Consider the following 57,671-nt stretch of genomic DNA (forward strand, 5'->3'; position numbering starts at 1 on the left):
GGTGGTTTCCTAAAACCCCCCCCTAATTTCGTGTTGCCGCCTTATTAACCCCCCCTCCCACCCGTTTTTTTTTTTTTGGGGGCCAAAACCCGGGGGGCCGGGGGGTTTCCCGCCCCCCCCCCCCGACAGGCCATCGGCCTCAGGTAATAGGTGCGGGGTTGAACAAGGTGATGTCGTTGTGCAGCTTGTGCTGCTCGGCCCAGGTCTGCTTCTTTCCACTGGCCACGTCCAGGTAGAAGTGGAACAGCTCCCAGCCCAGCTCTTCAATACTGGCGCGGCCGGTGGCGATGCGCCCGGCGTCGATGTCGATCAGGTCCGGCCAGCGCTGGGCCAGCTCGGTGCGGGTCGAGACCTTGACCACTGGCGCCATCGCCAAGCCATAGGGCGTACCGCGTCCGGTGGTGAACACGTGCAGGTTCATCCCGGCAGCCAGCTGCAAGGTGCCGCAGACAAAATCGCTGGCCGGCGTCGCGCAAAAGATCAGGCCCTTGCGGCTGAAACGCTCGCCCGGGCCCAGCACGCCATTGATCGCGCTGCTGCCGGATTTGACGATGGAGCCCAGGGATTTTTCAACGATGTTCGACAGACCGCCCTTCTTGTTGCCCGGCGTGGTGTTGGCGCTGCGATCCGCCTCGCCCTTGGCCAGGTAGCGGTCGTACCAGTCCATCTCGCGTACCAGCTCGCGGGCCACGGTTTCGGTCTCGGCGCGCGAGGTCAACAGGTAGATGGCATCTCGTACTTCGGTGACTTCGGAAAACATCACCGTTGCCCCCGCTCGCAGCAGCAGGTCCGAGGCATAGCCCAGGGCCGGGTTGGCGGTGATCCCGGAAAACGCGTCACTGCCGCCGCACTGCATGCCCAGGATCAGCTCGGAAGCAGGCACGGTTTCCCGACGCCGCTGGTCGAGCTTCTTCAGGCGCGTTTCGGCCAGCTCCATGATCTGCTCGATCATCTCGGTGAAGCCGTGGCTGGAGTCCTGCAGGCGATACAGCCAGGGTTCGCTGAGGTCCACCGAACTGTCGTTTTCATGCATCACCTGGCCGGCCTGCAACTTCTCGCAGCCCAGGCTGATGACCAGCGCTTCGCCCCCCAGGTTGGGGTTGCGCGCCAGGTTGCGCACGGTGCGGATCGGGATATAGGCATCGGTGGCGGTAATGGCGACGCCGCAGCCGTAGCTGTGGGTCAGGGCCACCACATCATCGACATGGGGGTACTTGGGCAGCAGCTCTTCGCGGATGCGCTTGACCGCATGGTCCAGGACCCCGGTCACGCACTGCACGGTGGTGGTGATTCCCAGGATATTGCGCGTGCCGACCGTGCCGTCGGCGTTGCGATAACCCTCGAAGGTGAACCCTTCCAGCGCAGCCTGGGCCGGCGGCACCTCGGTGGACAGCGGCAGGCTGTCCAGGGGCGGCGCGGTCGGCATGCGCAGTTGGTCTTCCTTGACCCAACTGCCGCGGGGGATTGGCTGCAAGGCATAACCGATGGTCTGGCCATAGCGAATCACCTGGCCGCCTTCGGGGATATCCACCAGCGTCACCTTGTGGCTCTGCGGTACAAAATCCACGGTCACCAGGCCATCGGCAAACTCGGTGCCGGCCGGCACGCCCTGGTCGTTGACCACAATCACTACGTTGTCCAGCTCGTGCAGGCGGATGTAGCGCGGCGAGTCTGAATGTTCAATCAACTGCATGACGCCGCCCCTTCAGGAATGTGCGTGGGAAAGTTTGCTCAACTCGGGGCCGTCGCTTGGCGGCTCCTTGAGCACCACTCGTTTGATCGGGCCAACGATCACCAGGTAGCTGAACACCGCCACCAGCGCGTTGCAGCCGACAAACACCAGGGCCCACTTGAACGAACCGGTGGAACTGATGATGTAGCCAATCACGATCGGCGTGGTGATCGAGGCGATATTGCCGAACATATTGAACAGTCCGCCACTCAGGCCGGCGATCTGTTTTGGCGAGGTGTCCGACACCACTGCCCAGCCCAGGGCGCCCACGCCCTTGCCGAAGAACGCCAGGGCCATGAAGCCGACCACCATCCATTCGATGTCCACGTAGTTGCAGGCCACGATGCTGCTGGACACCAGCAGCCCGGCAATGATCGGCGCCTTGCGCGCGAACGTCAGCGAGTGCCCCTTGCGCAGCAGGTAATCGGAGATCACCCCACCCAGCACGCCTCCGATAAAGCCGCAGATGGCCGGCAGGGAAGCGATGAAACCCGCCTTGAGGATCGTCATGCCGCGCTCCTGCACCAGGTACACCGGGAACCAGGTCAGGAAGAAGTAGGTGATGCCGTTGATGCAGTACTGGCCCAGGTACACCCCGAGCATCATGCGGTTGGTCAGCAACTGGCGCACGTAGTCCCATTTCGGGCCATCGGTGCGTTTGCCTGCGACCTTGTCCTGGTCCATGTCGACCATGCCGCCGTTGTCGGCGATGTGCTTGAACTCGGCCTCGTTGATCATCGGGTGCTGGCGCGGGCTGTGGATAATTTTCAGCCAGATCAGCGAAAACACGATGCCGATCCCGCCCATCACGATAAACACGTGCTGCCAGCCAAAGCGGTAGACGATCCAGCCCATCAACGGCGCGAACAGCACCGTGGCGAAATACTGCGCCGAGTTGAAGATCGCCGACGCCGTACCGCGTTCGGCGGTGGGAAACCAGGCGGCAACGATCCGCGCATTGCCGGGGAAGGATGGCGCCTCGGCCAGGCCCACCAGGAAGCGCAGCATGAACAGCGCCACCACCGCAGTGGAAACCCCGAACTCACCGACATAGCCTTGCAGCACGGTGAACAGCGACCAGGTAAAAATGCTCAGGGCATAGACTTTTTTCGAGCCGAAACGATCGAGCAGCCAGCCACCGGGAATTTGCCCGGCCACATAGGCCCAACCGAATGCAGAGAAGATGTAGCCCAGGGTGACGGCGTCGATACCCAGGTCTTTTTGCAGGCTGGAACCCGCGATGGCGATAGTGGCACGGTCGGCGTAATTGATCGTGGTCACCAGGAACAGCATGAGCAGGATCAAATAGCGGACGTGAGTCGGCTTGGTCGCTTGCATTTGGATGTACTCCCACTATTTATTTTTATGCGGGTAATCACGTTGTGCTGCAGGCGCCGACGAAGCGGCCCCTGCAGATCCAGCCTTTACGATCCGATGTAAGCCGTCTTGACCACGGTGTAGAACTCCTGCGCGTAGCGACCCTGCTCGCGGGAACCGTAGGACGAACCTTTGCGACCACCGAACGGCACGTGGTAGTCGACGCCGGCGGTCGGCAGGTTGACCATTACCATCCCCGCCTGGGAGTGGCGCTTGAAGTGATTGGCATACTTCAGCGAGGTGGTGGCGATGCCTGCCGACAAACCGAATTCGGTGTCGTTGGCCATGGCCAGCGCCGCCTCGTAGTCGGCGACACGCACCACGTTGGCCACCGGGCCGAAGATCTCTTCGCGGCTGATGCGCATCGAGGCTTCACTGTCGGCAAACAGAGTCGGGGCCAGGAAGTAGCCTTCGGTGTCGCAGGTCACCAGCGCGCCACCACTGACCAGGCGTGCACCTTCGGACTGGCCGATATCGATGTACTTCAGGTCCTGCTCCAGTTGCGACTGGGACACTACCGGGCCGATATCGGTGCCGGCTTTCAGGGCATGGCCGACCTTGATCGACTGCATGCGCTCGGCCATCGCGGCAACGAACTTATCGTGAATGCCCGCGGTGACAATCAGCCGGCTCGACGCCGTGCAACGCTGACCGGTGGAATAGAACGCGCTCTGTACCGCCAGCTCCACCGCCTGCTTGAGGTCGGCGTCGTCGAGGATGATCTGCGGGTTCTTGCCGCCCATCTCCAGCTGCACCTTGGCCTGGCGCGCCACGCAGTTGACGGCGATCTGCCGCCCTACGCCCACCGAGCCGGTAAAGCTGATGCCGTCGACTTTCGGGCTGTTGACGATGGCGTCGCCCACCAGGCGGCCGCTGCCCATCACCAGGTTGAACACGCCAGCCGGGAAGCCGGCGCGGGAAATGATTTCCGCCAGGGCCCAGGCGCAACCCGGCACCAGGTCGGCAGGCTTGAGCACCACGCAGTTGCCGTAGGCCAGGGCCGGGGCGATCTTCCAGGCCGGGATCGCGATCGGGAAGTTCCACGGCGTGATCAGGCCCACCACACCCAGGGCTTCGCGGGTCACTTCGACGTTGACGCCCGGGCGCACCGAGGGCAGGTAATCGCCCGACAGGCGCAGGCACTCACCGGCGAAGAACTTAAAAATGTTACCGGCACGCGCCACTTCACCGATGGCTTCGGGCAGGGTCTTGCCCTCTTCCCGGGCCAGCAGGGTGCCGAGCTCTTCACGGCGGGCGAGGATCTCGCTGCCGACTTTGTCCAGCGCGTCGCTGCGCGCCTGGATGCCCGAGGTCGACCAGGCCGGGAACGCCGCACGCGCAGCGTCGATGGCGGCATGCACCTGGGCCAGGTCGGCCTTGGCGTACTCGCCGATCACCTCGGACAGGTCCGACGGGTTGATATTGGTGGAGTAGTCGGCGCCGGCAACCCATTGGCCACCGATGTAGTTATCGAATCGTTTTGCCTCTGCCACGAAGTCACTCCTCACACAAAATTCTGTACGTAAAAGGCCGCTGATTACTCAGCGGCCCCGGATCAATTACTGCGCACCCTGAGCGTCGATCAACGCCGCCAGTGCTTCGTATTCTTCCGGCAGCAGATCGGTCAGCGGGGCCCGTACCGGGCCTGCGTCGTGACCGACGATTTTCGCCCCGGCCTTGACGATGCTCACTGCGTAACCGGCTTTGCGGTTGCGGATATCCAGGTAAGGCAGGAAGAAGTCATCGATGATCTTGCCGACCGTAGCGTGATCATCACGGGCAATGGCGTGGTAGAAATCCATCGCGGTTTTCGGGATGAAGTTGAACACCGCCGAGGAGTACACCGGCACGCCCAGGGCCTTGTAGGCCGCGGCATAGACTTCAGCGGTCGGCAGGCCGCCGAGGTAGCTGAAGCGATCGCCCAGGCGACGGCGGATCGACACCATCAACTCGATGTCGCCCAGGCCGTCCTTGTAGCCGATCAGGTTCGGGCAACGCTCGGCCAGGCGCTCCAGCAGCGACGCGTTGAGGCGGCAGACGTTGCGGTTGTAGACCACGACGCCGATTTTTACCGATTTGCACACGGCCTCAACGTGGGCCGCAACCCCGTCCTGGCTGGCTTCGGTCAGGTAGTGCGGCAGCAACAGCAGGCCCTTGGCCCCCAGGCGCTCGGCCTCTTGGGCGTATTCGATGGCCTGGCGGGTCGAACCGCCAACGCCGGCAAGAATCGGCACGCTGGTGGCGCAGGTATCGACTGCAGTCTTGATGACTTCCGAATATTCACTGGCCGCCAGGGAGAAGAACTCGCCAGTGCCGCCCGCGGCGAACAGCGCCGAGGCGCCGTAAGGGGCGAGCCATTCGAGACGCTTGATGTAGCCCGCGCGATGGAAGTCGCCCTGAGCATTGAAGTCGGTGACCGGGAAAGACAACAGGCCATGGGAGAGGATGGACTTCAGTTCTTGTGGATTCATTATTCGAACACCCTGGGAAACATTGTGATGGAAAAGACCTCAGGCTTGGCTGAAGTTGTAGGTCATCGTACAACTAAAAATATAATCGTCAACTGCATTTCGTCGTTACAAAGAAAATTGATCGGCTCGCCTGCGGCTCCTTGACGGGCCAATGATTTCATCTAAGCTCGATTTAACTGTATATACATACAGTTAAATAATGACCTGAACGATGACATATCAAGGAGCTAGAAATGTCAGCACTCTCAACCCCCCTGCCGCAACAAGCATCGCTTGCCGGCAAAATCGCGGCCGATCTCGACCAGCTGTTCAGCGAACAGGGCCTGGCCATCAACGGCGATGGCGACAGCCTGCTGCTGCGCGTCGCCCCTCACCACAGCCGCAAACATTCGCCTCCCAGGCCGCCGGGCACACCACCGGAAAACCCGCTGAAACCCAAGCCCCAGTTGCGTTTCGAAGGTGGCGAGCACACCGCTATCGGCGACAACACCTGGTTGCGCTTCGCCGCGGATGCCCCGCCGATTGCTGCCTCCCAGGTCGAATTGCACCTGCCCAATGGCCTGGCACTGACCTATGGCCAGGTAGTGGCGCTGGGCGGTGACTTCTACGGCATCCCCGACCGACCGATCAGCGAAGGCGCTTCGGCGGTGGAGCGCGTGCAGCGTTTCAGCGCGGCCTTCAACTCCCTGGCGGTCCTGCCGGCGTCGAAAGACGAAGCGCGGCAGATCCTCGCGGTGATGCAGAAAGAAATCGTCGCCACACACCAGGCGATCCGCGATGGCAAGCAGCCCCATGAGGCGTATGACGCCCTTGGAGATACGTTGTCTGAAGAGTGGAACCGGATTACCGGCGGTGGCAGCGTGGTCTCGCCGATGCTGCCCCTGGGGCGCTACCTGAAGTTGGCGGCGAACAACGCCGACCACTTTGGCGAGTGGGCAAAGCTTGCCTACATCGCCGGGCACAGCGCGGCACTGGAGCAGGCGCGATTGGCTCATGGCAGCGCCGACACCCAACCGTTGGAGCTGGCCTATGCAATGAACGCCTTTGCCGATCACTACCTCACCGACCTGTTCTCCGCAGGCCACCTGCGGGTGCCGCGCAAACAACTGGCGGCGGTGGTCACCCCCAGTGACCTGGGTTCGCTGATTACCCGCTTCATGCACGACGAAGACAGCAAGTTCGGCCTCAATGTCCGCAACGCCCGAGGCGAGCAATGGCACGCCTATGGCGACAAGCGTTACTTCGACACCGTCGACCAGCGCAATCGCCAGCAGGTGCAACGGGCCGTGCAGAGCTCGGCCGATGAAATCTTCGCCTGCTACCAGAGTGGTAACCCGGCGGCGCCTGCCAGCTTCGCCGCGCTGCAAGGGCTGCCGGACCTGCAAGCGGTCTCCAGCCCTGGTGCCAACTTCTCGCCCCTGTTCGTGACCCAAGGCGACAAGGTGCTGCGCCGCAGCGACGTCAATAACCTCAACGACAGCAAGACCGTCGACAACTGGTGGGGCTGGAGCACCTATCTGCTGCTGACCCACTACACACCCAACAAACCCGCCGGCTACCTCGAAGCGCCACCGGCAGCGCCGACCATCCTGGCCGACGGCTGGCAAAGCCAGACGCCGAGCGAACCCAACTGGCTACCGGGCAATGCAGTGCGTTACGCCATCAGCGAAAGCCAGGGGCTCAGCGAGTCGTACACCGGACCCTGGTCGGCCTATGCCCAACTCAGCGACCGTTTCCAGCCGACCCTGGGCATTGCCGCAGCCTCAGGCAGCAGCCTGACACGCAACGTTTACCGGCAATTTCTTGGGGGTTCGCCCGAGCTGATCGCCAGTATCGACGCCAGTTCCACCACCTTTATCGACCGCATTGCCTGACAAGGACCTCACCATGAGTATCAACCTGACACTGCAACTGGCCTCCGGCCAATCTCTCCAGGGCGCGCCCCTGGAACTGCTGTCCAACGGCGTAGCGATTGCCCGCGCGCAGGTGGCCGCCGACGGCAAAGTGACGTTCGACACCTCAGCCCACGAGGGCCAACTGGCCGTGAGAGTCGACCGCTCGATTCTGCAAAGCGCTTGATCCGCTGAAAAGCATCGCGGGCAAGGCCGCCCCCTACAACCGGTAGGGGGCGAGCTTGCCCGCGATGTCATTGCACCCGAAGCTTGATCAGCGGCGCCTGCTGGAGAAATGGCCTAGCCGCGCTGCGCTTCTGCCTCCTCGTGGGCATGACGCAGGCGTTCGCGGCTGTTGGTCAGGTGCAAACGCATCGCCGCACGGGCTGCATCCGAATCCTGGCGGGCGATGGCCTCATAAATCTCTTCATGCTCGCGGCTCAGGCGCCCCATGTAGTGCTTCTGGTCATCGTGGGCCAGGCGCGCCGAGTTGAGCCGGGTCCGCGGAATGATGCTGGTACCCAGGTGGGTCATGATGTCGGTGAAATAGCGGTTGCCGGTGGACAGCGCGATTTGCAGGTGAAACTGGAAGTCAGAGGCGACAGCATCGCTGTCATGGGCTGCGCTTTCATTCAACGCATCCAGTGCCGCGCGCATGGCGGCCAGTTGCTCATCGCTGCGACGCAGTGCGGCGAGCCCTGCCGACTCCACTTCGAGGCTGATGCGCAGCTCGAGGATCGCCAGCACATCACGCAGGGTGACCACGGTGGCCGGGTCGATTCGAAAACCGCTGGGGCTTGGGGTGTCCAGAACAAAGGTACCGATACCGTGGCGGGTTTCCACCTGCCCCGCCGCCTGCAAGCGGGAGATCGCCTCGCGGACCACGGTCCGGCTGACGCCGTGGGCTTCCATGATCGCCGACTCGGTCGGCAACTTGTCACCGCGCTTGAGCAGCCCATCACGGATCTGTTCGGACAGCACCGTGACCAGCTCCTGCGCCAGGCTACGGCGCTTGCGGGGTAGGCGGGGCGCGGTGTTGAGGTTTTCCATGGTGGGCATCTTTTTAGGCAACTGAGAACGCATCATAGCTCAGCTTAGTTGTACGATCACCGTCCAGCGTAAACCCTGTCTTATTCGACAGGAAAAAGGACAGCCGTTGAGGTCAAGCACGCCGGCCAGCACCTGGGTGCCGACCGGCGCAGCCGATGCTAGGCCAGCATCGACTGTTCGATCAGTTGTCCGTGCTCGATCCGGATGTGCCGAGGATGGAAGCGCTTGAGGCTGCTGCGGTGACCAACGCTGACAATGCTCAAGCCTGGCAGTTGATCAATCAGCGCCTGGTAGAGCGTCGCCTCGTCTTCTTCGTCCATGGCGGATGTGGCTTCGTCCATGTACAGCCAGGTCGGCGCATAGAGCAATGCACGGGCAAAGGCCAGGCGCTGCTGCTCGCCGGGAGACAACATGCGCTGCCAGTGATTGCTTTCGTCCAGGCGTGATACCAGGTGCGGCAGGCGGCAGGTTTCCAACACTTGCACGTAGCGTTCGTGAGGGTAGGTGTCGCCAGACTGTGGATAACTCAAGGCTTCACGCAGGCTACCAATGGGCAAGTAAGGTTTTTGCGGTAAAAACAGATAACGCTGGTCCGGCATGCGAATACTGCCGTGACCCGCAGGCCACAAGCGCCCCATCGCCCGCAACAACGTGCTTTTGCCACTGCCGGAACGACCGCTGAGCATCAGGCGCTCGCCGGGGGCAACGCTCATTTCGGCCCCTTCCAGCAGGTTGCGGCCATCAGCCAAGTCCAGCCCAAGGTCATGCACCTTCAGCTCGCCGCCTTCGTTTTGCACATCGATGGCCGGGGTGCGCTCTTCGTTTTCGCTCATGGCCTGGCGGAAGCTCAACAGACGATCACAGGTCGCGCGCCACGCGGCCAGGTCGGAGTACGCCGAAATAAACCAGCTGAAGTTCTCCTGCACATTGCCGAACGCCGAGTTGATTTGCATCAGCTCACCCAGCTCGATCTTCCCAGCGAAGTAACGCGGGGCTGCGACGATAAACGGGAAGATGACGGCAATCTGGCCATAGCCGGCGGTGAAGAAGGTCAGACGCTTGGAGACCTTCATGATGTCCCAGAAGTTGTGCCAGACCATGCCGAAGCGTGCGCTCAGGCGCCGGTTCTCGTTGCTCTCGCCGTTGTACAGGGCAATGCTCTCGGCGTTTTCACGAACCCGGACCATGGAGAAACGCAGGTCGGCTTCAAACCGTTGTTGATTGTTATTGAGGCCGATCAGGCGTCGACCGATCAGGTGCGTCAGCCAACTGCCGACGGCGGCGTACACCAGCGCGCACCAGAACATATAGCCGGGAATGGTGTAGCCGTAGACCTCGATGCTGCCCGAGACGCCCCAGAGGATGATGGAAAACGACACCAGGCTGACCACCGTGCGGATCAGCCCCAGGCCAAGGCTCAGGGTATTGCTGGTGAAGCTGTTGAGGTCTTCGGAAATCCGCTGGTCCGGGTTGTCGGTGTAACCGCCCTGCTCCAGCTGGTAGTAGTTTTTATTGCCGAGCCAGCGGGCGAAGTGTTTCTCGGTCAGCCAGGCCCGCCAGCGAATGGTCAGCATCTGGGTCAGGTAAAGGCGATACACCGCACCGAGAATCGCCACGGCGGCAATCCCGCAGAAATACAGAATCAGGTGCCAGAACGCCGCTTCGTCCTTCTTTTGCAGGGCGTTGTAGAAATCCTTGTACCAACTGTTGATCCACACCGAGATCGCCACGCTGAACAGCGACAGGGCGATCACTGCAATCAGCAGCAACCAGGCCTTGCCCTTCTCCTCGCTGCGCCAGTATGGCGTGACCATCGCCCAGACCCGTCGGAAAAACTGCCCGCGCACAGTATCGTTGACCGCGGAATATTCAGCGTTCTGATTCATCGTTGTGGCTCGGTAGGGAAGGGGCAAGCTCTGAGCCGATCATAGTTGATCGGCTGGCTTTTTCACGATGCCTTGCGGACATTCGTTCAGGCGCGGTTCAGCGGCGTACCGGGCGCTTCTGCAACTTGCGCTGCAAGGTGCGCCGATGCATGCCCAGGGCGCGGGCAGTGGCGGAGATGTTGCCTTCATGCTCGGTCAGCACACGCTGGATGTGCTCCCACTGCAGGCGGTCCACCGACATCGGGTTTTCCGGCACCAGGGTGTCCAGGTCGGCGTGTTCGGAGAGCAGCGCGGCCAGCACATCGTCGGCATCCGCCGGCTTGCACAGGTAATTGCAGGCACCGCGCTTGATCGCCTCGACAGCGGTGGCGATGCTCGAATAGCCGGTCAGGATCAGCACGCGCATTTCCGGATCCAGCTCAAGCAGCTTGGGCAGCAGCACCAGGCCGGAGTCGCCGTCCATTTTCAGGTCCAGCGCGGCATAGTCCGGCAAGTCCTGCTGGGCGATGGTCAGGCCTTCCTCGGCAGAACCTGCGGTGCTGACGCGAAAACCGCGACGGCTCATGGCGCGGGCCATTACGCGGGTAAAAGTAGCGTCGTCGTCCACCAGCAATAGATGCGGCAGCTCTTCGCCTTCGACTTGGGGTTCGTCACTCATCTTGGTCTCCTCGGGCGACACGGGGCAGGCGCAGCTCGGTAAGCGTGCCACCTTCCTCATGACTGTAGAGTTTCACTGAGCCACCGGCGCGGGTCACGCTGGCCTTGCTCAAAAACAGGCCCAGGCCGAAACCTTTGCCCTTGGTGGTAAAAAACGGCTTGCCGATCTGCTCGGCGATGGCCAAGGGTACGCCGGGACCGTGGTCACGAATACTGATGGTCAGGTTTTCCTCGTCCCAGTCCAGGCGGACTTCCAGCCCTTCGGGGCAGGCATCGGCGGCATTGTTCAGCAGATTGAGCAAGGCCTGGGTCAGGTCTGGCGGCGGCGCCAGGCGCGGCACCGGTCCCTGGCCCAGCAGCAGGAAGCGATAACTGGCTTCGGGGCGCATCAGGTGCCAGCGGTTCAAGGCTTCATCCAGCCACTGGGTGACTTCCTGCATCTCCACCGCCAGGCGCCGGTTAGCTTCGGCGGCGCGCACCAGTTGCTGCAGGGTTTCCTTGCACAGCTTGACCTGGTCCTGGAGCACGCTCAGGTCGTCCTGCAACAGCGGATCGGGATGGTCCTGGCGCATTTCCTTGAGCAACACGCTCATGGTCGCCAACGGTGTACCCAACTCATGGGCGGCACCGGCGGCCTGGGTGGCCACGGCCAGCAATTGCTGGTCCCGCAGGCCCTCTTCACGACGGATCGCCCGCAGCTCTTCCTGGCGGCGCAACTCTTCGGCCATGCGCGCGGCGAAAAAGGTGATCACCGCCGCGGCCAGGGCAAAACTCAGCCACATGCCGTAGATCTGCAGGTTTTCCCGGGCGATGGGGAAGGTCTGCAGCGGATAGAACTGCGCCAGCAGCAGGGTGTACATGGTCAGCGCGATACCGGAGAGAATCACCGAGTAACGCCATGGCAGGGTCACGGCGGCGATGGTCAGTGGCACCAGGTAATAGGAGACGAAAGGGTTGGTCGACCCCCCCGAGAAATACAGCAGCGCGCTGTGGATAAACAGGTCGCAGGCCAGCTGCACCGCGTACTCCAACTCAGTGACCGGCCATGAGGTACGCAGCCGAATCGCCGTGAAGGCGCAGAGGATCATCGAAAAGCCGAGGGTCACCGCCAGTTGCAGCCAGGGCAGCGGCAGCAGGTCAAACCAGTAGGCAAGCCCCACCGAACCGGCCTGGGCAGCCAGGACCAGGGTGCGGATAAAGGTCAGGCGCCAGAGGTTCTGGCGAGTGGCGGAAAGCAATTGTACGGGGGCGAGCATGAGCTCTCCTGATGAGCGCTCCAGGCGGATCGCGACGAGTATAACCAAGCAGCACGCCCCGCAGGCAAAACTGCGGCAAAGCGTCACAGAAAAGCAGTGGCAAGCGCCAAGTTTTAAGCTACAAGCCTAGGGGTTCTCAACTGGCAGCCTGGCGCTTGAAACTTGCCGCTGCCCAAAACTGTCTGATGGTTTCACGCAGGAACGGGACCGTCACCTGTGGACCGTACTCAAGGAGTTTTCATGCATACATTCAGTCGCAGCGCCGCCCTTCTCGCCCTCAGCATCGGCTCCATCGCCAGCCTGCCGGCGCTGGCCGCCGATGAGCTGCATTACAACCAGATCGCCCTGCGCGCCGAAGTCAGCCAGGAAGTGGCGCGCGACCTGATGATCGTCACCCTGTACAGCGAAGCCCAGGATGCCGATCCGGCCAAGCTGGCGGCGCAGATCACCACCACCATGAACAAGGCCCTGGGCCAGGCTCGTCAGGTCAAGGACATCACCTTGCGCCAGGGCAGCCGCAACAGCTACCCGATCTATGACACCAAGGGCCAGAAAATCACTGGCTGGCGCGAGCGCGCTGAATTGCGCCTGGAAAGCTCGGACTTCGCCGCCCTGTCCAAGCTCACCGGCGAGATGCTCGGCGACCTGAAAATGGCCGGCATGGACTTCGCCATCGCCGACCCGACCCGCAAGACCAGCGAAGACGCCCTGCTCAAGGACGCGGTCAACGCCTTCAAGGCCCGCGCCCAACTGGCCACCGACGCCCTGGGCGGCAAGGGTTACAAAATCGTCAACCTGAACCTCAACAGCAACGGTTATCCACAGCCGTACATGCGCGCACCGATGATGATGAAAGCGGCCAGCATGGATTCGGCGCCGGTGACCCCGGAAGTCGAGGCCGGCACCAGCCAGGTCAGCATGACCGCCGATGGCTCGATTGAAGTCTTGATGCAATAAGCGGTTGCCGGACCTGCCGCCCGGCGGGTCCGGCTCACCACACAAGCCGCCTGCGGCTCGGGCGGCTTACTGCAGCTTGCGCATGATATTGCTGAGCCGAGCCTGGCTGGCCAGGGTGCAGCCCATGGCGAAATCAGATTCCAGCATCTGGCGCTCCATCGCATTGCGGCACACCTCGAGCACCGCGCTCAAGGCGTCGGGATTCAGCCCGTACCAATAAATCAGTTTCACTCGGTAGGGTGCCTGGTTGAGGCGTTCCAGACGCTCCTGCCGCTCTCTTTCCTCAGACCGCTGCCGCAGCGTCATGGCGGCCAGATTCGCGTTGTTGCACCAGCTGTAATGCGGTTTGTTCTTGACCGAGTCGCACGCCCGAAGCGTGCTGAATAGGCGAGAAGTGTCCTCAAGAAACCACGCAACCGGCGGCGACTTCTCTTCACTGCAACCTGCCAGCAGCAGGCACCCAGCCACCATCCACCCTCTAACACCCATGATCCTGCCCCTGTCCCTTTGACGAAAAATGCCTGCCCCGGGCCGTGATCAGCAAACCGGTCTATCCATAACCTGGCAGCGTCCAGCTCCCCTTTTCCCTCCTTGCTCCCTGGGAACGCGCAACTTTACTAGGCTTGGGCTGGAATAACGATGCGCTGGTTTTGGTTATGAGCTGCTAACCAACCTGCTGTTTCTGATTCAACCCGGCAGCGGTAATCTCACGCCTGCCTTTTTCGCCCTGGCCGCTCTGGCCCGGTCATCACTAGGGGACTTCATGGACACGATTGCCTTTAAACCGCTGCTGCTCGCCGCCAGCCTGCTGGCCTGTGCGCCCCTGGCCCAGGCCGCCTCGACCCTGGTCTATTGCTCGGAAGCCAGCCCGGCCGGCTTTGACCCGAGCCAATACACCAGCGGCACCGACTTCGACGCCTCGGCCGAGACCGTGTTCAACCGCCTGACCCAGTTCAAGCGCGGCGCAACCGAGGTCGAGCCGGGCCTGGCCACCTCCTGGGATGTGTCCAAGGATGGCCTGAGCTACACCTTTCACCTGCGCGAAGGGGTGAAATTCCACAGCACCGACTACTTCACCCCCAGCCGCGACTTCAACGCCGACGACGTGCTGTTTACCTTTCAGCGCCTGCTCGACCCTGAAAACCCGTTCCGCAAGGCCTACCCCTCGGAGTCGCCGTACTTCACCGACATGGGCCTGAACACCACGATCAAGAGCATCGACAAGGTCGACGAGCACAGCGTGCGCTTCAGCCTGAACAACGTCGACGCCGCCTTTGTGCAAAACCTGGCCATGAGTTTTGCCTCGATCCAGTCCGCCGAATACGCCGCGCAGTTGCTCAAGCAGGGCAAGGCCGCCGACCTCAACCAGAAACCGATCGGCACCGGGCCATTCGTGTTCAAGCGCTATCAGAAGGATTCGCAGATTCGCTTCACCGGCAACACCGCCTACTGGAAACCCGAGGACGTGAAGCTCGACAACCTGATCTTCTCGATCACCCCCGACGCGGCGGTACGTTTGCAGAAGCTCAAGGCCGGTGAGTGCCAGGTCAGCGGTTACCCGCGCCCGGCCGATATCGAAGTGATGGAAAAAGACCCCAACCTGCGGGTGCTCCAGCAGCCCGGCTTCAACCTCGGGTTTCTCGCCTACAACGTGACCCACCCACCGCTGGACCAGCTCAAGGTGCGCCAGGCCCTGGACATGGCCATCGACAAGCCGGCCATCATCAAGGCGGTGTACCAGAGCGCCGGGCAACTGGCGCAGAACGCTCTGCCACCGGCGCAATGGTCATTCGACCCGAACATCAAGGACGCGCCCCACGACCCGGCCAAGGCCCGCGCCCTGCTCAAGGAAGCCGGAGTGGCACCGGGTACGACCCTCAACCTCTGGGCCATGACCGTGCAGCGGGCGTCCAACCCCAATGCGCGGATGTCGGCACAGATGATCCAGGAGGATTGGGCCAAGGTCGGGATCAAGGCCAATATCGTCAGCTATGAATGGGGCGAGTACATCAAGCGCGCCAAGAACGGCGAGCATGACGTGATGATCTACGGCTGGACCGGCGACAACGGCGACCCGGACAACTGGCTCGGCGTGCTCTACAGCTGCGCAGCGGTCAAAGGCAGCAATTACGCCAAATGGTGCGACCCGGCCTACGACCAGTTAGTGCAAAAGGCCAAGCTGAGCAGCGATCGTGACGAACGCATCAAGCTCTACCAGCAGGCGCAACTGATCCTCAAACAGCAAGTGCCGATCACTCCGATCGCCAACTCCACGGTGTTCCAGCCGCTGCGCAAGGAAGTGCAGGACTTCAAGATCAGCCCGTTCGGCCTCACGCCGTTCTACGGCGTCAGCCTGAATAAATAACCCTCAAGCGTGAACCAACCGGGTGCATCAGACGCCCCGGTTGTGCTGTTTTGGCCGTAAAAACAGCAAAAAATGCCTGCGCAAACGATCAAATGCGTCAAATTTTATACATATGCGACATTCATGTACGTTCGTTCCACTGTTTAAGACCTGCGGCAGTTCTGCATCTTGCATTGGGTATGAGGCCTGCATAAGTATCGGCAGGTCGACTCACGAGGTCGTCCTCTAACCAAAAATGACAACAAATCATGAGGCCACCATGCTTAAACACGCGGTCATTCCGTTTTTACTCGGCGCAGGCTTGCTTGCCAGCGCACCCTTCGCCCACGCGGCCACTAACCTGGTGTTCTGCTCTGAAGGGAGCCCGGCCGGTTTCGACCCTGGCCAGTACACCACCGGAACCGACTTCGATGCCTCGGCAGAAACCATCTACAACCGCCTCAGCCAGTTCGAACGTGGCGGCACCGCCGTCGTTCCGGGCCTCGCCACCAGCTGGGATATCTCCGACGACGGCCTGACCTACACCTTCCATCTGCGCGAAGGGGTCAAATTCCACACCACGCCGTACTTCACCCCGACCCGTACTTTCAACGCCGACGACGTGCTCTTCACCTTCAACCGCATGATCGACAAGGACATGCCGTTCCGTAAGGCCTACCCCACCGAATTCCCTTACTTCACCGACATGGGGATGGACACCAACATCACCCAGGTCGAGAAGATCGACGACAAGACGGTCAAGTTCCACCTCAAGAGCGTCGACGCCGCCTTTATCCAGAACATCGCCATGAGCTTCGCTTCGGTGCAGTCCGCCGAGTACGCCGACAAGCTGCTCAAGGAAGGCAAGGCCAGCGACCTCAACCAGAAGCCGATCGGCACCGGGCCGTTCGTGTTCAAGAGCTACCAGAAAGACTCCAACATCCGTTACACCGGCAACAAGGACTACTGGAAGCCTGAAGACGTGAAGATCGACAACCTGATCTTCGCCATCACCACCGACCCGTCGGTGCGAGTCCAGAAGCTGAAGAAAAACGAATGCCAGGTCACGCTATCTCCGCGTCCGGCCGACCTCAAGGCACTCAAGGAAGACAAAGACCTGAAGATGCCGGAGCAGGCAGGCTTCAACCTGGGCTATGTGGCCTACAACGTGATGCCGGTACTCAAGGGCGGCACCGAACCCAATCCGCTGGCCAACCTCAAGGTGCGCCAGGCCATGGACATATCGGTGAACAAAGCCCAGATCATCGACTCGGTCTACCAGGGCGCCGGCCAGTTGGCGGTCAACGCCATGCCGCCGACCCAATGGTCCTATGACACCACCATCAAGGACGCCAAGTACGACCCCGAGAGGGCCAAGCAACTGCTCAAGGAAGCCGGCATCAAGGAAGGCACCCAGATCACCCTGTGGGCCATGCCGGTACAGCGTCCCTACAACCCGAACGCCAAGCTGATGGCGGAAATGCTGCAGTCCGACTGGGGCAAGATCGGTCTTAAAGTGAACATCGTCAGCTATGAGTGGGGCGAGTACATCAAGCGCTCCAAAGGCGGCGAGCAGCAGGCGATGATCATCGGCTGGAGCGGCGACAACGGTGACCCGGACAACTGGCTCGGCACCCTGTTCGGTTGCGACGCCATGAACGGCAACAACTTCTCCAAGTGGTGCGACAAGCCCTATGACGCACTGATCAAGCAAGCCAAGGCCACGCCGGATGTGGCCAAGCGCACCGAGCTGTACAAGCAGGCGCAACACATCATCAAAGACCAGGTTCCAATGACACCTATCGCACACTCGACGGTGTTTCAACCGATGCGCAACTCCGTGCAGGACTTCAAGATCAGCCCGTTCGGCTTGAACTCCTTCTACGGTGTCAGCATCAGCAAATAAGGCACGGTGGCGACGTCCAACGACGTCGCCACCAGCCCTGCCACGTCACGGGTCACCCGCCATCTCCGGAATCGCTGCTCTTTTCAGGCAGCAGACTGCGGGATTTTCAGCGGTTTCCTACGAGACGTTAAGGCTCCCGCGCATTTACGGCTTCGCCGATGACCTCTACCGTCAAGGCTGGGTGAATCTGTATCCGTGAGCCGGCGTTTGCTGCAAGCGATGGTTGAATATCAATGACGCGTCCACGTTCCAGGAAGGAGCTATTGCGCATTGATCACACACATAAAAAGGAGAGGCACCGTCATGCGTCATACCCTGGTTTTATCGGCACTGCTCGGCACCGGCCTGCTGGCCGCCAGCACCATCAGCCTGGCCGCAGGCAACAGCCTGGTGTTCTGCTCGGAAGGCAGCCCGGCAGGCTTCGATACCGCGCAGTACACCACCGCCACCGACAACGATGCCGCCGAACCGCTGTACAACCGGTTGGTGGAGTTTGAAAAAGGCGCCACCACCGTGGTGCCCGGGCTGGCCACGCGCTGGGATATTTCCCCGGACGGCCTGACCTACACCTTCCACCTGCGTGAAGGGGTGAAGTTCCACACCACCCCGTACTTCACACCCAGCCGCACCTTCAATGCCGACGACGTGCTGTTCACCTTCAACCGCATGCTCGATAGCGAGCACCCGTTCCGCAAGGCCTACCCCACCGAGTTTCCCTACTTCGACGGGATGAGCCTGAACAAGAACATCGCCAAGGTCGAGAAGACCGGGCCGCTGACCGTGGTCATGACCCTGAACTCGGTGGACGCCGCGTTCATCCAGAACATCGCCATGAGCTTTGCCGCGATCCTCTCCGCCGAATACGCCGAGCAATTGCTCAAGACCGGCAAGCCCAACGAGATCAACCAGAAGCCGATCGGCACCGGGCCCTTCGTGTTCCAGCGCTACCAGAAAGACTCGCAAATCCGCTACGCCGGCAACAAACACTACTGGGACCCGAGCCGGGTCAAGCTCGACAACCTGATCTTCGCCATCAACACCGACGCCTCGGTGCGGGTGCAGAAGCTCAAGGCCGGCGAGTGCCAGGTCACCCTGCACCCGCGCCCCGCCGATGTGGCCGCGCTCAAGCAGGACCCGAAACTGCAATTGATCGAAAAGCCCGGGTTCAACCTCGGCTACATCGCCTACAACGTGCGCCACAAACCGTTCGACCAGCTCGAAGTGCGCCAGGCGCTGGACATGGCGGTGAACAAGGCCAGCATCCTCAACGCGGTGTATCAGGGCGCGGGGCAACTGGCGGTCAATGGCATGCCGCCGACCCAGTGGTCCTACGACGAAAGCATCAAGGATGCTGCCTACAATCCGGAAAAAGCCCGTGAGCTGCTCAAGGCCGCCGGGGTCAAGGAAGGCACCGAAATCACCCTCTGGGCCATGCCCGTGCAGCGTCCCTACAACCCCAACGCCAAGCTGATGGCCGAGATGCTTCAGGCCGACTGGGCGCAGATCGGGCTCAAGGTGAAAATCGTCAGCTACGAATGGGGCGAGTACATCAAGCGCACCAAGAACGGCGAGCATGACATCAGCCTGATTGGCTGGACCGGCGACAACGGTGACCCGGACAACTGGCTCGGCACCCTCTACAGCTGCGACGCCATTGGCGGCAACAACTACTCCATGTGGTGCGACCCGGCCTACGACACGCTGATCAAGCAGGCCAAGCTGATCACCGACCGCGAGCAACGCACCGTGCTCTACAAACAGGCCCAGCAGTTGCTCAAGCAGCAGGTGCCGATCACGCCTGTCGCTCACTCGACGGTCAACCAGCCGTTGAGCGCCAAAGTCGAAGGGTTCAAGGTCAGCCCCTTCGGCCGTAACGTGTTCTCGGGCGTCAGCCTCGACCAATAACTGAAAACCCAAAGCCTGGGGGCGTTATCGCCCTCATGCAGGCCTGTTGCCTGAATTCGGCTAACGCGGCTGATGCAAACGTTTGCGATGACCTGAATGAGTTCCAAACCGATAGCCGGATCACTGAAGACCGGCACATAAAAAGCAAAGGAGCCTCACCGATGAAACCAAGCAAGATTGCATTATTGGCCCTGGCTATCAGCAGCGTCAGCGCTGTGGCCCATGCCGAAACCGTCAGCCAGCAATTCGTGCCGACCACGCTCAGCGACACCAGCGCCCAGGCCGAAAGCAAAGGGTTCGTCGAAGGGCAGAGCCTTTCGGGCACCACCCGCAACTGGTACGCCAACGAGTTGCGCCGCCGCGATGATCGCTTCTCCTACAACCACAACAACGTGGCGACCCCGACCGCGCGCCGTATCAACTGGGTCCAGGGCACCATCCTCAACTACAGCTCGGGCTTTACCCAGGGCACCGTCGGTTTCAGCACCGAAGTCGCGGTCTACAACGCGATTGCCCTGGACCGTGACCGCAAGGACATCGCCGGCCCGAACAACCGTACCCTGACCCATGCCGACGGCGACGCAGTGGGCCAGTGGAGCAAGCTCGGCCTGGCCAACGTCAAGGCACGGATTTCCAACACCACCCTGACCGCCGGGCGCCAGAACGTCAGCACGCCAGTGGTCGACGTCATCGGTAACCGGCCACTGCCCTCCAGCTTCCAGGGGGTGAGCCTGCACAGCGAAGAATTCAACAACCTGTCGTTCGACCTCGGCACCTACGACCGCGTATCGCCACGCTCCGAGCAGAGCGTGACCAAGTTCGTCTCCGAGTATCAGCAACGGGCAGAGACCGACCACGTCAATATCGCCGGCCTCAACTACCAACCCACCAAAAGCCTGAAGACCAGCCTCTACGGCAGCCACGTCGAAGACTTCTGGAACCAGTACTACTTCGGCGCCACCCACCAACTGGGTGACAGCTCGGTGTTGAGCCTGACCACCGGCCTCAACTACTACAAGACCACCGACAGCGGCAAAGCCAAGATCGGCGGCATCGACAACGACACCTACAGCCTGTCCCTGGGGCTGACCCACCAGGCCCATACCCTGACGTTCTCCTACCAGGAAGTGAACGGCGACGAATACTTCGACTACCTGCACGACACCAACGGCATCTACCTGGCCAACTCCCTGCTGTCGGACTTCAACGCCCCGAACGAGAAATCGTTCCAGATCGCCTATGGCCTCGACCTGGCCCAATACGGCGTACCGGGTCTCAAGTTCAACGTATACAGCGCGCGTGGCTGGGGTATCGATGGTACGAACTACAAGTACACCGGCATCGGCTACGGCACATCGGGTAAATCGCGCAGCGACCTGCGCCTGATGGACGGCGAGAAGCACCAGGAGTACGGCGTCGGCGCTTCATATGCGGTGCAGAGCGGCCCGCTCAAGGCCACCGCGATCCGCGCGACCTACACCACGCACCGCGCCAGCTCCGAACAACCCGACGGCAACCTCAACGAGTTCCGCCTGGTGACCACCATTCCATTCAACATTCTCTAGGCCGCCAGTCGGAGGGCGGACTCAGGAAGAGTCCGCCATTCAAGCTAATCTGGTTCAACTGATTGCAGAGGGTTCCTGATGAAATTGCTTCCCCTGAAAGCGGCCATCGCCGCCGCCCTGCTGACCCTTGCCACAAGCGCCTGGGCCAAGCCCCTCGTGGTCTGTACCGAAGCCAGCCCGGAAGGCTTCGATATCGTCCAATTCACCACCGCAGTCACCGCCGATGCGGCGGCAGAAACCCTGTTCAACCGTTTGGTGGACTTCAAGCCCGGCACCGTAGACATCCAGCCCGCCCTGGCCGAGTCCTGGGAGATCAGCCCGGATGGGCTGCGCTACACCTTTCACCTGCGCCAAGGGGTGAAGTTCCACAGCACCGATTACTTCAAGCCAACCCGCAACCTGAACGCCGACGATGTGCTCTGGAGTTTCCAGCGCCAGCTGGACCCGAAACATCCCTGGCATGACAAATCCAGCGTGGGTTTCCCCTACTTCGAGAGCATGGGCTTCAAAGAGCTGCTCAAGAGCGTCGAGAAAGTCGACGAGCACACCGTGGTCTTCACCCTGACCCGGCGTGAATCGCCCTTTCTCGCCGACATTGCCATGGCCTTTGCTTCGATCTACCCGGCCGAATACGCCGACCAGTTGCTCAAGGCCGGCAAAACCGCCGAGCTCAACAGCAAACCGATCGGCACCGGGCCCTTCGTCTTCAACCGTTACGCCAAGGATGCCCAGGTCCGGTTCAAGGCCAACCCGGAGTACTTCCGTGGTGCGCCCCCGGCTGATCCGCTGATTTTCGCCATCACTACCGACAACAACGTGCGCCTGCAAAAGCTCAAGGCCAACGAATGCCAGATCGCCCTCTACCCCAAGCCCGATGACATCCCCAGCATCAAGACCAATCCCAACCTCAAGCTCGCCGAGCTGGCGGCGATGATCACCAGCTACACCGCGATGAACACCACCCGCCCTTATATCAGCGATGTCCGGGTACGCAAGGCCATCGATATCGCCTTCGACAAACAGGCCTACGTCGACAGCCTGTACGGCAAGGACAACGCCATACTCGGCACCGGGCCTTACCCGCCGACCCTGCTAGGCTTCAACCGGAGCCTGACAAACCCGGCGCGCGACCTCGACAAGGCCCGGGCGCTGCTCAAGGAAGCCGGGGTTCCCGAAGGCACCGTGCTGACCCTGTTCACCCGCAACGGCGGCGGCCCGACCAACCCCAATCCGTTGCTGGGCGCGCAGATGATGCAGTCCGACCTGGCCCAGATCGGACTCAAGCTCGACATCCGCGTCATGGAATGGGGAGAGATGCTCAAACGGGCCAAGAATGGCGAACACGATCTGGTGACGGCCGGCTGGGCTGGCGACAACGGCGACCCGGATAACTTCGTCACACCGAACTTGAGTTGTGATGCGGCGAAAAACGGCGAAAACTACGCCCGCTGGTGCAACAAGGCCTTTCAAGCGTTGATCGATCAGGCCCGTGCCGACACCGAACCGACGCAACGCGCGGCACTCTATGAAAAAGCCCAGCTGGTTTTCGCTGAAGACCAACCCTGGATTCCCACGGCCTATCCAAAAATGTTCACGGCCATGCGCAAGAACGTCGAGGGTTACCACCAGAACCCGTTGACCAATAACAACTTCGCCACGACCCAGGTGAAGTAGAAATGAACCTGTTCACGCTCCAGCAAGCGACGCCCGGCCATGTTTGACGCGCCATGAGCCCAGCGCAGCAGATCGTGACCAGGTTCTAAGAAACGCCTGGCCCCCTTGACCCCAAGGAGGCCGGGCACGCCTAACCGGCTGATGAGGTACTCCAGAAGATGTTTAGTTTTATCGCCCGCCGTGTGGGGTTGTTGATCCCCACCTTCTTCGGCATCACCTTGCTGACGTTTGCCCTGATTCGCATGATTCCCGGCGACCCCGTGGAAGTCATGATGGGCGAACGCCGGGTCGACCCCGAGATGCATGCCCAGGCAATGGAGCGCCTTGGCTTGAACAAACCGCTGTACGCCCAGTACCTGGACTACATCGGCAAGCTGGCCCATGGCGACCTGGGCGAGTCCCTGCGCACCCGCACCAGTGTCTGGACCGAGTTCACCTCGCTGTTCCCGGCGACCCTGGAGCTGTCCATGGCCGCCCTGCTGTTCGCCGGCATCCTCGGCCTGCTGGCCGGGGTGATCGCGGCCTTGAAACGAGGGTCCCTGTTCGACCATGGGGTCATGGGCATCTCCCTGGCCGGGTACTCGATGCCGATCTTCTGGTGGGGCCTGATCCTGATCATGTTCTTCTCGGTCAGCCTGGGCTGGACCCCGGTTTCCGGGCGCATCGACCTGCTCTACGACATCGAGCCGAAAACCGGCTTCATGCTGATCGACACGCTGCTGGCCGATGACACGGGGGCCTTCTTCGACGCCCTGCATCACCTGATCCTGCCGGCCATCGTGCTCGGCACCATTCCCCTGGCGGTGATCGCGCGGATGACCCGCTCCTCGATGCTCGAAGTGCTGCGCGAAGACTACATTCGCACGGCCCGGGCCAAAGGCCTGTCGCCAGCACGGGTGGTGTTTGTCCACGGCCTGCGCAACGCGCTGATTCCGGTGCTGACGGTGGTCGGCCTGCAAGTCGGCACACTGCTGGCCGGCGCGGTCCTGACCGAGACCATCTTCTCCTGGCCCGGGGTCGGCAAGTGGCTGATCGAAGCCATCGGCGCCCGGGATTACCCCGTGGTGCAAAACGGCATCCTGTTAATTGCCTGCCTGGTGATTCTGGTCAACTTCGTGGTGGATATCCTCTACGGCTTTGCCAACCCACGCATCCGCCACCAGCGCTGAGATCAAGACCTATGAGCACTCCAACCTCCTCGGTAGCAGTCGATCAAAGCCTGCTCTACCCCTCCCCGTACAAAGAGTTCTGGCACGCTTTCTCGCGCAACAAAGGCGCCGTGGCCGGGCTGCTGTTCATGCTGCTGATCATTTTTTGTGCAATCTTCGCCCCCTGGGTCGCGCCCCATAACCCCAGCGAGCAATACCGCGACTTCCTGCTGACCCCGCCGGCCTGGCTCGAAGGCGGACAACTGCAGTTCCTGCTGGGCACTGACGAACTGGGGCGTGACCTGCTGTCACGGCTGATCCAGGGGTCGCGGCTGTCGCTGATCATCGGCTTGTCGTCGGTGGTCATGTCGCTGATCCCGGGGGTGATGCTGGGCCTGTTTGCCGGGTTCTTCCCGCGCCTGCTGGGCCCGACCATCATGCGTCTGATGGACATCATGCTGGCCCTGCCTTCGCTGCTGCTGGCGGTGGCGATTGTCGCCATCCTCGGCCCTGGCCTGATCAACACCGTGATCGCCATCGCCATCGTGTCCTTGCCGTCTTATGTGCGCCTGACCCGCGCCGCAGTGATGGGCGAATTGAACCGCGACTACGTGACCGCCGCGCGCCTGGCCGGTGCCGGCCTGCCGCGCCTGATGTTCATCACCGTGCTGCCTAATTGCATGGCACCGCTGATCGTGCAGGCGACCCTGAGCTTTTCCTCGGCGATTCTCGATGCCGCCGCCCTGGGCTTCCTCGGCCTCGGCGTACAGCCGCCGACCCCGGAGTGGGGCACCATGCTGGCCTCGGCCCGCGACTATATCGAGCGCGCCTGGTGGGTCGTCAGCCTGCCCGGCCTGACCATTTTGCTCAGCGTGCTGGCAATCAACCTGATGGGCGACGGCCTGCGCGATGCGCTGGACCCGAAACTCAAAAACGCCGCCTGAGGAGATTCCCATGTCACTGCTAGAAATCAAGAATCTCAACGTGCGCTTCGGCGACGCCAAGGCCGTCCCCGTGGTCGATGGCCTCGACCTGAGCGTGGACAAGGGCGAAGTCCTGGCCATCGTCGGCGAATCGGGCTCCGGAAAGTCGGTGACCATGATGGCGCTGATGGGGCTGATCGAGCACCCGGGCATCGTCACCGCCGACGCCTTGCACTTCGACGGCAAGGACATGCTCAAGCTCAGCGCGCGGCAACGCCGACAGATAGTCGGCAAGGACCTGGCCATGGTCTTCCAGGACCCGATGACCGCGCTGAACCCGAGCTACACCGTGGGCTTCCAGATCGAGGAAGTGCTGCGCCTGCACCTGAAAATGTCGAGCAAGGCGGCCCGCAAGCGTGCCATCGAGCTGCTGGAAAAAGTCGAAATCCCCGGCGCCGCCAGCCGCATGAACGCCTACCCCCATCAACTGTCTGGCGGCATGAGCCAGCGCGTGGCAATCGCCATGGCCATTGCCGGCGAGCCCAAGCTGCTGATTGCCGACGAGCCGACCACGGCCCTGGACGTGACCATTCAGGCGCAGATCATGGACCTGCTGCTCAACCTGCAACGGGAACAGAACATGGGCCTGGTGCTGATCACCCACGACCTCGCGGTGGTGGCCGAAACCGCCCAGCGGGTGTGCGTGATGTACGCCGGCCAGGCGGTGGAAGTCGGCCAGGTGCCGGAGCTGTTCGACATTCCCGCTCACCCCTACAGCGAAGCGTTGCTGGCGGCGATTCCCGAACACAGCATGGGCGCGGCGCGTCTCTCGACCCTGCCGGGCATTGTCCCCGGGCGGTATGACCGGCCCCAGGGCTGCCTGCTGTCGCCGCGCTGCCCGTACGTGCAGGACCACTGCCGGCAGCAACGCCCGGGCCTGGACCCGAAAGCCGCCAGCCTCGCCCGTTGCTTCTACCCGCTGAATCAGGAGGTGGCGTAATGGCCGTCGTTCTTACCGCCCGCGACCTGACCCGTCACTACGAAGTGTCCCGTGGCCTGTTCAAGGGCACCGCCCTGGTGCGCGCGCTCAATGGGGTGTCGTTCGAACTCGAAGCCGGCAAGACCCTGGCCGTGGTGGGCGAGTCCGGCTGCGGTAAGTCGACCCTGGCCCGCGCCCTGACCCTGATCGAAGAGCCCTCCTCCGGCTCGTTGAAAATCGCCGGGCAGGAAGTGGCCGGGGCCGACAAGGCGCAGCGCAAGCAATTGCGCAAAGACGTGCAGATGGTGTTCCAGAGCCCGTACGCATCGCTCAATCCACGGCAGAAGGTCGGTGACCAACTGGCCGAACCGCTACTGATCAACACCAAGCTGTCTGCCGCCGAGCGCCGCGAAAAAGTCCAGGCGATGATGAAACAGGTCGGGCTGCGCCCCGAGCATTACCAGCGCTACCCCCATATGTTTTCCGGCGGCCAGCGCCAGCGCATCGCTCTGGCCCGAGCCATGATGCTGCAACCCAAGGTGCTGGTGGCGGACGAACCGACCTCGGCCCTCGACGTATCGATCCAGGCCCAGGTGCTCAACCTGTTCATGGACCTGCAGCAGGAGTTCAACACCGCCTACGTGTTTATCTCCCACAACCTGGCGGTGGTGCGGCACGTCGCCGACCAGGTCATGGTGATGTACCTCGGCCGGCCGGTGGAAATGGGTCCCAAGGAGGAGATCTACAGCAGGCCCCTGCACCCCTACACCCAGGCCCTGCTCTCGGCCACGCCGACCATTCACCCGGATCCGGACAAACCGAAAATCAAGATCGTCGGCGAGTTGCCCAACCCGCTGAACCCGCCCTCCGGCTGCGCCTTCCACAAACGCTGCCCTTACGCCACTGAACTGTGCAGCACTGAAGAGCCGGCCTTGCGCCTCCTCGACAACCGCCAGGTCGCCTGCCACTACGCCGAACAGTTTCTCGGCTGAGCCACAAAAAAACGCCCCCGGAATCAATCCGGGGGCGCCGGTTTCGCTCAAACCTCCCAGGGCATGGGTGCATAGCACCCGCAGCCAGGGAGGCGTCTATCTGTCAGCTGTCGTTATCGCCGTCATCATCGCTGTCAGGATCCGGGTCGTCGGTGGTCGAATCATCATCGCCCTTGCTCCCGCCCTGCCCCTGATCCCCGGCTTCCGAGTCGGACTTGGCCAGCATCAGCGCACTGCCATGGGGGCTTTTTGCCGCCCACGCGCCAGGTTCCTGCTGCACTCCGGCATGGGCCCAGGCCGCCGAAGTCCCCACCGATAACAGCACCAGCACTTTGATCAACAACACCACGCGTTGAAAGACGCTCATGACCGATCCCATCCGTTCGTAGGTGCACCATTGATGGCCACAGGCCTTGAGTCTTCGGGCCTGTAGCACTGCTGTGAAACTAGTCGTGATGGATGGGGTTTTCCAGATGAGCCACCCGGAAGCCGCCACATGGGTAGATTGCTTTCGACTAGGCCCTACAGCCAGTGGTTATGTACGCCGACCTGGCGCCACTCCCACCAATCCGTCACCCATGAAAAAGCCCCGCTGGGTCAACAGCGGGGCTTTGGGGTGCGGCAGTGTTAGTGGTGTTCGCGGGTGGCGCGGAATTTCACGTCCGGCCAGCGCTCTTCCATCAGTGCCAGGTTGACCCGGGTCGGGGCCAGGTAGGTCAGGTGACCGCCGCCATCGATGGCCAGGTTTTCCACGGCCTTGTTGGAGAATTCCTCCAGCTTCTTCTTGTCGCTGCACTCGATCCAGCGCGCGGAGTACACGGTGATCGGCTCGTAGGAGCACTCGACCTTGTATTCCTCTTTCAGGCGGCTGGCGACCACATCGAACTGCAGCACACCGACGGCGCCGAGGATGATGTCGTTGCTGCGCTCCGGGAAGAACACCTGGGTCGCGCCCTCTTCGGCCAGCTGTTGCAGGCCCTGGCGCAGTTGCTTGGACTTGAGCGGATCCTTCAGGCGCACGCGACGGAACAGTTCCGGGGCGAAGTGCGGGATACCGGTGAAACCCAAGGCCTCGCCTTCGGTAAAGGTGTCGCCGATCTGGATCGTGCCGTGGTTGTGCAGGCCGATGATGTCGCCAGCGAAGGCTTCTTCCAGTTGCTCACGCTCGGAGGAGAAGAAGGTCAGGGCGTCGCCGATGCGCACGTCCTTGCCGGTACGCACATGGCGCATCTTCATGCCTTTCTCGTACTTGCCGGAGCAGATACGCATAAAGGCGATACGGTCGCGGTGTTTCGGGTCCATGTTCGCCTGGATCTTGAACACGAAGCCGGCAAATTTCTCTTCAACCGGTTCCACGGTGCGCTCGTTGGCGACCCGGGCCAGAGGCTTGGGAGCCCAATCGACCACGGCGTCGAGCACGTGATCGACCCCGAAGTTACCCAGGGCCGTACCGAAGAACACCGGGGTCAACTGGCCGTCGAGGAATTCCTGCTGGTTGAATTCGTGGCAAGCGCCCTGCACCAGCTCCAACTGCTCGACGAAACGGTCGTACTCGTCGCCCAGGTGAGCCCGTGCTTCATCGGAATCGAGCTTCTCGATGATTTTCACTTCGGTGCGTTCGTGGCCGTGGCCAGCGGTGTAGACAATGATGTAGTCGTCGGCCAGGTGGTACACACCCTTGAAGTCGCGGTAGCAACCAATCGGCCAGGTGATCGGCGCGGCCTTGATCTTCAGGACTGCTTCGATTTCATCGAGCAGCTCGATCGGGTCGCGGATGTCGCGGTCGAGTTTGTTGATAAAGCTGACGATCGGCGTATCGCGCAGGCGGCAGACGTCCATCAGGGCGATGGTCCGTGGCTCTACGCCCTTACCGCCGTCGAGCACCATCAGCGCCGAGTCGACCGCGGTCAGGGTGCGGTAGGTGTCTTCCGAGAAGTCTTCGTGGCCCGGGGTGTCGAGCAGGTTGATCATGTGTTCGCGATAAGGGAACTGCATGACCGAGGTCGTGATGGAAATCCCGCGCTGTTTCTCCATCTCCATCCAGTCGGAAGTGGCATGACGGTCGGACTTACGCGACTTCACGGTACCGGCGACCGCAATCGCCTTGCCCATCAGCAACAGCTTCTCGGTGATGGTGGTTTTACCCGCATCCGGGTGGGAAATAATGGCGAAAGTGCGGCGTTTCGCGACTTCGGCGGCCTGTTTGGTCATGGGAAATCGCCTGGCGGTGATTCAAAAAAGGGCGGCGAGTATAGCGTAAAGCAAGCCTTCCAGGCCACCGCTCGGCCTGCCGTCGACGCCCCTGTAGCCGCGGCCGCAGGCTGCACTGTCCGGACCAGACGCCAACATACATTCGAGGCAGTGGAGGCGGTTTCGAGGGACAGCGCAGCCGGAGGCAGCGGCTACAAGAGAGGGTTTGGGCGGGGACCGTTGGGCAATTGGCGATGGCTAAATGCTGTCAACTATGGAACCTTTTAAAAGGTGCAGACGTCCACTCCCCTGCTACACGCTTTCATCAGGGGCTGAAATATCAGCAAGTTAGCCTGACGAGGCTGCGCTCATGGCTCGACCTCATGCCGTTTTGCCGGCATTGGCGAGCTGCTTTTCGCGACCACATTCACCGGCAGCCAGGAATGGCAATGCCGCCCGGAAATGTGTGCGCCGACTGACATAAAGGAGTCCGCCTGTGGCTATTCGCTATGGCAAAGGGCTGATAGGAGGAGCGGTTGTCGTCGCTCTCCTGGCCCTGCTGGTCCACTGGATCGGCATCAATACCATCGAAATGTACCGCGACGATTTGTTGTTCTACCTGCAAGCTCATTTGATTCTGGTCCTGGTGTCGATGCTCGCTGCCCTGGTGGTAGGCATCCCGGCCGGCATTTACCTCAGCCGCCCGCACATGGTGGGACGCGCTGAACGCTTCATGCAGATCTTCAACATCGGCAACACCGTCCCTCCTCTGGCCGTACTGGCCATCGCCCTGGGGATTCTCGGCATCGGCAGCGGCCCCGCTATCTTTGCCCTGTTCCTCGCCTCCCTGCTGCCGATCGTGCGCAACACCTACGAAGGCCTGAAAAACGTCCAGGGCTCGCTCAAGGAAGCCGCCGTCGGCATCGGCATGACCCCGGGCCAAGTGCTGTGGAAAGTCGAATTGCCCAATGCCGTGCCGATCATCATCGGCGGCGTGCGCGTGGCCCTGGCGATCAACGTCGGTACCGCGCCGCTGGCCTTCCTGATTGGCGCCAACAGCCTGGGCAGCCTGATTTTCCCGGGGATCGCCCTGAACAATCAGCCGCAACTGCTACTGGGAGCGGCCTGTACCGCACTGCTGGCACTGCTGCTTGACGGCATCGTGACCATGGCCAGCCGCCTCTGGCTGGAACGCGGTCTGCGCCCGTCTTAATCGCCAGGCCGAGCAAAGGAATCCTTATGAAAAAGCTAAGTTTGATACTGGGCTGCGTCCTGCTGTTCGCAGGCGTCGCCCAAGCGGCTGAAAAGCCGGTGATCCGCATCGGCGCCCGGGTCTTCACCGAGCAGACGCTGCTCGCGGAAATCACCTCGCAGTACCTGCGCACCAAGGGTTATGACACCCGTGTTACCGGCGGTCTGGGCAGCAACCTGGCGCGCAGTGCCCAGGAAAGTGGCCAGCTGGACCTGATCTGGGAATACACCGGCGTGTCGCTGGTGGCCTACAACCACGTCGACGAGAAACTCGACAGCGAACAGTCCTACGCCCGGGTCAAGGAACTCGATGCGAAAAAAGGCCTGGTCTGGCTTTCTCCGTCGAAATTCAGCAACACCTACGCCCTGGCGCTGCCAGAGAACGTGGCCAAGGAATTCCCGCAGATCAACAGCATCAGCGACCTGACCGCTGCGCTGGCCGAGAAGACCAAGGAAAACCGCCTGGTGGCCCTGGACACCGAGTTCGCCAACCGCTCCGACGGCATGGCCGGCATGGTCAAGCTGTACGAGATGAACCTGACCCGCAAAAACACCCGGCAGATGGACGCCGGCCTGGTCTACACCGCCCTGCGCAATGGCCAGGTGTTTGCCGGTCTGGTCTACACCACCGACGGGCGCCTCAACGCGTTCAAGCTGAAGCTGCTGGAAGACGACAAGCATTACTTCCCCGACTACACCGCAGCGCCGGTGGTGCGTCAGGTCTATCTCGACGCCCACCCGCAACTGGCCGCGGAGCTCAAGCCGCTGGCCGCCCTGTTCGACGACGAAACCATGCGCCAGCTGAATGCGCGGGTCGACGTCGACCATGAAAGCCCGTCCGCCGTGGCCGCAGATTTCCTGCGCCAACACCCGATCACCCAATAAAGAGGAGAAGACATGGAATTTCTGAACGCCTTTTCCCATCTTGACTGGACACAGGTGCTGCACCTGACCTGGCAGCACATCACCCTGGTGGGCATCGCCGTGATCCTGGCCATCGTGGTCGGCGTGCCACTGGGCGTGCTGATGACCCGCTTCCCGACCCTGGCCGGCCCGCTGCAAGCCAGCGCCACGGTGTTGCTGACGGTGCCGTCCATCGCCCTGTTCGGCCTGCTGCTGCCGTTCTACTCCAAGTTCGGCCAGGGCCTGGGACCGATGCCGGCGATCACCGCGGTGTTCCTCTACTCCCTGCTGCCCATCATGCGTAACACCTACCTGGCCCTGACCGGGGTCGAGCCCGGCATCCGCGAGGCGGCCAAGGGCATTGGCATGACCTTCGGCCAGCGCCTGCGCATGGTCGAACTGCCCATCGCCGTACCGGTGATCCTCGCCGGGGTGCGCACCGCCGTGGTGATGAACATCGGCGTGATGACCATCGCCGCCACCATCGGCGCCGGCGGCCTGGGTGTACTTATTCTGGCTTCCATCAGCCGCAGCGATATGTCGATGCTGATCGTCGGCGCCGTGCTGGTCAGTCTCCTGGCCATCTTTGCCGACCTGCTCCTGCAATGGCTGCAACGCACGCTGACTCCAAAAGGACTGCTCAAATGATCGAACTTCAAAGCCTGACCAAGACCTTCCAAAGCAACGGCAAGACCATCACCGCCGTTGATTCCGTGAGCCTGACCGTCAACGAAGGCGAAATTTGCGTATTCCTCGGCCCGTCGGGCTGCGGTAAAAGCACCACGCTGAAAATGATCAACCGCCTGATCAAGCCGACCTCGGGCAAGATCCTGATCAACGGCGAAGACACCACCGACCTGGATGAAGTAACCCTGCGTCGCAACATCGGCTACGTGATCCAGCAGATCGGCCTGTTCCCCAACATGACCATCGAAGAAAACATCGTGGTCGTGCCCAAGCTGCTGGGCTGGGACAAGCAGAAATGCCACGACCGCGCCCGCGAGCTGATGAGCATGATCAAGCTCGAACCCAAGCAATACCTGCACCGCTACCCGCGTGAACTCTCGGGTGGCCAGCAGCAACGGATCGGCGTGATCCGCGCCCTGGCCGCCGATGCGCCGCTGCTGTTGATGGACGAGCCGTTCGGCGCGGTCGACCCGATCAACCGCGAGATGATCCAGAACGAGTTCTTCGAGATGCAGCGCGCGCTGAACAAGACCGTGATCATGGTCAGCCACGACATCGACGAAGCGATCAAGCTGGGGGACAAGATTGCGATCTTCCGTGCCGGCAAGCTGCTGCAGATCGACCATCCGGACACCTTGCTGGCGCACCCGGCGGACGAGTTCGTGAGCAACTTCGTTGGCCAGGACAGCACCCTCAAGCGCCTGCTGCTGGTCAAGGCCGAGGACGCGGCGGACAACGCGCCGTCAGTCAGCCCGGAAACCCCGGTGGCCGATGCCCTGGAGCTGATGGACGAACACGACCGCCGCTACGTGGTGGTGACCGACGGCGAGAACAAAGCCATGGGTTACGTGCGTCGCCGCGACCTGCACCGCCAGACCGGCACCTGTGCCCAATACCTGCGCGAGTTCAACGCCACCGCAGCCTATGACGAACACCTGCGCATCCTGTTGTCGCGGATGTACGAGTTCAACCGTTCGTGGTTGCCGGTGATGGACGCTGATCGCGTGTTCCTGGGTGAAGTGACCCAGGAGTCGATTGCCGCTTATCTGAGTTCGGGGCGATCACGCGGGATGAAGACCAATATCGTCTCGCCGGCTGAGGCTGTAGTCGCGTAAAAATACAAAAACGGTGGGAGCAGGCTTGCTCGCGAAAGCGAAATGTCACTCAGCAATGATGTGACTGTAAAAATGCCTTCGCGAACAAGCCCTCTGCCATAGGCCTCGTGCAACTTCATCGGCACTCGCAGCCGGAAAAAAATATCAACAGCGCCACCCGTAAAAACAGACCGACCGTACTGTGCAAAACAGCCAAAATACGCCTCACGCCATCCTCTCGCCGCCAACGTCGCCGATGTTGACGCCATCACACTTGCCTGCGACTTAGCGCACAAAAGCTTCGAACGTGCAGGTATTTTTAACACTGGAAAAATCCTGGGGAACATCTGTCCGTCATCTCGGTCGGCTACAAAGAGTGATATCGATTACGCATGTCAGACGCGTGCAAAAACGCGACATTTTTAGTTGATCTCAGGCCCCTCACGCCCTAAAGTTCGCGCCGAACGTCCATGCTGGAAACGATCCATCCGGCTCAAGTACTGACGACGAGACAGCAAGGCCAAGGGCAGCGCCCCATGGCCTTTTTGCTTTCGGCGACATGCCTTGGGAAGTAGGCGAACCAAAGTGGGGATACGGAGGACGTTCATTTGCACCCATTGATCAATTTAGTTTGCCAGTAGGAGTTCCCAGCATGTCGATCAACGTCGAAGACTATTTCGCGCGCGCCACTTTTGACAAAATGAAGGCGTTCGCCGACAAGCAAGAAACCCCGTTCGTGGTGATCGACACCGCGATGATCAGCCAGGCCTACGATGACCTGCGCGCCGGTTTCGAATTCGCCAAGGTGTATTACGCGGTCAAGGCCAACCCGGCCGTCGAGATCATTGACCTGCTCAAGGACAAGGGCTCGAGCTTCGACATCGCCTCGATCTACGAGCTGGACAAGGTCATGGACCGTGGCGTCAGCGCCGACCGTATCAGCTACGGCAACACCATCAAGAAATCCAAGGACATCCGCTATTTCTACGAGAAAGGCGTGCGTCTGTTCTCCACCGACTCCGAAGCCGACCTGCGCAACATCGCCAAGGCCGCGCCGGGCTCGAAAATCTATGTGCGGATCCTGACCGAAGGCTCGACCACGGCTGACTGGCCCCTGTCGCGCAAATTCGGCTGCCAGACCGACATGGCCATGGACCTGCTGATCCTGGCCCGTGACTTGGGCCTGGTGCCTTACGGCATCTCGTTCCACGTGGGTTCGCAACAGCGTGATATCAGCGTCTGGGACGCGGCGATCGCCAAGGTCAAAGTGATCTTCGAGCGCCTGAAGGAAGAAGACGGTATCCACCTCAAGCTGATCAACATGGGCGGTGGCTTCCCGGCCAACTACATCACCCGCACCAACAGCCTGGAAACCTACGCTGAAGAAATCATCCGTTTCCTCAAGGAAGACTTCGGTGACGAACTGCCGGAAATCATCCTCGAGCCAGGCCGTTCGTTGATCGCCAACGCCGGGATCCTGGTCAGTGAAGTGGTATTGGTGGCGCGTAAATCCCGTACCGCCGTCGAGCGCTGGGTGTACACGGATGTGGGCAAGTTCTCCGGCCTGATTGAAACCATGGACGAAGCCATCAAGTTCCCGATCTGGACCGAGAAGAAAGGCGAGATGGAAGAAGTGGTCATCGCCGGCCCGACCTGCGACAGCGCCGACATCATGTACGAGAACTACAAGTACGGCCTGCCCCTGAACCTGGCCATCGGCGATCGCCTGTACTGGCTGTCCACCGGCGCCTACACCACCAGCTACAGCGCGGTGGAATTCAATGGCTTCCCGCCGCTGAAATCGTTTTATGTTTAAGAGCAGTAGCAAGCTGTAAGCGACAAGCTGCAAGAGAGGAGCCCATGCATCGACATGGGCTTTTTTTCGTCTGTCGCTTTTGCCGACGCCTGATCTTCAGCGCCTAACCAGGCCAGCGCAGCCTCGTGCCTCGGCAGCGGCTACGGGCTTAGCTGGGCGGCGCGCTGTTGGTATTCGGTGGCCAGGGCGCGGATTTGCGGGTGGGTGGCGCTGAGCAGGGCGCGGTGGGCGACGCTGAGGAATTTCAGGTTGCCACCCGCCAGGGCCTGGCGCAGCCAATGCAGAGCATCGTCGATACGACCGGCGTCGGCCAGCACCGCCGCGTAGCTGAACTGCCCGCGAAAATCGCCGCCCTCGGCCGAGCGGCGGTACCAGTCTCGGGCCAGTTCCGGGTCGGCCGGGCAGACAATCCCCTCTTCCAGGTACCGTCCCAGCAGGTTCATGGATTTGGCATGCCCCAACGCCGCGGCCCGGCGATAACAAGCCAAGGCCTGCGCCTGGTCCTGCGGCACGCCGCGCCCAGTGGCCAGCAGGTTGGCGTAGTTGTACAAGCCCCAATCCAGCCCGGCATCGGCCGCCTGGCGATAATGGCCGGCAGCCGCCAACAGGTCGGCAGTACAGCCCCAGCCATGCTCCGCGCAACGCCCGAGCATATTGCGCGCCATCAGGTGCCCACGCCGGGCCGCGATTTCAAACCAGCGTACGGCAAGCGCCTGATCCTGCTCGATGCCCAAGCCGTCGAGCAGGATCTGCCCGAGCAACGCCTGGGCGTCGAGCACCTCGGCCTTGGCCGCGATCAGCACTGCCTGGGCCGCGCGGGCCGGGCTGTGGTCGAGCATGGCGCGCAGTTGCTCGCCGTCGAGGACTTCCTCGCGCCGCAGTTGATAACTCACGGCCTACACCTCGACCCAGCGCCGCAACAGGTTGTGATACGTACCGGTCAAGCGAATCAGCGACGGATGATCGGGCACGTCCCGGGTCAGCGCCTGGATCGCCCCGTCCATCTCGAACAGCAGCGCACGCTGACTGTCTTCACGCACCAGGCTCTGGGTCCAGAAGAATGAGGCATAGCGGGCACCCCGGGTCACCGGGTTGACCTTGTGCAGGCTGGTGCCGGGGTACAGCACCATATCGCCGGCCGGCAGCTTCACCTGCTGGGTGCCAAAGGTGTCCTGGATCACCAGTTCACCGCCGTCGTAATCCTCGGGGTCGCTGAAAAACAGGGTCGATGACAGGTCGGTGCGCACCCGCTCGGGGCTGCCCTTGGGCTGGCGCACCGCGTTGTCGATATGAAAATCGAAACTGCCACCGGCGCTGTAGCAGTTGAGCAACGGCGGGAACACCTTGTGCGGCAGCGCCGCCGACATGAACAGCGGGTTGCTCCACAGCCGCTCGAGCATCGCCGCACCGATCTCCTTGGCCAGGGGGTGGCCTTCGGGCAGTTGCAGGTTGTGCTTGGCCTTGGCCGACTGGTAACCGGCGGTGACCTTGCCGTCGGCCCAATCGGCCTGCTCCAGGGCCTGGCGAATGCGCAGCACTTCTTCGCGAGTGAACAAGCCGGGAATGTGCAGCAACATGGCGAGGTACCTGAAGGTCGAGGATCAGCGATGATATTGATTCTTATTGACGCTGTAAAACCGGCATGACGGATGAGTTCGTAAAAACCGTAAAGGTAAATTGTAAAGAATGTAAATTTAGTGCGAATGGAAACATTTCGCAATTGATACAGATACTTGTTTCTCCTATATTCCGCGGCCTCAAATCCTTGGGGAGGGGAATAAAATGTCACGCCAACTACCACTTTCTGCTGTCAGTTCACCGCGTCTGCTTGCCTCTGCAATTGGCGTGGCGCTCAGCGCCGGCTCTGCGGCCCACCTGGCCCAGGCGGCTGAAGACACCAATAAGAAAACCTCGGGCAATGCCATTTCCCTGGACGCCACCGCCATCACCGGCGAAGCCCAGGAGCCCACCTCCTATCAGGTCGAAAAAGCGTCCTCGCCCAAGTACACCGCGCCGCTGATCGACACCCCGCGCTCGATCACTGTTATCCCCCAGCAGGTTCTCAAGGACACCGGCGCCCTCTCCATGCAGGATGCGCTGCGCACCGTGCCCGGCATCACCTTCGGAGCCGGCGAAGGTGGCAACCCACAAGGTGACCGTCCGTTTATCCGCGGCTTCGACGCCCAGGGCGACACCTACCTGGACGGCGTGCGCGATACCGGTTCCCAGAGCCGCGAAATCTTCGCCGTGGAGTCGATTGAAGTCAGCAAAGGCCCAAACTCGGCCATCGGCGGACGTGGCGCCGCGGGCGGCAGCATCAACCTGGTGAGCAAGAAAGCCCACCTGGGCAACAGCTTCGACGGCGGATTCACCTGGGGCTCGGACCAGACCCAGCGCTACACCCTTGACGGCAACTACCAGTTCAGCGACAGCGCCGCCGGTCGCCTGAACCTGATGAGCCACGAAAGCAACGTCGCCGGGCGCGACAAGGTCAACTACGACCGCTGGGGCATCGCCCCGTCCCTGGCCTTTGGCCTGGGCACCGATACCCGGGTCAACCTCGACTACTACCACCTGCAAAGCGACGACCTGCCGGACTCGGGTATCCCGTACACCATTCCGGCCGGGGGCGGCAACGCGCGGACCAAAAGCAACCCGGACAAACCCTACGCCGGGGGCGACAGCAGCAACTTCTACGGCCTGACCGATCGTGACTTCCGCAAGAGCCGGGTCGACACCGCGACCTTCGCCATCGAACACGACCTGAGCGACGCCCTGACCATCAAGAACACCCTGCGTCACGGCACCAGCATGCAGGACTACATCCTCACTCAGCCCGACGACAGCCAGCGCAACGTCAACAACGGCAGCGTATGGCGCCGGGCCAACACCCGGGTGAGCAACACCGCCACCACCACCAACCAGACCGATCTGTTCGGTGACTTCTATGTGGCTGGGTTCAAGAACAGCTTCGCCACCGGCATCGAGTTCAGCCACGAGGAAAGCAAAAAATCCTCGTACAACGTCGACACCGAAACCACCCCGTTGGTCGCCGGCAACCCCAGTGTCTGCACCCCGGGCAGCATCGGGCTGCCCAGCAACTACAACTGCACCTCGCTGAGCAACCCGAACCCGGATGACCCGTGGAATGGCGCGATCTCGCGCAACTACGCCGGCACCGACACCTCCAGCAACACCCGCGCGCTGTATGTGTTCGACACCCTGGAACTGTCGCCGCAGTGGCTGGTGAACATGGGCCTGCGCTACGACCACTTCGACACTCAATACCGCACCTACGACAACGCCGGTGCCACCGTGGTCAACAACGGCGTGCCGGCCAAAGGCAAGGACACCAGCGAGTTCATCACCGGCCAGTTCGGCCTGGTATGGAAGCCCACCGAGCACGGCAGCATCTATGCCTCCTACGCCACCTCGGCCACCCCGCCGGGCGCGACCCTGGGCGAAGGTCAGGAAGGCAACCCGCTGGGCGGCACCACCGACCGCAGCCGTAACGTGCTCAGCAGCGACATGGAGCCGGAAACCACCAAGAACTACGAGCTGGGCACCAAGTGGGACCTGCTCAATGATCGCCTGTCGTTGACCGCCGCCATCTTCCGCACCGAGAAGGAAAACGCCCGAGTCCAGGTCAACACCACGTCCTACGAGAACGTCGGTACCACCCGGGTCGACGGACTGGAACTGTCGGCCAGCGGCAAGCTCACCGACAAATGGCAGGTGTTCGCCGGCTACAGCTACCTGGACGGCAAACAAATCGACGGCGGCCCACTGGGCAAGGCCAACGATGGCAACCAACTGCCCAACACGCCGAAAAACAGCGCCAGCCTATGGACCACCTATAGCCTGACGCCAAAACTGACCGTCGGCGGTGGTGCGTTCTATGTCGACGACGTCTTCGGCAGCGTGGCCAACACCACCATGGTCGATTCCTACGTGCGCTACGACGCCATGGCCGCCTACAAGCTGACCAAGAACGTCGACCTGCAACTCAACGTGCAAAACCTGACCAACGAAACCTATTACGACAAAGCGTTCAGCACCCACTTCGCCAACCAGGCGGCGGGGCGCACCGCGCTGCTCAGCACCAACGTTCACTTCTGATGTAGGCGCTGCCGCAGGCTGCACCAGGGGCGTGAGTTCACTCAGGTTCCCTGGCCTGCAGACTCGGCCAAAGGCAAAAACCCCACACATGGCAATGTGTGGGGTTTTTGTGTGTAAAAAAGAATGCTTCTCGACAACTCACGGCATAATGCGCGCCGTGTTTCTTACTTTTGAGCAACAAGGCAGGTCGATGTGTTGAAGAAAACCCTGTTCCAGCTGCACTGGTTCTTCGGTATCAGCGCGGGTCTGGTTCTGGCCCTGATGGGCATCACTGGCGCGAGCATGTCGTTTCAGGACGAAATCCTGCGGCTCATGAACCCCTCGGTGCTGCAGGTCGAGAAACGCCCTGCCGGCGTGCTGCCACCGGCCGAGCTGGTGGCCAAGGTCGAGGCTGCCGAAGGCAAGACCGTGTCCATGCTCTGGGTCGAGACCGACAGCGGCAATGCCGCGCGGGTGTTCTTCACCCCGCCACCGGGTGAACGCCGTGGCCAGATGCGCTACTTCAACCCCTACACCGGCGAGTTCCTGGGCGACGCCGTGGGCCAGGACTTCTTCGGCCTGATGATGCAACTGCACCGGTTCCTGGCCATGGGCGATACCGGCCGGCAAATCACCGGTGCCTGCACCCTGATCCTGATTTTCTTCTGCCTGTCCGGCCTGTACCTGCGCTGGCCACGCCAAGTCGGCAACTGGCGCGCCTGGCTGACCCTGGACTGGGCCAAGAAAGGCCGGGGCTTCAACTGGGACCTGCACGCCGTGGCCGGCACCTGGTGCCTGGCGGTGTACCTGCTGGCGGCGCTGACCGGTTTGTCGTGGTCCTACGAGTGGTACAGCAACGGCCTGAACAAACTGCTCTCCGACACCCCCCACAGCGAGCGCAAGCGAGGCGGCCGTGGCGCGCCGCCGCCCAAGGGCGAAGCCCCGGTGGCCGACTACAACGCCCTGTGGAGCAGCCTCTACAGCAATGCCGGCAAAGACCTCAACGCCTACAACATCCGCATGCCGCCAGTGGCCGGGCAACCCGCCACGGTCTACTACCTGCTCAAGACCTCGCCCCACGAGCGCGCGCTGAACCAGTTGCAGATCGACCCGGCCACCGGCGCGGTCAGCCTGCATGAGCGCTACGCCGACAAGAGCTTTAAAGCGCAACTGCTGACCAGCATCTACGCCCTGCACGTCGGCAGCTATTTCGGCCTGGCCGGGCGCATCATCCTCGCCGTGGCCTCGGTGCTGATGCCGTTGTTCTTTATTACCGGCTGGCTGCTGTACCTGGACCGCCGACGTAAAAAACGCCAGATCAAGGAGGCCCGCAAAGGCCTGGCCAGCAGCAGCGACGACAGCGCCGCGTGGCTGATCGGTTTTGCCAGCCAGAGCGGTTTTGCCGAACAACTGGCCTGGCAGACGGCCGGGCAATTGCAGGCCGCCGGGCTGCCGGTGAACGTCCAGCCCCTGGCCAGTATCAGCGAACACGACCTGCAAGGTGCGAGCAATGCCCTGTTCGTGGTCAGCACCTTTGGCGACGGCGAAGCGCCGGACAGCGCTCGCGGTTTCGAACGCAAGGTACTGGGCCGCACACTGTCGCTGGACCACCTGAACTACGCGGTGCTGGGCCTGGGCGACCGCCAGTATCAACACTTCTGCGGCTTCGCCCGGCGCCTGCACGGCTGGCTGATGGAGCACGGCGGCAGCACCCTGTTTGCCCCGATCGAAGTCGACAGCGGCGACAGCTATGCCCTGCGCCACTGGCAGCAACAACTCGGGCAACTGACCGGGCAAGCGCCGGTGGACCTATGGCAGGCCCCGGCCTTCGACAACTGGACCCTGACCCGGCGCGAGCTGCTCAACCCTGAAAGCCGTGGCTCCGGCGTCTACTTACTGGGGCTGACGGCGCCCAGTGCCAGCAGTTGGCTGGCGGGCGACCTGGTGGAAGTGATGCCACGCAACAGCCCCTGGGCCGTGGAATTCTTCCTGAGCGGCCTCGGCCTGGATGGCGAGAGCACCGTACAGATCGACGGCCTTCAGGAAACCCTGTCCCAGGCCCTGGCCAACCGCCAACTGACGGAAAACCGCAGCCACCTGGTGGGCCTGCACGCCCAGGCCCTGGTGGATGCCCTGGTGCCGGTGACCCTGCGCGAATACTCCATCGCCTCGATCGCCAGCGACGGCGTGCTGGAGTTGCTGGTGCGCCAGGAACGCCACCCCGACGGCAGCCTGGGCCTGGGCTCCGGCTGGCTCACCGAACACGCAGCCGTGGGGTCGGCCATCAGCCTGCGCGTGCGGCGCAACAGCGGCTTCCACCTGCCGGCCGAACCCTGCCCATTGATCCTGCTGGGCAACGGCACCGGCCTCGCCGGCTTGCGCAGCCTGCTCAAGGCACGAATCGCCGACGGCCAGCAACGCAACTGGCTGCTCTTCGGCGAGCGCAATGCCGAACACGACTTCTACTGCAAGGACGAACTCCAGGAGTGGCTGACCGGTGGCGACCTGGCGCGCCTCGACCTGGCCTTCTCCCGCGACCAGGCACAAAAGATCTACGTCCAGGACCGCCTGCGCGAAGCCGCGCCGGAACTGAAAAAATGGCTGGCCGACGGCGCCGCAATCTACATCTGCGGCAGCCTGCAAGGCATGGCCTCAGGCGTCGACCACGTGCTCAACGAGGTACTGGGGGCTGAAGCCGTGGAGCGCCTGATCGAGCAAGGGCGCTATCGGCGGGATGTGTACTGACCGAGCGCACCAGGGGCGAGGGAGCACGGTCGCGAGCCAGTGCCCGTTGACCGGAGGGAATGGCGGTGCAGCCATTGGGGCGGCTACGCCCCCCAGCGCGAGCAAGCTCGCTCGCCACAAAAACAGCGCGGGGTCCTTAGGCTCCTGGCTTGGCAACTGGCCCCCTGTGGCGAGGGAGCTTGCTCCCGCTGGGCCGCATAGCGGCACCAACCCGGCCAATGGGAAACACCTGCCGCACCGCATTGGCCGGCTTGCGGATACTGAGTATTTGGGAGGCTGGCTGCCCGAGCGAAAGCAAACACCCTCACCACAACCGCTCACTGCGCGCTGAGTTTCACTTCAACTCGGCGAACGGCGATTGCCATCCAACAACGCCTCCACCACACCGCGCGCCATCTCCACCGAATGCACCAACGACCAGATCAACCCACGCTCGATACCACTAGCGTGCTCGGTGATCTCATCGGACACCTCCTCGGCAGACTTGAGCAACATGGACACATGGATCAACGCTTCTTCGGCACTGATACCGGGGCGCACGCTGAAGGGGTTATCGGGGCCTGCTGGGCCGGCCGCGGTGGGTAGCAGAGTTGAGATCAACGAGCCGTTTACGCCGGTATTGGCCAGGGCATGGCGCACTCTTTCATTAGCCCGGTCATGTTCCGGATTTCGGCGTGAGAAAGGGCGAGTAACAGGCGGATCGGGGACGATCTTTTTCATGGTGTAGCTCCCGAGCAATAGAGCCTTCACCCACCGCTGCTAAACGAAAGGTGGCGGCTGGACGCGGGTTAGCAGACCAGGGCTCAGGAACCCGGCGCACCCGAAGGTGCCCCACGTACAGCCGCCATAACAAGCTGGCCAGAATGAAATCCGGCCAAGGAAGAGATAGCGCTTATACGTCTGAGACTTATCGAGCTGCTAAACCCGATCACTGAACATTCAGTGACGAACCGAGCCTAGTGAGCTAAGTACCCAGCCGCAAGCGAAAGAGAGTCTCTCGGAAACCCCTTACAAAAGAAAGAGAAATGCCCTTCTTTAACCGCTCAAAAAGTCTGCGCTAGGCCTGCCAAATAAAGTCATACACCCCAGAAATGAAGGAGTGGAATATCTGATCGGACACTTATCAAGCGACTTTCTTATCCGGCCCAATACCCTACCTGTGGCGAGGGAACTTGCTCCCGCTGGGCCGCATAGCGGCCGAGAGGAAGCAAGCGCCTTCGCCACGAAAGAAGGGTCTCAGTTAGGGAAACAACAATTGCCGCGAACAAGAAATCCACCACTCCAGCGGCCATCTCCCGTGCAGACATCAACGATGCATATCTGCCAACGCTCAATACTAATGGCGCGCTCGTAGTTCTCGGGATGGAGCCATCACGAACTGACGTTGCGATACGTTAGGGAGGCGGTTGCACGTCGGCTAGCAGACCGATCCGAGGACACCGGCGCACCCAAAGGCGCCCCACGTACAACCGCCATAACAAGGTGCTGCATATGAAATGCAGTGCTGATGGCTCCGCTTGCGACTTGACCCGGGCTGCTAGACCCGATCACTGAAGTGCAGTGACAACCCGAGTCTAGCCAGCAGGTCTCCAACCTCAAGCGAAAGAGAACCTTTCGGAAAGCCCTTACAAAAGAAAGAGAAATGCACTTCTTTTAGCGCTAACCAAGGCTGCACTTACATTACAAAACCCCACAACCGACCCGCCGCGGCCCGAGCCTATCGGCAGCAGCTACAGGGAACGATGGGATGGCCTGCTACCTATACGGTGTAGCGGGAAGACATGCCCGCCCAGCGCCAGCTGGCGGCAGCCCGATTTTAATCTACCCGCCCCTTCGGCAGGCCGAGTGGAGGTGTTCATCAGGGGATTGGCGCGTAGCGCCCCTCGACGCAGTCGAGGACATCGCTAGTAGCGATGCCCCCTGAGGGACGCCGGAACGAGGGAACCCGAGCGCAGCGAGGGCCGTACGCTCGGGGCGAGACCTTTTGGGTACTTTTGGCTGGGCCGGCATTCCGGGCGTTTGCCAAAAGTACCTCGCCGTAAGGGCGAAACCCTAAGCCGCCGTTACCGCAGCAACGGATATGCCCCCCTACCCCCCCCAAAGAACGGGGCCGGCTATCAGGCCGCCCCGCCCCCCGCCGGCGCCAAAGCCAACTCCCCAACATCGGGCCGCTTCACCACCGCATACACCACCGCCGTAACCAAACTCCCCGCCACAATCGCCAGCAAATACAACAACGCATGATTAATCGCATTCGGAATCAGCATCACAAACAACCCCCCATGGGGCGCCATCAGCTTGCAGCCAAAATACATCGACAACGCCCCGGTCAACGCGCCCCCGGCAATACTCGCCGGAATCACCCGCAACGGGTCCTTGGCCGCAAACGGAATCGCCCCCTCGGAGATAAAGCACAACCCCAGCACAAACGCCGCCTTGCCCGCCTCACGCTCGCTTTGCGCAAACTTGCGCCGCGCAATAAAGGTCGCGATCCCCAGGCCAATCGGCGGCACCATGCCCGCGGCCATCGCCGCCGCCATCGGCGCATAACTCTGAGACGCCAGCAGCCCCACCGAAAAAGCGTAGGCCGCCTTGTTGATCGGCCCGCCAAGGTCGACGCACATCATCGCCCCCAGCACCACGCCCAGCAGGATGGCGTTGGTGGTGCCCATGCTGTCGAGGAACTGGGTCAGGGCCGAGAGCATGCCCGCCACCGGCTTGCCCACCACGTAAATCATCACCAGGCCGGTAAACAGGCTGGCGAACAACGGGATGATCAGGATCGGCTTCAGCGCTTCCAGGCTCTGGGGCAGACGCACATATTGGCTGAGAGCCTTGGCCGCATAGCCGGCGAGGAAACCGGCGACGATGCCGCCGATAAAACCTGCGCCAAGGGTACTGGCCAGCAAGCCGCCGATCATCCCCGGCGCCAGGCCCGGACGGTCGGCAATCGAGTAGGCGATGTAACCCGCCAGCAGCGGCACCATCAGTTTGAAGGCGGTCTCGCCGCCGATCTGCATCAAGGCCGCCGCCAGGGTGCCCGGCTCCTTGAACGCGGTAATGCCGAAGACAAAGGACAGGGCGATCATCAAGCCGCCCGCCACCACCATCGGCAGCATGAACGAGACCCCGGTCAGCAGGTGCTTGTAGACCCCGGTCTTCTCTTGCCGAGCCGGCGCCTGGGCACCGCCTGCGGCCGATTCCACCTGGCCTTCGGCCAAGGCCTTGTGCAGCGTGGCCTCCGCTTGCTTGAGGGCAATGCCGGTGCCGCAGCGGTAGATTTTCTTGCCGGCAAAGCGTTCGGTGGCAACTTCGATATCCGCCGCCAACAGCACCACGTCGGCCTGGGCAATAGCCTCCGCGCTCAATGGAGTACGGGCGCCGACCGAACCTTGGGTTTCGACCTGCAACTCGTAACCCAGGCGTTTGGCCGCCTGTTGCAAGGCTTCGGCGGCCATAAAGGTGTGGGCGACCCCGGTCGGGCAGGCGGTGACCGCAACGATGCGCGGCGCGCTGGCGGCCACTGTCGCAACCGGCTCAACGCTGGCCGCGGCCTCGCTGTACAGCTGGGCCTCTGCGGCGCCACGGCGCAGCACCGCGTCCACATCCTGCAAGGCCTGGGACGGTGTGCTGCGGTAAACCCGCTTGCCGACAAAACGCGCCATATCCAGCGGCCCGGTGCTGACCACCAACACCCACTCGGCCGCTTCCAGGGTGGCCGCCGAGAGTTGGCGTTCCGGGTGCGCCTCGTCGTGCACTTCGACGCTGGTGCTCCAGCCCTGGCGCTGCGCCGCAGCGTCGAGCAGCCGGGCGCACAGCACACTGGTGACCATGCCGTTGGGGCAGGCAGTAACAATGGCTAACTTCATGTCCAACCCTCTTATTGTTCTGTCAGGGGGCGCACGCGCACGCCCTGTTCGAGCTGCGCCAGTTGCGCCGCATCGCTGATACCAAAACCGATTTGCGAGACCGCCATGGCGGCGATCGCCGTGGCGCGGCGCAGTGTCTGTTCGGCGCTATCGCCGCTGAGCAGGCCATGCAGCACACCCGCCAGCAGCGAGTCGCCGGCGCCCACAGTGCTGGCGACGCTGACCTTGGGCGGCACGGCCTGCAACGCCGGGGCCGAGCTGAACCAATTGACCCCGTCGGCGCCGTGGGAGATCACCACATGCTCCACGCCCTGGGCATGCAGGCGCTGGGCTGCAGCCGCCTGTTCAGCCACCGACAACACCGGGCTGAGCAGGGCCTCGGTCAATTCTTCAGTGTTCGGCTTGATCAACCAGGGGCCTGCCGCCAGGCCGGCGCGCAGGGCGTCGCCGCTGGTGTCCAGGGCGACTTTCAAGCCCAGGTCCTTGAGCCGTACCAGCAGCGCCTGCAACCACTGCGGGCTGACGCCACGGGGCAGGCTGCCGGCAACGACCACCGCGTCATGGCCCGGGGCGATCTGTTCCAGGCGCTCCAGCAACGCGTGTTGCGCCGCCTCGTCGACCTCCGGTCCCGGGCCGTTGACGTCGGTCACACGGCCGTCACTTTCGGCCAGCTTGATGTTGCTGCGGGTCTGCCCCGGCACGCGGATAAAGGCGTCGACAAATCCCCGCTGGACAAACAGTGCTTCGAAGGCTTGCGGGTTGTCGGCGCCGAGAAAGCCGCTGACGGTCAGTTGGTGACCAAGGTCCGCCAGCACCTGGGCGACGTTCACGCCCTTGCCGGCGGCATGGGTGTACATGGCCTGGCTGCGGTTGACGGCCCCCGGTTCCAGACGCGCCAGTTGCACGGTGAGGTCCAGCGCCGGGTTCAGGGTCAGGGTCAGGATCTTGGCCATTACAGGGCCTCCACGAGGGCGCGCACGTCATCCGCGCTACCGACGGCCAGGGCCTCCTGCGCCAGGACCTGGACCCGGCTCAGGCTCAACTCGCGAATGCGCGCCTTGACCTCAGCAATGCTGCGCCCGGAGACGCTGAGTTCATCCACCCCGAGCCCGACCAGCACCGGCACCGCCAGCGGATCGGCCGCCAGTTCGCCGCAGACCCCAACCCATTTGCCATGGGCATGGGCGGCGCGCACGGTGATGTCGATCAGTTGCAGCACCGCCGGGTGCAGGCCATCGGCCTGGGCCGACAGGGTCGGATGGCCACGGTCGATGGCCAGGGTGTACTGGGTCAGGTCGTTGGTGCCGACGCTGAAGAAGTCCACTTCCTTGGCCAGGACCGGTGCCAGCAAGGCGGCGGAGGGCACTTCGATCATGATCCCCAGTTGCAGGTCGGCGACCGGAATTTCCAGGCGCAGGCGCTCGGTCATGTCCCGGGCCTGGCGCCATTCGTCGACGCTGCCGACCATGGGGAACATGATCCGCAGCGGGCGGTTGTCGGCTGAGCGCAGCAGGGCGCGCAGCTGGGCTTCCATGATTTGCGGGCGTTGCAGGGTCAGGCGGATGCCGCGCACGCCGAGGAAGGGGTTTTCTTCCTTGGCGATCGGCCAGTAAGGCAGCGGTTTGTCGCCGCCCACGTCCAGGGTCCGCACCACCAGCGGGCGCCCGGCCAGGCCGTCGAGGACGCGGCGGTATTCGGCTTCCTGGGTGGCTTCATCCGGCGCTTGCGGGTGGGCCATGAAAATCAGTTCGGTGCGCAGCAGGCCGATGCCTTCGGCGCCGTTTTCCACGGCGCTGGTGACGCCGGCGCTTTCACCGATATTGGCGAACACCTCAACGTGATGGCCGTCGATGGTGTGGGCCAGTTGATGGCGTTGCTCGGCGGCGGCCTTGAGCCGTTGCTCGCGGCTGTCGCGCTCTTCGCCGGCCCGTTGCAGGGTGCTGCTGTCGGCATCCACATGCAGCCGCCCGCGTTGGCCGTCGAGCAGCAGCGGCGTGCCGGGCTTGATCAGCAACACCGACGCGCCCGCCCCGACCAGGGCCGGAATGCCCAGGGCCCGGGCAACGATGGCGCTGTGGGCGGTGGCACCGCCCCGGGCCGTGAGAATCCCGGCCACCCGCGCCGGGTCGAGGCGCGCCACGTCCGACGGTCCGACTTCGTCCATCACCAGAATGTAGGGTTGCTCCGGCTCGGCCGGGGTCTCGATGCCGCACAGCTGGGCCAGCACGCGGCGGCCAATGTCCCGCAGATCGGCAGCGCGCTCGGCGAGCAAAGCGTCCTGCAACGACTCCTGCTGGCGGGCGGCGGCTTCGATCACGGCCATCCAGGCGGCTTCGGCGCTTTCACCCTGCTTGAGACGGGTGTCGACTTCATCGGTCAGTTCCGGGTCGTCGAGCATCTCCTGGTGGGTGATGAAAATCTCGCGAATGGCCTTGGCCTGGCTGCGCTGGATCAGCCCTTCGATATCGCCGCGCACCTGCGCCAGTGCCTGTTGCAGGCGCTGGCGCTCGGTGGCGGTGGACTCGCCGCGCAGCGGGTAATCGATGGCCTGTTGCACCTGAATATGTGCCGGGCCGATGGCGATCCCCGGGGCGGCAGCAATCGCCTGGATCAGGCTGCCGGTAGCCGGGGCGCTGAGGGGCGCTTCGATTTCTTCGGCGGCGGCCGGAGTTTCGCTGACCGCCGGCAGTGGCTCGACCTCTTCGCCCAGGCCCTGCTCAATGGCCGCGAGCAACGCCGGCAGGGCATCGGCGGCGATGGTCGGCTCGGCGATCAGTTCCAGGACCTGGCCGCGCCGGGCACCGAGGCTGAGCAGCTTGCTCAGGCTTTTCATCGACACCGAGGCACCCTGGCTGTCGAGGATGCGGATGCGGATCTCACCCTCGAAGCTCTTGGCCAGTTGCGCCAGGACCTTGGCCGGGCGTGCATGCAGGCCATGGGCGTTGGCCAGGGCAATTCGGGCGCTGGGCCAGTCGGCCGGCAGTTCGCCGCCGAGCACTTCCAATACCGCGCGGCTGCTGGTGGCGCGCCCCAGTTCGTGGCCCCGGCCTTCGATCAGCAGCGCACACAGGCGTTCGAGCAGCGCCTGGTGCGCCTCACCGAGGCTGGCCAGGCAGAACAGCCCGCTCAGCGGTTGGCCGAGGTAGCGGATGGGTTTGTCCGGGGTGACGAAGGCCAGCCCCGGGCGCTTGACCGTCTGCTCGCTGTGCAGCCACCACAGGCCATCGCCCAGGGGCAGCGCCTCGACTTGCTGCAACACCGCGGCAAAGCCGTTGCTCACGCAGTCCGCCTGACGCAACAGGCGTGCGCCACGCCATACCAGTTCTTCGAAATCTTCTGCGGCCACGCCCAGGCCGATCATCTGTGCATCCAGCGCGAGCTCTTGTGGCGCGCCCTGCAGCAGTTTCAGCAGGGCTTCGGCCGAGCTGGCACGACGCAGGGCCTGGCCCAGGTCGGTCTCGCCCAGGGCCCGGGTCAGCAGTTGCAGCAGGCGCAGGTGCTCATCGGATTTGGCGGCAATGCCGATCGCCAGGTAGACGATCTGGCCATCGCCCCAGTCCACGCCCTCGGGGAATTGCAGCAGGCGCACGCCGGTGGCAAACACCTGGTCGCGGGTCTGCGGCGTGCCGTGGGGGATGGCAATACCCTGGCCGAGAAAGGTCGAGCCCTGGGCCTCGCGCGCGTTGAGGCCGGCGAGGTAACCCTCGGCCACCAGGCCGTCGGCAACCAGTTTGTCGGCGAGCAGCTGCAGCGCCGCGGACTTATCCACAGCCGATTGGCCCATGGATATCTGCTCTATGGTGAGCTCGAGCATGCTTTCTCCTATTTAGCGCAGGGGGGCGGCGCTAGGTATTGTTTTGAATGAATCAAAGCTTAGGCGTGTTTGCTGTCGCAAACGGCCGAGGGTGCTTGGCAGGCCCTCCAGCCGTTTCTTCAAGCCTAGAAAATACGCTTGCTGAAACGTTTAATCTAGAATGTTTGGCACGTTACTCGATAATCTCTCATCCTTGAAGCCCTACCGGTCGAATGCATGTTGCGACAATGGTCGCCTGCCCTTATCGGGTAGGATTGACGAAAATGTCCGGCAAGCACCAAAAAAACAAGGAAATCCCGGGTTGAAACTCAGTGATATAGCCAGGCTGGCCGGTGTGTCGGTGACAACCGCCAGTTACGTGATCAACGGCAAAGCCGAACAGCAACGCATCAGCAATGCCACCGTCGAGCGGGTGCGCGCGGTGGTCGAGGAGCACGGCTTTACCCCCAACCCCCAGGCCGCCGGGCTGCGTAGCCGACGCACGCGCACCCTCGGGTTTATCCTGCCGGACCTGGAAAACCCCAGTTACGCGCGGATCGCCAAGTTGCTGGAACAAGGCGCCCGCGCCCGTGGTTATCAGTTGCTGATCGCCAGCTCCGACGATGCCCCTGACAGCGAGCGGCAACTGCTGCAACTGTTTCGCGCACGGCGTTGCGACGCCCTGTTCGTCGCCAGTTGCCTGCCCGCCGACGATGACAGCTACCGCACCCTGCAAGCCCAGGGCCTGCCAATCATTGCCATCGACCGGGTGATGCAGCCCGAGCTGTTCTGCTCGGTGATCAGCGACGATCAGCAGGCCAGCCTGCAATTGACCCGCAGCCTGTTGCAGCCCCAGCCCAAGCAGATCGTGCTGATCGGCGCACGCCCCGAGCTGAGCATCAGCCAGGACCGTCGCGCGGGCTTCCAGCAGGCGCTGGCGGGCTTCGCCGGCGAGGTGCTGGTGGAGCATGGCGAGGCCTTCAGTCGCGATTGCGGCCGGCAATTGATGCAAGAGCTGTTGCAGCGCCTGGGGCATCTGCCGGATGCGCTGGTCACTACTTCTTATGTGCTGTTGCAGGGGGTGTTCGATGCCCTGCACGACTTCCCGCTCAAATCGCGGCCACTGCGCCTGGGGACCTTCGGCGACACCCAGTTGCTGGACTTCCTGCCACTGCCGGTCAATGCCATGGCCCAGCAGCATCAGCTGATTGCCGACCAGGCCCTGCAACTGGCCCTGGCCGCCGTCGAGCAAGCCCATTACCAGCCTGGCGTGCACGCCATCCCCCGGACCTTCAAGCAGCGTATTCACGAGGCCTGAACGTGGAGCTGATCGACACCCACACCCACCTCGACTTCCCAGACTTCGACGCCGACCGTACGGCGTTGCTGGCCGACAGCCGCGCCCTCGGGGTGCGGCGCATGGTGCTGCTGGGGGTGTACCGGGACAACTGGCAGCGGATCTGGGACCTGGTGCAAGGCGACCGCGAGCTGTACGCCGCCTTCGGCCTGCACCCGGTGTACCTCGATCAGCACCAGCCCGCCGACCTCACTCAACTCGGTGACTGGCTGGCACGCCTGGCCGGCCATCGGCAGGTGTGTGCGGTGGGTGAGATCGGCCTGGATTACTTTCTTGAACACCTGGACCGCCCGCGTCAGCAGCAGCTGTTCGAGGCGCAACTGCAACTGGCGGCCGACTTCCAGCTCCCGGCCCTGCTCCATGTACGGCGCAGCCATGCCGCGGTGATCGCCACGCTCAAGCGCTTCAAGCTCAAGCGCGCGGGGATCATCCACGCGTTCGCCGGCAGCCGCGAGGAAGCCCGGGAATACATCAAGCTGGGGTTCAAGTTGGGCCTCGGCGGCGCCGCGACCTGGCCCCAGGCCCTGCGTATGCACAAGGTGCTGGCCGATTTGCCGCTGGAAGCGCTGGTGCTGGAGACCGACTCACCGGACATGGCGCCGGCCATGTACCCCGGCCAGCGCAACAGCCCGCAACACCTGCCGGCCATTTGCGCCGCCCTGGCGCAGATCATGGGCCTGAGCGCCGAACAACTGGCCGCTGCGAGCACGGCCAACGCCTGCGAGCTGTTCAACTGGCCACCCGCCTGAAGTGGCCAGCGGTAGCGGCCGTCAGACGCGAAACGCGCTGATCAGCTGCTTTAGCTGCACCACCTGCGCCGACAACCGGCGGCTGGCGTCTTCAGTCTGGTGCGCGCCCTCGGCGGTGCGCTCTCCGGCCCGGTTGATCTCGACGATGTTCTGATCGATGTCGTGGGCCACGGCGGTCTGCTGCTCAACCGCCGCGGCAATCTGCTGGTTCTGGTCGACGATCATGCCCACCGCGCCAAGAATGTTCTCTAGGGCCTGCTGGACCTTTTCCGATTGCCCCACGGTGCCGCTGGCCATTTCATGGCTGACGCCCATGGCCTTGACCGCTGCGCCCACGCCGCCATGCAACTTGGCGATCATCTGGTCGATTTCCTCGGTGGATTGCTGGGTGCGCTTGGCCAGGGTCCGCACCTCGTCGGCCACCACCGCAAAACCACGCCCCTGCTCACCGGCCCGAGCAGCCTCGATGGCGGCATTGAGCGCCAGTAGGTTGGTCTGTTCGGCGATGCTCTTGATCACTTCCAGGACTCGGCTGATGGACTGGCTGTCACTGGCCAGCTGGTTGATCACCCGCACCGACTGGTCGATCTCCCCCGCAAGCAGGGCGATGCTGTCCTGCTGCGATTCCACCAGGCCTCGACCGTTGATGGTCTCGTCGTTGACGCTGTGGGCACTGCTGACCGCCGCCGCTGCGCTGCGGGCCACTTCCTGGGCGGTGGCCGACATCTGGTTCATCGCCGTGGCCACCTGTTCGATCTGGCTGCGCTGCCCGGCCACCGCCTGGTTGCTTTGCGCCGACACGCTCTCGACTTGCCCGGCCTGGCGCTCGACTTCGCCCACGGTCTGCCCCACCAGCTCGATCAGGTCATGGATCTTGGCCACGGTGCCGTTGAACACTTTGCCCAGCTCCCCCAGCTCATCGCGGCTGTGGGCGGTGAAACTGACCGTCATGTCCCCCGCCGCGACCTTGTCCATCACCGCCCCCAGGCGCCTGAGGGTGGTCCGGGTCGAGGCGTAGAAACCGCCGTACAGGTAGACAATCAGCAAAAACACCCCGGCCAGGGCCGCCACCAGCAGCACCATGTGGCTGCGGTTCTGTCCCAGGCGCTGTTGCAGTTCGACGCCGAGAAACTTCAGGGTCGCTTCGTTGAGCTGGTAGGTCTGATCCATCAGGCCGCTGACCTGGTCGTAAAAGCCCTGCCACGGCGTGTCGAGGGTGTCGGCCATCACCACCTTTTCCTCGAACAGCTCACTGGCCTGTTTCAGGCTGCTTTTACTGGCGCTGGCCAGGCCGTCCAGCGCGCTGTGGGCGGCCTTGCTCGACCCCAGGGCGTCTTGCAGCTTGAGGCCGTACTCGGCCTGGAGTTTTTCAATCTGCACCAGCAACTCGTCGAAGCGGGTGCTGGCCGAGGAGTTGAGAAAGCCCTGGCCCAGGGAGTAGGCACCCATCGCCCGCCCCTCGCCCAGGGTCTGGGTGATCTGCGGGGTGACGCTGGTCACCAGTTCGCTCAATTGGCGGATATCACTCTGCCCATCCCGGCTCAGACCCGATTGGCTGGCGATGATCTGGCTGAAGATTTGCGCGCTGCCCAGCAGCTTGCCGATCAACGCACTTTTACTCTGCAGCGAGCTCTCGCTTTGCTGGACCTTGAAGGCCGCGATCATTTCATCGCGCTTGGCGTCGAATACCCCGATCTGCTCCGGATCGACCGCCACCGCACGCAAGCCTTGCAGGCGTTCGAGCACGGTGCGCTCCAGGGCGCTGATCTTGCTCTCGGTATCGCCGCCCTTGGCGGACTGGCCGAGGGTGGCGTTGATCTGCACCAGGTTGTTCAGGGTTTCCAGGTCGCGCCGCAAGGTCAGGCTGCTGCCCAGCAGGTCGAGGCTTTGCAGCTCGACCTGGGTGCCCTGGAACTCTCGATAGGAATCGCGCACCAGGTAGAAGTTGGTGACCAGCATCGGCAGGAAGAACAACACGCTGATCAGGCTGAACTTCATGCCGAAGCTCAGGCGGTTCATCAGTGCGACGGCGGGATAGAGCAAACTCTTCAAAAGTAGTCTCCCTTCGGGCTTTTTATTGTTATGGGCAGCCGCGCAAAAGGGTCAGAGTGCCACTATTGAGCGTCACGTCTGTATAGCTCAAATCGGCGAAAGGGTTTGTAACTTAAAGTTAACCGCCCGCGGGAAACCGGCGCGGGTACTGGGGGATGCGAGAAGGGTTTGAGGCGGGGATCGGGTCAGGGCTGGCGGGCAGCCCCGACCCGGGTCAATCAGCCCAGCACGGTCCACAGGGCAAAGCCTGCGTACCACAGCAGCGCCGCGCGCAGCAGCAACTCCCAGAGCTGGTCCAGGCTATTGACGCCATCGGCGCCCGCCACCGGAGCGGGAATTTCGCCGGCCACCAGGCCGACCTTTTCCACCAACTGTGCGGCGCTGATGTTCCAGTTCAGCAGCTCATGCAGCATCACCCGGCTGACCGCGACAAAGTTGCCGACCAAGGCAAAGCTCGCCGCCAGCAAACGCACCGGAAGCCAGTCGAAGGCATGCCGCAGTTGCCCCGCGCGCTCCACCAGGGCTGGCGCCGTGCCGTGCTCGGCGGCCAGGGCCAGCAGCCGATAACTCAAGGCCGCCACCGGCCCCAGCAGGAAGTACCAGAAAATCACCGCGAAGAAGCTTTGATAGGCCTGCCACAGCAAATGCCCTTGCACCCGCTCCAGCAACTGCTCACCGCTGTCGGCGCAGATCCCCAGGTCACGCTGGGCGACATGGGCCGCGGCCTGCAGGTCTTCGCGGCGCCAGGCATCGCGAAACGGTCCGAGCCCCCCCAGCAGATCGCCACGCCCCAGGCTGTAGATCACCACCAGCAAATGCACCGGCAGCGCCAGCAAGCCATAGGCCACCGGCTCCAGTACCCACAGCAGCATGCCCAGCAGGATTGCCGGCAACAGCACCAGCAACGTGAGGATCAACCAGGGCCGATTGCCCAACCGCGGGCTGGCTTGCAACCGGGCCAGTTCCCCGAGCCAGGCACCGTCGCGCTGCACGCGATGACGCAGGGCGGAAAACTTCTCGACCCAGACAGCCAGCAGCAACACCAGAAAACTCATTGTGCGTCCCCCCTTTCCAGGGCTGCGCGATAGCGCGCCCAGTCAAAACCTGGTCCCGGGTCGGTCTTGCGACCCGGGGCGATATCGCTATGACCGCAAATCCGCTGCACGGTGATAGCGCTGTATACAGCCTGTAACTGCCGGGTCAGGGCAATCAGCGAGTGGTACTGGGCATCGGTGAACGGCAACTCATCGGTGCCCTCCAGTTCAATGCCCAGGGAAAAGTCGTTGCAGGTCTCGCGCCCCTCGAAACAGGACACTCCGGCATGCCAGGCGCGATCCAGGCACGAGACAAACTGGGTCACGCTGCCATCACGCTCGATCAGGAAATGCGCAGACACCCGCAGCTCGGCGATCCCGGAAAAATAAGGGTGTTCGGTGACATCCAGACGGTTTTGAAAGAATTCCTGCACTTTGCCGGTAGCAAACTGCCCTGGAGGCAGGCTGATGTTGTGAATCACCAGCAGGGAAATTTCATCGCAAGGGCGCAGATTGAAGTTGGGCGACGGGCAATGGCGCACGCCGTGACACCAACCACTGGCAGGGTCCAACTGCATACAGATTCCTTCAACTAGAGCCTTGGGTGGCTCAGTATGCCGCGATCCAGGCCCAGGTTGCGATCACTTGCCGCGATTGAGGCGCTGCAGGTTGTCGATCACCGATTCCAGGGCCCGGTCGAACAGCAAGGTATCGTCGAGGGTGCGCACGGCGGCGCGGTGAAACTCCAGGGCCAGGCCCATGCGGGTGCGTTCCAGGACCTTCATCCCGGTGCGATTGACGAAGATGTACTTGGCGCCGGGCTGGACGATGGCCGCCAATTTGCAGCGCACAGTGTTTTCCTCGTCCTCCTGAAACTCGACCCAGGCGCCCAGGCGCAACTGGTCCACCAGCAGCAGGCTGGCGTCGTTGGCGGCCAGGGCCACGGGCGCGGCTTCCAGGGGGCCCTCTTCGGCCGACGCCAGGACTATTTCCTGCTCCACCGCAACCATCGCTGGTGCCTGGGTTTCGAGGGCGACAACCCGGGGCTCGGGGTTTGGGGTCAGGCGCTCGAAAACCTGAAGGTGCAAGACTTCCAGCTGGCTGAAAAACTCACTGGTAGCGAAAGGATCGAATGCGGCGCTGCTCAGTCCGTCTCGCAGCCCCTTGAGCAACCCCGGCACCAGGTTCAGCAGTTGCAGGGCGGCATCGGGCTCATCGTGGCGCTCAACGCTCCACACCAGCTCTTCCATGGTCTGCACGGCGGCTTGCCACTCGGACGACTGCTCGCCGTGCTTGAGGCAGGTCAGCAACAGCACCTTGCTCCAGGCCTGCTGCACAAACTCCACCACCACCTGGGGCAATACCTTGCCCAGCAAGCCGTGGTTCAGCACCTGCTCAACGCGCCGACGCGCCAGCTCGGCCTTGGCCCGCCCTTCTTCGGCATCGCGGGTGCGCTGTTCGAGCAGTTCGCTGCGGCGCCGCTCATCGGCGGTAAAGGCCAGGAAGTCCGCGAGCAACTCGGAGAAAATCGCCGGATCATCGACAAAATCATTCAGCAGCCGTTGCACCACCTGCTCGATCCGCAGGTACAGGCTGTCGCGCTGGTGATCGTCGCAGGCGCCCCAGCCCAGGGCGGCCGCAGCAATTTCATTGAGCAGGCGCCGGGCCGGGTGGGAGCCACGGCTGAAGAAGCTCTTATCCAGCACCGCGACCTTGAGCATCGGGATCTGCAGGCGGCCGATCAATGCCTTGAGCGAGTCCGGCACGGTGCGGTCGTCGAGAATGAATTCGAAAAGCATGGCGATCAGGTTGATCACATCCTCATCGGCCACCCCGACCACCCGGGATTTACCACTCTTGACGCTGACCCGAGTGAGCAATTGCTCAAGCTGATTGCGCAGGTCGAAGTCATCCTGGGCGCCGGCCGGCACATATTGCTGCAGGTGCGAAAGCAGGCGCAGCAAGTCGCGGGTCGAGATTGGCTGGGTTTCGGCGCTGGCCTCGAGGGTCGGGGCAACGCTGCCACGCACGTGGAATAACAGCTCCTGCAAGGCGGCAAACACTTCCTGGACACTGTCGTCGATCTGCGGCCCGCCCGATTTGACTGCGGCCTCGCTGGCACTGGCATGGGTGTCGGGGGCGGTGCGATCGGTGCTGCGACGGGCCGGCGCGGGCATCAGCTCAGGCAGGACGCCGGTGGCAATCAACAGCTGGTTGGCTTCGGCGTACAGCTGGTGGACTTCGCTGAGCACGTAACGCTCGAACAGCTTGAGGATGATCAGCTTGACCTTGATCTCCACCCCCAGGTTGCGCCCCGCCTGCATAAAGTACTCGCAGAGCAGAGTCGGCCCCAGGGGATTGCTGCGTTGATCCAGGCGTTTGCCAAGCAGCGCAGCCAGGCGTGCATGCAACTGGCCCAACGCCAGGCCATCGCGATTGAGCACCTTGGCCACCATGGCGTCGACGGCCACGGTCCGCTCCAGATCGTCACGGCTCGACTGCGCTGCGGGGTCGTAGCTCACCGCCTGGTGTGCCGCCGCAGTCGGGTCGTACTGCACAAGGCCGACAAAGGCCTCGAAGAACATTTCGAGAAAGCCGCGTTCGATGCTTTTGCGCTTGAGGCGCAGGTCGCGCATGGCCTCGAAGAAGGTGTTCTGGTCGACATTGTTTTGCGCCCTGTCGGCCATTTCAAACAGCGTGTCGTCCGCGTTATCGAACAACTCCTGCAAGCCATGGCGCAGCTGCTGTGCGGCCTTGTCACGCACCTGGAGCAGAATCACAGGCAGGCGGGCGAGCGGCGACGCGGTCGCCTGATCGGTAGCCGCCTTGTGCAAAGGCACTACATTCCCGTCGTTGTGCATCCAAGCCTCCAGAAAGGTGTCGCTGTGCTTCAAGGTGAAAATGGCGGGCGCCGACCGCTCACAGTCGAGTACCTGCAGGCACTCACTGCATGGGGATTTTCAGGGGAAACAAGAGGACGTCAAAGCCATGACGCCAATTACAAGGCGGATTATCTGGCAAAAAGCGTTCCGAGTGCCAGCAGACTCTGCTGATCCTTTGAAATAGCCCGCAATTTATGACCGTCAATAAAGGTAAATGACTCGATTGATGCGACAAAAGGCGACGACACACGCGATAAGTGCCGTGCGCGCGCCTTGGGTTCACTCACGGCATGGCCCTATAATCGGCCCCACTTTGTTAGTGGAGCCCGTTATGCCGAATCTACGTCTCGCCGATTTGACCGCCGAAATCGAAGCCAACGTGCGCCGTGCGTTGCTCGAAGACATCGGCAGCGGCGACATCACCGCGCAACTGATCC

Annotated in this window: 43 protein-coding genes and 1 pseudogene (1 of these 44 running past the window's edge); 22 read left to right on the forward strand and 22 right to left on the reverse strand. The window is 62.5% G+C overall.

Features of this window, described 5'->3' with window-relative positions; genetic code table 11:
• Window positions 1–139: 139 nt before the first annotated feature.
• From garD to kdgD, 4 genes are all read right to left on the reverse strand, one after another.
• On the reverse strand, window positions 140–1,693 hold the full coding sequence (gene garD, locus ACOZJV_RS16400) for a galactarate dehydratase (protein WP_078469828.1): 1,554 nt from the start codon (window positions 1,691–1,693) through the stop codon (window positions 140–142).
• 12 nt (window positions 1,694–1,705) lie between these two features.
• Window positions 1,706–3,070 (reverse strand): MFS transporter, encoded by a 1,365-nt coding sequence (locus ACOZJV_RS16405; RefSeq protein WP_078469827.1) that lies wholly within the window; start codon window positions 3,068–3,070, stop codon window positions 1,706–1,708.
• A gap of 86 nt (window positions 3,071–3,156) precedes the next feature.
• Window positions 3,157–4,602, reverse strand: a complete 1,446-nt coding sequence (locus ACOZJV_RS16410) for an aldehyde dehydrogenase family protein (protein ID WP_020297112.1) — start codon at window positions 4,600–4,602, stop codon at window positions 3,157–3,159.
• A 66-nt stretch (window positions 4,603–4,668) separates the two neighbouring features.
• Entirely contained in the window at window positions 4,669–5,580 is a 912-nt protein-coding gene (gene kdgD / locus ACOZJV_RS16415; protein ID WP_421548044.1) for a 5-dehydro-4-deoxyglucarate dehydratase, read from the reverse strand.
• A gap of 233 nt (window positions 5,581–5,813) precedes the next feature.
• Between kdgD and ACOZJV_RS16420 the strand changes: the two genes are divergently transcribed.
• Together ACOZJV_RS16420 and ACOZJV_RS16425 are read left to right on the forward strand one after the other, a co-directional pair.
• Window positions 5,814–7,454 (forward strand): phospholipase, encoded by a 1,641-nt coding sequence (locus ACOZJV_RS16420; protein ID WP_421548045.1) that lies wholly within the window; start codon window positions 5,814–5,816, stop codon window positions 7,452–7,454.
• Between the two features lie 13 nt (window positions 7,455–7,467).
• Window positions 7,468–7,659 (forward strand): hypothetical protein, encoded by a 192-nt coding sequence (locus ACOZJV_RS16425; protein ID WP_078469824.1) that lies wholly within the window; start codon window positions 7,468–7,470, stop codon window positions 7,657–7,659.
• A 113-nt stretch (window positions 7,660–7,772) separates the two neighbouring features.
• Here ACOZJV_RS16425 and ACOZJV_RS16430 read toward each other — a convergent pair whose 3' ends face one another.
• The 4 genes from ACOZJV_RS16430 to ACOZJV_RS16445 form a co-directional block, all read right to left on the reverse strand.
• The gene (locus tag ACOZJV_RS16430; RefSeq protein WP_078469823.1) at window positions 7,773–8,522 is read right to left on the reverse strand and encodes a FadR/GntR family transcriptional regulator; all 750 of its coding nucleotides are present in this window, start codon (window positions 8,520–8,522) and stop codon (window positions 7,773–7,775) included.
• A gap of 158 nt (window positions 8,523–8,680) precedes the next feature.
• Window positions 8,681–10,408 (reverse strand): ABC transporter ATP-binding protein/permease, encoded by a 1,728-nt coding sequence (locus tag ACOZJV_RS16435; protein WP_078469822.1) that lies wholly within the window; start codon window positions 10,406–10,408, stop codon window positions 8,681–8,683.
• 97 nt (window positions 10,409–10,505) lie between these two features.
• Window positions 10,506–11,066 (reverse strand): response regulator transcription factor, encoded by a 561-nt coding sequence (locus ACOZJV_RS16440; RefSeq protein WP_020297106.1) that lies wholly within the window; start codon window positions 11,064–11,066, stop codon window positions 10,506–10,508.
• Entirely contained in the window at window positions 11,059–12,321 is a 1,263-nt protein-coding gene (locus ACOZJV_RS16445; RefSeq protein WP_020297105.1) for an ATP-binding protein, read from the reverse strand. Before ACOZJV_RS16445 ends, ACOZJV_RS16440 begins: the two co-directional genes overlap by 8 nt.
• Before the next feature lie 240 nt (window positions 12,322–12,561).
• On the opposite strand from ACOZJV_RS16445, the gene ACOZJV_RS16450 reads away from it, so the two are divergent.
• The gene (locus tag ACOZJV_RS16450) at window positions 12,562–13,278 is read left to right on the forward strand and encodes an SIMPL domain-containing protein (protein ID WP_421548046.1); all 717 of its coding nucleotides are present in this window, start codon (window positions 12,562–12,564) and stop codon (window positions 13,276–13,278) included.
• Window positions 13,279–13,344: 66 nt separating this feature from the next.
• Here ACOZJV_RS16450 and ACOZJV_RS16455 read toward each other — a convergent pair whose 3' ends face one another.
• A complete protein-coding gene (locus ACOZJV_RS16455; protein ID WP_421548047.1) occupies window positions 13,345–13,767 on the reverse strand; it encodes a hypothetical protein in 423 nt (140 codons plus the stop codon).
• Window positions 13,768–14,041: 274 nt separating this feature from the next.
• Between ACOZJV_RS16455 and ACOZJV_RS16460 the strand changes: the two genes are divergently transcribed.
• The 9 genes from ACOZJV_RS16460 (at window position 14,042) to ACOZJV_RS16500 (ending at window position 26,714) form a co-directional block, all read left to right on the forward strand.
• Window positions 14,042–15,643, forward strand: coding sequence for an ABC transporter substrate-binding protein (locus ACOZJV_RS16460; RefSeq protein ID WP_421548048.1), 1,602 nt, complete (start codon window positions 14,042–14,044; stop codon window positions 15,641–15,643).
• 259 nt (window positions 15,644–15,902) lie between these two features.
• The gene (locus ACOZJV_RS16465; RefSeq protein WP_078469818.1) at window positions 15,903–17,528 is read left to right on the forward strand and encodes an ABC transporter substrate-binding protein; all 1,626 of its coding nucleotides are present in this window, start codon (window positions 15,903–15,905) and stop codon (window positions 17,526–17,528) included.
• A gap of 303 nt (window positions 17,529–17,831) precedes the next feature.
• Complete coding sequence (locus tag ACOZJV_RS16470; RefSeq protein WP_201129443.1) at window positions 17,832–19,433, forward strand: ABC transporter substrate-binding protein; 1,602 nt, start codon at window positions 17,832–17,834, stop codon at window positions 19,431–19,433.
• 161 nt (window positions 19,434–19,594) lie between these two features.
• Window positions 19,595–20,998, forward strand: a complete 1,404-nt coding sequence (locus tag ACOZJV_RS16475; protein WP_078469816.1) for an OprD family porin — start codon at window positions 19,595–19,597, stop codon at window positions 20,996–20,998.
• 78 nt (window positions 20,999–21,076) lie between these two features.
• Window positions 21,077–22,672 (forward strand): ABC transporter substrate-binding protein, encoded by a 1,596-nt coding sequence (locus ACOZJV_RS16480; RefSeq protein WP_421548049.1) that lies wholly within the window; start codon window positions 21,077–21,079, stop codon window positions 22,670–22,672.
• A gap of 158 nt (window positions 22,673–22,830) precedes the next feature.
• Complete coding sequence (locus tag ACOZJV_RS16485; protein WP_078469814.1) at window positions 22,831–23,841, forward strand: ABC transporter permease subunit; 1,011 nt, start codon at window positions 22,831–22,833, stop codon at window positions 23,839–23,841.
• 11 nt (window positions 23,842–23,852) lie between these two features.
• Complete coding sequence (locus ACOZJV_RS16490) at window positions 23,853–24,764, forward strand: ABC transporter permease subunit (RefSeq protein WP_078469813.1); 912 nt, start codon at window positions 23,853–23,855, stop codon at window positions 24,762–24,764.
• A gap of 10 nt (window positions 24,765–24,774) precedes the next feature.
• Window positions 24,775–25,743: an ABC transporter ATP-binding protein gene (locus ACOZJV_RS16495; protein ID WP_421548050.1), complete on the forward strand. Its 969-nt coding sequence runs from the start codon at window positions 24,775–24,777 to the stop codon at window positions 25,741–25,743.
• A complete protein-coding gene (locus tag ACOZJV_RS16500) occupies window positions 25,743–26,714 on the forward strand; it encodes a peptide ABC transporter ATP-binding protein (RefSeq protein WP_078469811.1) in 972 nt (323 codons plus the stop codon). The genes ACOZJV_RS16495 and ACOZJV_RS16500 overlap by 1 nt, the downstream gene beginning before the upstream one ends.
• Before the next feature lie 103 nt (window positions 26,715–26,817).
• On the opposite strand, the gene ACOZJV_RS16505 is transcribed toward ACOZJV_RS16500, so the two are convergent.
• Both ACOZJV_RS16505 and ACOZJV_RS16510 read right to left on the reverse strand, forming a co-directional pair.
• Window positions 26,818–27,081, reverse strand: coding sequence for a hypothetical protein (locus tag ACOZJV_RS16505; RefSeq protein ID WP_078469810.1), 264 nt, complete (start codon window positions 27,079–27,081; stop codon window positions 26,818–26,820).
• Window positions 27,082–27,341: 260 nt separating this feature from the next.
• The gene (locus tag ACOZJV_RS16510; RefSeq protein ID WP_078469809.1) at window positions 27,342–28,925 is read right to left on the reverse strand and encodes a peptide chain release factor 3; all 1,584 of its coding nucleotides are present in this window, start codon (window positions 28,923–28,925) and stop codon (window positions 27,342–27,344) included.
• A gap of 475 nt (window positions 28,926–29,400) precedes the next feature.
• On the opposite strand from ACOZJV_RS16510, the gene ACOZJV_RS16515 reads away from it, so the two are divergent.
• The 5 genes from ACOZJV_RS16515 (at window position 29,401) to ACOZJV_RS16535 (ending at window position 34,655) form a co-directional block, all read left to right on the forward strand.
• Window positions 29,401–30,117: an ABC transporter permease subunit gene (locus ACOZJV_RS16515; protein ID WP_201129440.1), complete on the forward strand. Its 717-nt coding sequence runs from the start codon at window positions 29,401–29,403 to the stop codon at window positions 30,115–30,117.
• Window positions 30,118–30,143: 26 nt separating this feature from the next.
• Window positions 30,144–31,040 carry a glycine betaine ABC transporter substrate-binding protein gene (locus tag ACOZJV_RS16520; protein WP_201129439.1) on the forward strand — a complete coding sequence of 299 codons (897 nt, stop codon included), beginning with the start codon at window positions 30,144–30,146 and terminating at the stop codon, window positions 31,038–31,040.
• A 12-nt stretch (window positions 31,041–31,052) separates the two neighbouring features.
• A complete protein-coding gene (locus ACOZJV_RS16525; protein WP_078469806.1) occupies window positions 31,053–31,706 on the forward strand; it encodes an ABC transporter permease in 654 nt (217 codons plus the stop codon).
• Window positions 31,703–32,860, forward strand: a complete 1,158-nt coding sequence (locus ACOZJV_RS16530) for a betaine/proline/choline family ABC transporter ATP-binding protein (RefSeq protein WP_421548051.1) — start codon at window positions 31,703–31,705, stop codon at window positions 32,858–32,860. The genes ACOZJV_RS16525 and ACOZJV_RS16530 overlap by 4 nt, the downstream gene beginning before the upstream one ends.
• Window positions 32,861–33,491: 631 nt before the next feature.
• Window positions 33,492–34,655 carry a type III PLP-dependent enzyme gene (locus tag ACOZJV_RS16535; protein ID WP_020297087.1) on the forward strand — a complete coding sequence of 388 codons (1,164 nt, stop codon included), beginning with the start codon at window positions 33,492–33,494 and terminating at the stop codon, window positions 34,653–34,655.
• Window positions 34,656–34,795: 140 nt separating this feature from the next.
• On the opposite strand, the gene ACOZJV_RS16540 is transcribed toward ACOZJV_RS16535, so the two are convergent.
• Window positions 34,796–35,548 (reverse strand): tetratricopeptide repeat protein, encoded by a 753-nt coding sequence (locus tag ACOZJV_RS16540; RefSeq protein ID WP_078469804.1) that lies wholly within the window; start codon window positions 35,546–35,548, stop codon window positions 34,796–34,798.
• A 3-nt stretch (window positions 35,549–35,551) separates the two neighbouring features.
• Window positions 35,552–36,232 carry a Fe2+-dependent dioxygenase gene (locus ACOZJV_RS16545; RefSeq protein ID WP_421548052.1) on the reverse strand — a complete coding sequence of 227 codons (681 nt, stop codon included), beginning with the start codon at window positions 36,230–36,232 and terminating at the stop codon, window positions 35,552–35,554.
• 205 nt (window positions 36,233–36,437) lie between these two features.
• On the opposite strand from ACOZJV_RS16545, the gene ACOZJV_RS16550 reads away from it, so the two are divergent.
• Both ACOZJV_RS16550 and ACOZJV_RS16555 read left to right on the forward strand, forming a co-directional pair.
• Window positions 36,438–38,774: a TonB-dependent receptor gene (locus ACOZJV_RS16550; RefSeq protein WP_078469802.1), complete on the forward strand. Its 2,337-nt coding sequence runs from the start codon at window positions 36,438–36,440 to the stop codon at window positions 38,772–38,774.
• Between the two features lie 192 nt (window positions 38,775–38,966).
• Window positions 38,967–41,498, forward strand: coding sequence for a PepSY domain-containing protein (locus ACOZJV_RS16555; protein WP_421548053.1), 2,532 nt, complete (start codon window positions 38,967–38,969; stop codon window positions 41,496–41,498).
• Between the two features lie 339 nt (window positions 41,499–41,837).
• On the opposite strand, the gene ACOZJV_RS16560 is transcribed toward ACOZJV_RS16555, so the two are convergent.
• The 4 genes from ACOZJV_RS16560 to ptsP all read right to left on the reverse strand — a co-directional run bounded on the left by ACOZJV_RS16560 (window position 41,838) and on the right by ptsP (window position 49,181).
• A complete protein-coding gene (locus tag ACOZJV_RS16560) occupies window positions 41,838–42,218 on the reverse strand; it encodes a DUF6124 family protein (protein WP_078469800.1) in 381 nt (126 codons plus the stop codon).
• Window positions 42,219–43,615: 1,397 nt separating this feature from the next.
• The gene (locus ACOZJV_RS16565; RefSeq protein WP_421548054.1) at window positions 43,616–45,367 is read right to left on the reverse strand and encodes a PTS fructose-like transporter subunit IIB; all 1,752 of its coding nucleotides are present in this window, start codon (window positions 45,365–45,367) and stop codon (window positions 43,616–43,618) included.
• 11 nt (window positions 45,368–45,378) lie between these two features.
• The gene (gene pfkB, locus ACOZJV_RS16570; RefSeq protein ID WP_421548055.1) at window positions 45,379–46,320 is read right to left on the reverse strand and encodes a 1-phosphofructokinase; all 942 of its coding nucleotides are present in this window, start codon (window positions 46,318–46,320) and stop codon (window positions 45,379–45,381) included.
• Window positions 46,320–49,181, reverse strand: coding sequence for a phosphoenolpyruvate--protein phosphotransferase (gene ptsP, locus ACOZJV_RS16575; RefSeq protein WP_421548056.1), 2,862 nt, complete (start codon window positions 49,179–49,181; stop codon window positions 46,320–46,322). Before ptsP ends, pfkB begins: the two co-directional genes overlap by 1 nt.
• A 301-nt stretch (window positions 49,182–49,482) precedes the next feature.
• Here ptsP and cra point away from each other — a divergent pair, with 301 nt between their 5' ends.
• Together cra and ACOZJV_RS16585 are read left to right on the forward strand one after the other, a co-directional pair.
• On the forward strand, window positions 49,483–50,478 hold the full coding sequence (gene cra / locus ACOZJV_RS16580) for a catabolite repressor/activator (RefSeq protein ID WP_078469796.1): 996 nt from the start codon (window positions 49,483–49,485) through the stop codon (window positions 50,476–50,478).
• 2 nt (window positions 50,479–50,480) lie between these two features.
• On the forward strand, window positions 50,481–51,266 hold the full coding sequence (locus ACOZJV_RS16585; protein ID WP_421548057.1) for a TatD family hydrolase: 786 nt from the start codon (window positions 50,481–50,483) through the stop codon (window positions 51,264–51,266).
• A gap of 21 nt (window positions 51,267–51,287) precedes the next feature.
• Here ACOZJV_RS16585 and ACOZJV_RS16590 read toward each other — a convergent pair whose 3' ends face one another.
• The 5 genes and pseudogenes from ACOZJV_RS16590 to ACOZJV_RS16610 form a co-directional block, all read right to left on the reverse strand.
• On the reverse strand, window positions 51,288–52,217 hold the full coding sequence (locus ACOZJV_RS16590) for a methyl-accepting chemotaxis protein (protein ID WP_371106557.1): 930 nt from the start codon (window positions 52,215–52,217) through the stop codon (window positions 51,288–51,290).
• Window positions 52,194–53,285, reverse strand: a pseudogene (locus ACOZJV_RS16595) (methyl-accepting chemotaxis protein); the annotation flags it as partial. The gene ACOZJV_RS16590 and the pseudogene ACOZJV_RS16595, both read right to left, overlap by 24 nt.
• A 251-nt stretch (window positions 53,286–53,536) precedes the next feature.
• Entirely contained in the window at window positions 53,537–54,373 is an 837-nt protein-coding gene (ampE, locus tag ACOZJV_RS16600) for a regulatory signaling modulator protein AmpE (RefSeq protein ID WP_201129427.1), read from the reverse strand.
• Entirely contained in the window at window positions 54,370–54,930 is a 561-nt protein-coding gene (gene ampD, locus ACOZJV_RS16605; protein ID WP_078469792.1) for a 1,6-anhydro-N-acetylmuramyl-L-alanine amidase AmpD, read from the reverse strand. Before ampD ends, ampE begins: the two co-directional genes overlap by 4 nt.
• Window positions 54,931–54,993: 63 nt before the next feature.
• Window positions 54,994–57,213, reverse strand: a complete 2,220-nt coding sequence (locus tag ACOZJV_RS16610) for a DUF1631 domain-containing protein (RefSeq protein WP_421548058.1) — start codon at window positions 57,211–57,213, stop codon at window positions 54,994–54,996.
• A gap of 352 nt (window positions 57,214–57,565) precedes the next feature.
• On the opposite strand from ACOZJV_RS16610, the gene nadC reads away from it, so the two are divergent.
• A protein-coding gene (nadC, locus tag ACOZJV_RS16615) for a carboxylating nicotinate-nucleotide diphosphorylase (RefSeq protein WP_078469790.1) crosses the window boundary here: on the forward strand, window positions 57,566–57,671 show its 5' end (the start). It continues 743 nt past the right edge of the window; 106 of the gene's 849 nt are visible here — the first part of the coding sequence; the start codon lies at window positions 57,566–57,568; its stop codon lies off the right edge, out of view.

The sequence above is a fragment of the Pseudomonas sp. QD4 genome, assembly GCF_049199125.1.
Lineage (GTDB): Bacteria > Pseudomonadota > Gammaproteobacteria > Pseudomonadales > Pseudomonadaceae > Aquipseudomonas.

What these genes read in the sequence shown, in the direction of transcription:
- garD (WP_078469828.1), bottom strand. Translation starts at nt 1,693, where the DNA reads ATGCAGTTGATTGAACATTCAGACTCGCCGCGCTACATCCGCCTGCAC.
- ACOZJV_RS16405 (WP_078469827.1), bottom strand. Translation starts at nt 3,070, where the DNA reads ATGCAAGCGACCAAGCCGACTCACGTCCGCTATTTGATCCTGCTCATG.
- kdgD (WP_421548044.1), bottom strand. Translation starts at nt 5,580, where the DNA reads ATGAATCCACAAGAACTGAAGTCCATCCTCTCCCATGGCCTGTTGTCT.
- ACOZJV_RS16420 (WP_421548045.1), top strand. Translation starts at nt 5,814, where the DNA reads ATGTCAGCACTCTCAACCCCCCTGCCGCAACAAGCATCGCTTGCCGGC.
- ACOZJV_RS16425 (WP_078469824.1), top strand. Translation starts at nt 7,468, where the DNA reads ATGAGTATCAACCTGACACTGCAACTGGCCTCCGGCCAATCTCTCCAG.
- ACOZJV_RS16430 (WP_078469823.1), bottom strand. Translation starts at nt 8,522, where the DNA reads ATGGAAAACCTCAACACCGCGCCCCGCCTACCCCGCAAGCGCCGTAGC.
- ACOZJV_RS16435 (WP_078469822.1), bottom strand. Translation starts at nt 10,408, where the DNA reads ATGAATCAGAACGCTGAATATTCCGCGGTCAACGATACTGTGCGCGGG.
- ACOZJV_RS16440 (WP_020297106.1), bottom strand. Translation starts at nt 11,066, where the DNA reads ATGAGTGACGAACCCCAAGTCGAAGGCGAAGAGCTGCCGCATCTATTG.
- ACOZJV_RS16445 (WP_020297105.1), bottom strand. Translation starts at nt 12,321, where the DNA reads ATGCTCGCCCCCGTACAATTGCTTTCCGCCACTCGCCAGAACCTCTGG.
- ACOZJV_RS16450 (WP_421548046.1), top strand. Translation starts at nt 12,562, where the DNA reads ATGCATACATTCAGTCGCAGCGCCGCCCTTCTCGCCCTCAGCATCGGC.
- ACOZJV_RS16455 (WP_421548047.1), bottom strand. Translation starts at nt 13,767, where the DNA reads ATGGGTGTTAGAGGGTGGATGGTGGCTGGGTGCCTGCTGCTGGCAGGT.
- ACOZJV_RS16460 (WP_421548048.1), top strand. Translation starts at nt 14,042, where the DNA reads ATGGACACGATTGCCTTTAAACCGCTGCTGCTCGCCGCCAGCCTGCTG.
- ACOZJV_RS16465 (WP_078469818.1), top strand. Translation starts at nt 15,903, where the DNA reads ATGCTTAAACACGCGGTCATTCCGTTTTTACTCGGCGCAGGCTTGCTT.
- ACOZJV_RS16470 (WP_201129443.1), top strand. Translation starts at nt 17,832, where the DNA reads ATGCGTCATACCCTGGTTTTATCGGCACTGCTCGGCACCGGCCTGCTG.
- ACOZJV_RS16475 (WP_078469816.1), top strand. Translation starts at nt 19,595, where the DNA reads ATGAAACCAAGCAAGATTGCATTATTGGCCCTGGCTATCAGCAGCGTC.
- ACOZJV_RS16480 (WP_421548049.1), top strand. Translation starts at nt 21,077, where the DNA reads ATGAAATTGCTTCCCCTGAAAGCGGCCATCGCCGCCGCCCTGCTGACC.
- ACOZJV_RS16485 (WP_078469814.1), top strand. Translation starts at nt 22,831, where the DNA reads ATGTTTAGTTTTATCGCCCGCCGTGTGGGGTTGTTGATCCCCACCTTC.
- ACOZJV_RS16490 (WP_078469813.1), top strand. Translation starts at nt 23,853, where the DNA reads ATGAGCACTCCAACCTCCTCGGTAGCAGTCGATCAAAGCCTGCTCTAC.
- ACOZJV_RS16495 (WP_421548050.1), top strand. Translation starts at nt 24,775, where the DNA reads ATGTCACTGCTAGAAATCAAGAATCTCAACGTGCGCTTCGGCGACGCC.
- ACOZJV_RS16500 (WP_078469811.1), top strand. Translation starts at nt 25,743, where the DNA reads ATGGCCGTCGTTCTTACCGCCCGCGACCTGACCCGTCACTACGAAGTG.
- ACOZJV_RS16505 (WP_078469810.1), bottom strand. Translation starts at nt 27,081, where the DNA reads ATGAGCGTCTTTCAACGCGTGGTGTTGTTGATCAAAGTGCTGGTGCTG.
- ACOZJV_RS16510 (WP_078469809.1), bottom strand. Translation starts at nt 28,925, where the DNA reads ATGACCAAACAGGCCGCCGAAGTCGCGAAACGCCGCACTTTCGCCATT.
- ACOZJV_RS16520 (WP_201129439.1), top strand. Translation starts at nt 30,144, where the DNA reads ATGAAAAAGCTAAGTTTGATACTGGGCTGCGTCCTGCTGTTCGCAGGC.
- ACOZJV_RS16525 (WP_078469806.1), top strand. Translation starts at nt 31,053, where the DNA reads ATGGAATTTCTGAACGCCTTTTCCCATCTTGACTGGACACAGGTGCTG.
- ACOZJV_RS16530 (WP_421548051.1), top strand. Translation starts at nt 31,703, where the DNA reads ATGATCGAACTTCAAAGCCTGACCAAGACCTTCCAAAGCAACGGCAAG.
- ACOZJV_RS16535 (WP_020297087.1), top strand. Translation starts at nt 33,492, where the DNA reads ATGTCGATCAACGTCGAAGACTATTTCGCGCGCGCCACTTTTGACAAA.
- ACOZJV_RS16545 (WP_421548052.1), bottom strand. Translation starts at nt 36,232, where the DNA reads ATGTTGCTGCACATTCCCGGCTTGTTCACTCGCGAAGAAGTGCTGCGC.
- ACOZJV_RS16550 (WP_078469802.1), top strand. Translation starts at nt 36,438, where the DNA reads ATGTCACGCCAACTACCACTTTCTGCTGTCAGTTCACCGCGTCTGCTT.
- ACOZJV_RS16560 (WP_078469800.1), bottom strand. Translation starts at nt 42,218, where the DNA reads ATGAAAAAGATCGTCCCCGATCCGCCTGTTACTCGCCCTTTCTCACGC.
- ACOZJV_RS16565 (WP_421548054.1), bottom strand. Translation starts at nt 45,367, where the DNA reads ATGAAGTTAGCCATTGTTACTGCCTGCCCCAACGGCATGGTCACCAGT.
- pfkB (WP_421548055.1), bottom strand. Translation starts at nt 46,320, where the DNA reads ATGGCCAAGATCCTGACCCTGACCCTGAACCCGGCGCTGGACCTCACC.
- ptsP (WP_421548056.1), bottom strand. Translation starts at nt 49,181, where the DNA reads ATGCTCGAGCTCACCATAGAGCAGATATCCATGGGCCAATCGGCTGTG.
- ACOZJV_RS16590 (WP_371106557.1), bottom strand. Translation starts at nt 52,217, where the DNA reads ATGACGGTCAGTTTCACCGCCCACAGCCGCGATGAGCTGGGGGAGCTG.
- ampE (WP_201129427.1), bottom strand. Translation starts at nt 54,373, where the DNA reads ATGAGTTTTCTGGTGTTGCTGCTGGCTGTCTGGGTCGAGAAGTTTTCC.
- ampD (WP_078469792.1), bottom strand. Translation starts at nt 54,930, where the DNA reads ATGCAGTTGGACCCTGCCAGTGGTTGGTGTCACGGCGTGCGCCATTGC.
- ACOZJV_RS16610 (WP_421548058.1), bottom strand. Translation starts at nt 57,213, where the DNA reads ATGCACAACGACGGGAATGTAGTGCCTTTGCACAAGGCGGCTACCGAT.